A 56,355-nucleotide genomic window follows, 5' to 3' on the forward strand; every position below is an offset into this window, starting at 1 on the left:
GTGGCCAGGAGGACCACGACCTACAGGGAGGAGCTGGAGAGGGCCACTGAGATAATAGGGGCGGTGAGGCAGAAGATAAACACGCTGCTTGATAAGGGCCTCATAACGATGCCTATGTGAGCTTTGTTAACGGCGCTGAGAGCGCCTCTCTAAGTAATGACACAAACTTGTCCAGCAGGGCTTTAGTCACGTGGGGCATTACAACAACCCTTATGCCAGGCACCAGGCCGCACTTATAGACATAGACTCCTTCCTTGGCAAGCGCTCTCATTAAGCCATCATCGCTGGCATGCTCTATGCACACAACAGGTACTTCGGGGTCCACGGGAGTCTCAAGACCTAAACCTTTAACTTCATTCAGTAAGTACCTGGTCCTCTCCATGAGTTCCTGGGCCTGCGCGGCATAGCCGTCACGCCCCATGTACTTCACGATGGCCCAGGTGGCCGCCACAGGCCCCCCGCTCCTGGTCCCAAAGAGGCCCACCTGGTGCCCCGCGGGATAATACTCAGCCTTGAAGTCGAGGGGCTTAAACCAATCTTCATCCCTGACTATCAGACCGCCTGCTGGCAGCGGGACAAGCCCAAGTTTGTGAGGGTCAAGCGTGGCGCTCATGACTGGCCCGTTTTGAAACCCAAGCTTTCTGTTGGGGTAAACGAAGGGGGCCACAAGGCCGCCCAGGGCAGCATCGACGTGAACTATGGAGTCGCACTCAGCGGCCACGTCAGAGACCTCCTCAACGGGGTCTATAGTGCCCACTGATGTAGTGCCTACAGTAACTACTACAACGCCTGGGCCGTTTGCCTTGCAGAGGGACCTGAGGGAGGCTGGGTCCATCCGATACTCCTTCATTTTAACTTCAACAGGCTTCATTCTGAGCAGGTGGGCGGCCTTAGTTATAGAGTGGTGCGCGGCGGCTGTGTAGTAGACAACGTTGAAGCCGTGCTCCCTCGCAAGGTAAAGGGCCGCCAGGTTGGACTCGCTGCCGCCGCTGGTTATGTAGCCTGTGCACCTGCTGCCGCCCAGGTAGCTTCCGAGCTCCTCTATGGCCTCCTCCTCCAGCTCCCTGAGGGGCCTGTAGAGCTCCTCGTCGTTCACATTGAGCCCCTGGAACATGTCGAAGGCTACCTTAGCTAGCGGGTGAGGAGGGGTGGTCATGGAGCCCAGTATCCCGTCCCTGTAGTGGATGGGCACCGACCTGGCCACTTCGGCAAGCCTAGACATTATGTCCTCCAGCTTCACGGCTTTCCCTTTAAGGGGGTGGACCCTTAGTTTTTATCGCTAAGCTACTACGTCACGGCAGGTTGCAGTGATGACCCACCTGCAGGGCATATATTACAATTTTATTACATTTGGTCTTCGACGCGGTGTAACTCAAAGTGCTACGCGCCTCCCATAACTTTAACCCCAAGGTACTGGAGCCCGCACGGTATAAACCTGAGCGCCCTGAGGTTTGAGTAACTTCTGCCCCACATGCTTACGTACTTAGAGCTCACCCTGTCAAGGAGCGAGAGCTCATAGTCTGCTAGCCTTAACTCAGCTGACCCTGCAAGCTCAGCGACCCTCTCAGGCTTAGTGGTGCCAGGTATGGGAACGGCGCCCCTGCTGACTATCCATGAGAGGGCCACCTGCGCCTTTGTAACTCCATGGGACGCAGCTACCTTGGCCAGAGCCCCCTGAAGCTCTAGGTCCTGGGAGGCCGCCCTGAACCTCGGGTCCATCCTTTGGACGCGCCTGGTCGCTGCGGCGCCCGCGAGGGCTCCCTTGGCCAGCGGCGAGTAGGCTATGATACCGATGCCCAGCCTCTCCGCTGCCCTGGACACGTCAAGCTCAGGAGTCCTGAAGGCAAGGCTGTACTCCACCTGGTCACTCACTATCTCAGCTGACCTGAGGCAGCTCGCCGCCTCCTCAAGCATGCGCCCAGGGAAGTTGGAGACCCCTATGAACTCCGTCAGCCCCTTCTTAACTGCGTCCTCAAGCCCCCTCAGCGGCTCGCAGAGGGGCACCCACACAGGGGGTGGCCAGTGAAGCTGAAGCAGGGACGGCCTTAGGCCAAGCCTTCTGGCGGAGGCCTCTGCAGCCTTAACCACAAGCCACCTTAACGGCCTGAAGCCTGCGACCTTCGTGGCTACCACTATATCATCAGGCCTGAGCCCAAGGACCTTTACTGCGTCGCCCAGGGACCCCTCGCTCCTCCCCATTCCATAGACCTCGGCCGTGTCGAAGAAGCTGATGCCATTGTTAACGGCAGCCCTAACTATATTAACGGAGACCCTCTCGCTGCCCTTCCACGAGGTTGAACCTATCTCCCAAAAGCCAAGGCCTATGGCACTGACCTTAGGGCCTCCTTTGCCAAGCCTCACATATATCATGACGTTTCAGCTCTCGCAGGTCTCAGGGCTTACCTAAGGGCTAAGAGTTTGAGCTTTTGCCACAAATCAAATTTTACCCTGAAGCAGCACATATTTGGGGGGACTTAATGATTGAGATCAGGAAGCTGAGCGATCCTTCGGAGCTGTCTCAAGTAGTCGAGGTTCAGCTCTCCGCCTGGGGAATGGACAGGTCGCAGTGCGAGGCCGTGCCGCTCCACATGCTTAAAGCCATGGTTGATAACGGCGGCCTAGTGCTGGGAGCCTTCGACGGGGACAGGCTTGTGGGCTTTTCGTTGGGCTGGTTTGTAGAGACTCCCGAGGGGCCATATTTCTACAGTCACATGACGGGCGTGGTAAGCGAGAGGAAGTACAGCGGCCTAGGCACCAGCCTCAAGCTTGCCCAGAGGAGAGAGGTTCTAGCTGCAGGGGTCAGGCTCGTAAAGTGGACCTTCGACCCGCTGCAGAGCCTTAACGCGCGCTTCAACCTTGGCAAGCTTGGAGCCGTTTTCACAAAGTATAAGGTCAGGTACTATGGTTATCTTCACGACTCGATAAACGCTGGCCTCGAGACGGACAGAGCCGTGGCCGAGTGGTACCTCGACAGCAAGAATGTTATTAACAAGATATCCGGTGTTGCGAGGACCCCCTCCCTTGAGGAGCTGGTCGAGTTGGGGGCCCACGTGGCTGTAGCCCCAGTTGGCCCAAGGGGAAGTGAGGAGCCCGAGGAGCCGGACCTTAGCAGAAGCCCAGCGGCAGTTGCCATAGGGCTTCCTTACTCGATATCTGCCCTGAACTCCGTGAACAGAGAGCTCGCCTCCAGGTGGAGGGAGGTCACGAGACAGGCCTACCTTAAGTACTTGGGCGAGGGCTACGTGGCCTCGGACTTCACATGGGACGAACATGGACATGGCTACGTGATAATGGTAAGGGAGAGCCTAAGCGAGGTCCTTGACGGGGTGAGACCGTGGAGCTAAGGAAAGTCGAACTCATAGAGGTCTGGGTTAAGTTAAAGTCGCCCTTTGAGACAAGCTTTGGGAGGACGGAGGAGAGGCCCGCCATTCTAGTCCGTGTTGAAGAGAAGGGCGGCGAGGTCGGCTGGGGAGAGGTGGTAGCGGACTCAGGCCCATGGTACAGCTATGAGACCAACGAGACCGCATGGCATGTAATAAGGGACTTCATTCTGCCACAGCTGAAGGGTGACATCACTCCAGGGAATTTCACCGCTTTAGTAAGCAGGATAAGGGGTCACAACATGGCCAAAGCCGGCGTCGAGATGGCCCTGTGGGACCTCGCCGCCAAGCTCGAGGGGCTGCCGCTCTGGAGGTACATAGGAGGGGTCAGGGACAAAATAGTGAGCGGCGTCAGCGTCGGCATACAGCCCTCGCTGCAGGAACTGGTAAAGGTCGTTGACGGCTATCTTCAGCAGGGCTACGCAAGGATAAAGATAAAGATAAAGCCAGGCTATGACGTGGCCCCAGTCAAGAAGCTGAGGGAGACCTTCGGAGCCAACTTACCCCTTCAGGTTGACGCTAACGCCTCCTTCAGCCTGAGCGACGTAGAGGTCTTCAGGAAGCTGGACGAGTACAACCTGCTCATGATAGAGCAGCCCCTGGGCTGGAGGGATCTCGTGGATCACGCTGAGCTGGCCAGGAGAATAAGGACGCCCATATGCCTTGACGAGAGCATTACAGACCTAGACGACGCCAGGAAGGCCTACCAGCTTGGCTCGGCCATGATAATAAATGTGAAGCCCGCCAGGGTAGGGGGCCTCGGCGAGACCCTGAGGATCCACGACTTCTGGTATAGGCAGCTGGGAAGGCCCATATGGATAGGAGGCATGCTCGAGACCGGCGTGGGTAGAGGTCACCTGGTGGCGGCGGCAACGCTCGAAGGAGTCAAATACCCTAATGACATAAGTGCGAGCTCCAGGTACTATGAAAACGACATAGTAGAGCCTCCCTGGGAGCTTAACAGGGACGGCACCATATCAGCACCTACGAGAAGTGGCATAGGAGTTGAAGTGCTTGAGGATCAGGTGCGCAGGACGGCCAAAAGGCTCTACCAAGCGTCATTTTAGTTATACTTACATATAATTTTAGCTTAAACTTGGCTTTTTCTAACGTGTGAAGCTACCGTGAGGCACGTGCTTGTGGGCGGCGTGGGCTTTGTGGGCATAAACTTAGCCGCTGAGCTCAAAGGAAGTCATGAAGTTGTGGTGGTGGCCAGGAGGTCCTCCATGAAGCGAAGGCCAGGCCTCTCAAATGACTTAAGTAAGATGGGCGTAGACGTGGCTGTGCTTGACTCCATAACACCTGAGGCCTTAAGTAAACTGGGAGGGGACGTGTACTATCATATAGCTGGCAAGATCAGTGGGAGCTACAGGGAGTTCGAGGAGGCTCACGTAGGCCTCCTAAGGCAAGTGATCCAGGCCGCGTCTCAGGTCAGCGCGAGGGTCGTTTACGTAAGCTCCACAGCGGTGGCGGCCGAGCTAAGGGGGGTGCCGAGGGGGTCCCTCGTTGAGGAGGAGGACGAGCACCTGAACCCTAAGGTGTTCATTCACAGGACCCCTTATGAGGTTACGAAAGCTGAGGGCGAGAGGCTCCTCGTCTCGGAGGGCAGGAGGCTGGGCGGCAGGTGGTCCATAGTTAGGCCGTCCCTGGTCTTCGGTCCCTGGGGCTACGAGGCCCAGTGGAAGATAACGCTGTGGGCTGCGAAGCGCGGACTTACGCTGAGATTTGGTTCAAGGAACATGGTGTACTCAGGGGACCTGGCCAGGATACTTGCCATGGCTGGCTCAGGCGCCTTTGATGGAAGGTGGGTCTACGCCAACTGGCCCTTCGACGTCGATATAAGCGACGTGGGTCAAACAATCTGCAGGATGCTTAGGAAGGGCTGCCACGCGGTGAGCGCCAGGTGGGCGATCAGGCTCGCCGCGGCTGTGCCATCATCGCCGTTTAAGATGATGTACCGCATGCTTTCAAACAACTACAAGTATTCCAGCAGGTACTTGAGCGACTTTAAGTTCACGCCGTTGGAAGAGGCCGTCTCTAAGTTCATGGAGTGGGCCTCGGGACTCACTCACGCTTAAAACTCCCGCTGCTTGTTGATAGGAGGGTTTAGTTGAAGGCAAGCCCCATAATCGTTGCCATAGATGGCCCCGTGCTTGGCAGCTGCCAAGGTCTGGTAAAGATTATGACTGACCTAGGGAACGAGGTAGTTGGTTTCAAGGTTGGCATCCCCTTCATTATGCAGTGCGGCCTTGAGCCGCTCGCCGCGGCTAGGTCAAGAATTGGAAACGGCCTGCTAATAGCAGACCTCAAGCTTGCTGACATAGGTGATATAATGGTCAGAGTAGTCTCGCTGGTGAAGGATTATGTTGACGCCGTCATCGCCCACTCCTTTGTAGGCTACAAAGGAGCCCTTGACGAGGTCTCCGAGAAACTTAAGGAGTGGAACATAAAGCTAATACTTGTGACCTCGATGAGCCACGAAGGGTCGCAGGAGCTCTATGACAGGAACCTGGACCCTATTATAGACGTAGTGAAAAAAGTGAACCCATGGGGAGTCGTGGCCCCAGCAACGAGGCCTGGCATAATCTCGCTTGTAAGGAAGGCCCTCGGTGCTGGCGTGAAAATACTTGCTCCTGGCGTCGGCGCCCAGGGAGCAAGGCCTGGAGATGCTATCTGCGCCGGAGCGGACTATGAAATCATAGGGAGGAGCATAACTGAGAGCCCAGACCCTAAGAAGGCCGTGGAGCTCATAGCCCTCGAACAGGAGGAGGCCCTAAGGAGGTGCCGCAGATGAGTGGCATCATAGAGAGGCTTCTGCTCAACACCGGTGCCGTGCTCTTTGGCGAGTTCAGGCTCACCTCTGGCAGGGTAAGTCACGTCTATATTGACCTTAGGAAGGTCATAGGGCATCCTGAGGCCTTTAGAATGATATCGTTAGAGCTGACCCACAAGGTCATAGAGGACGTGGGGGGATGCGGGAACTGCGCTGTGGTGGGGATTGCAACCGGAGGAGTGCCGTGGGCCACCGCCGTTGCCCTCAGCTTAGGACTTCCCTTGGCTTACATCCGTCAGCCTAAGGGACATGGAACCGAGAAGGACCTTGAAGGAGCTGAGGTCAAAGGCATGACAGCGTTGCTAATAGATGACGTGGCTACCACAGGTAGCAGTCTCTCCTTTGGCGTCAGCGTTCTCAGGTCTCACGGGGCTGGGGAGGTAATCGGGGCTGTAATTGTGGACCGTGAGCAGGGGGCCAGAAGATCCCTGGAAAGCATGGGAGTCAAGTTACTCTCGGTGACCACGCTAAGGAACGTACTCGAGGAGGCCAGAAAGCTTGGCATGATAAGTGATGAGCAGTTAAACTCTTTAGCCGGCGAACTTTGGGGGACTACGTAAAGGCCTTCAGAGCAATATTTACAGGTATCTAGGCTGAATTCAAAAATAAGGCATTAAGACCAAGACAGCTTTGTGCAGCCAATCAATGTCGCGTTGTCTAACAGTCACGAAAAGTGACTGTTAGTCACGATGAAGGCCGAACTCTAGGATGTACGGCAGTTTACTCGGCTAGATAAGACTATAAACACTTTAAAGTTCAGGCCACCTCACTTTTTGTGGGCATTTTGCCCTGGCGCAGTCGTGACGTAATAGACCCAAGGGACTTCACAAGGGAGGACCTGGAGATTCTTTTTGAGGAGGCCGACAAGATGCGCCGCCAGCTTTCCTCTGGCAGGGTAGCTAGGACCCTCGAAGGGAAAATAATAGCCACGGCGTTCTTTGAGCCGTCGACTAGAACGAGACTCAGCTTCGAAGCAGCGGCCAAGAGGCTCGGGGCTGACGTCATAGGCTTCTCCGCCGAGGAAGCCACCAGCGTAGCTAAAGGGGAAAGCTTTGTTGACACTATTAGGATGTTGGATGGCTACGCAGACCTAATAGTGATTAGGCACAAATATGAAGGCGCAGCTGCTCTCGCCGCCGAGGTCGCAAGGGTGCCAGTAATTAACGGAGGTGATGGAAGCCAGCACCACCCAACTCAGGCAATGTTAGACCTTTATACCGTGAGGGAGCTCTTCGGGAGCGTTGACGGTCTTAACTACCTCATAGTTGGAGACCTCAAGTATGCGAGGACTGTCGCAAGCCTCCTGAGGGCGCTTTCCCTGTTTAAGCCAGCCTCAGTCATGTTGTCAGCGCCGCCGCAGCTTCAGCTAAGGGATGAGGTAAGGAGGGATGTGGAGTCCAGGGGCCTGAGGCTTGAGTACGTGAAGCTTGAGGAGGGGCTTTCCAGGGCGGACGTAATATATGTTACGAGAATACAGAGGGAGAGGTTCCCAGATCCTCAGGAGTACGAGAAGGTCCGCGGCAGCTATAGAATTACAAGGAGGCTGCTGGAGGCCTACGCTAAGGGCAGCGCCAAGGTGTTGCACCCTCTGCCTAGGGTTGACGAGCTGGCGGCTGATGTGGATAGTACTAGCTATCAGGCTTACTTCCTACAGGCAAGCCTTGGAGTGCCCCTTAGGATGGCCCTCCTTAACCTGATCTTAGGGGGTGAGGCGAGTTGAGCGGGGAAGGCCAGAAGGGAGTGCTGCTGGTGAGCAAGATAAGGGAGGGCACGGTCATAGATCACATACCAGCCGGCAGGGCGCTCGTGGTGCTCAAGATACTTGGAATAACTGGAAACGAAGGCTTCAGGGTGGCAGTAGTTATGAACGTTGATAGCGTTAGAATGAAGAAAAAGGACATAGTGAAATTAGAAGGTTACTACCCAAGGATAGAGGACCTCATGAAGGTCTCCTTGGTAGCGCCGGAGGCCACGATAAACATAATTAAGGACTACAACGTAGTTGAAAAGAGGAAGGTTGAGATACCTAAAGTAGTAGAGGGCGTGCTAAGATGTCCTAACCCTACTTGTATATCAAGGAAGCCTGGGGAGCCCATAAGCAGCAGGTTCCTGCTGGTCAGCGGGTCACCCCTCAGACTCAAGTGCCATTACTGCGGCACAGAAATAGGAGAAAACGATGTTATAGGGCAGCTTGTAGGTGGTGGGCGAAGCTGAAGGATCACGAGCGCGCCGTATCAGTTTGCGGCAAACTGATTGACTCGCGAGGCTTCCTGGGCAGCGGCTGTGTTAACATAGGCAACGATGGAGTCATAAACTCTATATCTAAGATCCCAAGAGGGGACAAGGTATACTCCTATGAGGGCGAGGGCGAGTACATAGCGCCGGGCCTAGTGGACATTCACGTTCACTTAAGGGGCCTTGAGCTATCATACAAGGAAGACGAGGCAACGGGCACCAGGGCAGCGCTTTCCTCAGGCATAACTCTCGTAGCGGATATGCCTAACACTAAGCCAAGGCTTTCAACTCCTGAGGCCATAGAGCTTAAGCTCAGCGAGCTTGCCGAAAAATCGTTTGTAGACCATGCCGTTTACGCGGGCGTCCCTGACTCGCCCGAACTCATAACGAAGATACTAAACCTTGCGGTTGCTGGCTTCAAGATTTTCCCGGAAGACTTTATGAAGAGGTGGAGCAGCGTTAGGAAGATACTTGGACTAAGTAACGTGCTTGCTATAGTCCACCCCGAGCTTCCCGAGGCAGACAGGGTATGGGACGATGATAACTATGAGAGGGGGGAGCAGAGGGGCTGCTGGATGGAGGGGGCTAGCCTTTATTACCTCTCCGAAGCCGCGGCCAAAGTTCACATAACTCACGTGTCATGCCTGGGCACCTTAAGGTTGGCCAAGAGCATGGGCTTCAGCGTGGACACGACTCCACACTACTTGCTCTATGACTACACGTTAGGAGGCTGCTACTTCAGAGTTAATCCTCCGCTCAGGGACCCTATTACAAGGACTTTAATGATGAAGGCCCTTACTGAGGGGCTCTTCGACGCCCTTGCAAGTGACCACGCGCCGCACTCGCTGGGCGAGAAGTCCGCGTGGCCTCACTGCCCGGTGGGGATACCCTGGCTTGGCCTATGGCCTTGGTTGCTTTACAGGCTCGTCAGGGCCCACGCGCTGGGCAGGTCTGAGTTCCTGGGATTGTTAACTTCCGGTCCCGCTAAGATATTAGGCCTTGGAGCCCGTTACGGCCTTATCGAGGTAGGTTACAGGGGCAACTTAGTCGTAGTCAGCGAGAGCCCCTCAAGGTTCCTATCAACCTACAGCAAAGCGCCTTACGGCCACGCCTTTATGGAGGAGCTAGCGGCAGTCCCTAGGGCAGTCTTCATCGGAGGTCAGCTCGCCGCCGAAGAGATGGAGGTCACACTTAAGCCCACAGTGCTTAACCCTTTCAGCAGGAGGGGAGAGATTGAACCTTGAGGTAAGGGTGGCAGGCCTAGAGCTGCAGCACCCGGTTCTGAACGCCAGCGGCATCATGGGCGAGAGCCTTGACGGCCTCCTCGCTATAGGGAGATCAGGCGTCAGCGCGCTGGTTACGAAGTCTTACACGCCCTCCCCAAGGCAGCCTTACCCTATGCCAAGGGTGCTTCACTTAGACGTGGGCTCGTTAAATGCCGTAGGTTTGGCGAACCCAGGCATAGAGGGCTTACGGGATCACATGAGGGCGCTCGTGGGGCTTGGAATCCCCATAATAGTCAGCGTCGCCGGCTCTCTTCCCGAGGACTTCGCTAAGGTCGCTGCCGTCGCCGAGGAGGCCGGAGCTGCCGCGGTAGAGCTTAACCTAAGTTGTCCTCACGTTGAGAAGATGGGCCTAGATATAGGTATGGATCCCGTGATGAGCAGGAAGGTTGTAAGCGCCGTGGCTTCAACAGTTAAGATACCGGTAATAGCTAAGCTTGGCATCTCTGATAAGATGGTCGAGACGGCAGAGGCCTCACTTGAGGCCGGCGCTAAAGGGCTCACGCTAATAAATACCGTGAGGGCTATGAGGATAGACATTTACAGCCTAAGGCCTGCTCTTGGTCATGGAATTGGGGGCCTCTCCGGCCCAGCAATTCACCCAATAGCTGTAAGAGCCGTTTATGAGGTCTACAGGGAGCTTAGGCCTGACATATTTGGCGCTGGCGGCGTGGAGCGCTGGGAGGACGCTGTAGAGCTTATCCTGGCTGGGGCGAAGGCTGTTCAGGTGGGCTCAGGGCTCGTAAGGAGGGGCCTTCAAGTAATAGGTGAGATAAAGAGGGGCATAGCTGATTACATGAGCTACATGGGCTTCAGGTCACTGACGGATATGGTGGGGGCAGCAGCCCACCAGTGACCCAGGGAGTCAGCCAAGGCTCAGAACGGCATTTAATAGTGTTTGAGAGTTTACAGGATCTTGAGTGAGGGTTGATGGGCTCAGGCGAACGCCATACCAACTTCAGGGCTTTCCTTATAGCTTCGGCAGCCCTTGTGGTAGTCCTAGTTCTGGAGCTTCTGAGAGGAGTTGATGGCGTAGACCTCATAAATCAGGTAGTTCTCAGGGACGTAGGGCCTGACAGGCAAGTGATAGTGGAGGGGATCTCCTACACTGCGAGCTTAGAGGTGTTCGCCGTGCTCACCGCTATAGCCTACTTTTTGGACGTGGGGGTCCATAGGAGCGCATCAAAGAGAATAACATCATTCGCAGTTGCTATTATCTTCTCAATGATAGTGACGACCATACTTAAAGCGTACGTAATGGAGCCGCGCCCCCACGAGCCATTCATTTACTTTGGGCTTCTGGGTAGCCTTTTGAACGCGGACTACTATGGGTTCCCCTCAGGGCATACCGTGAGGGTTACGGTTCTCGCATATTACTTTACAGCAACGCCATCAATGAGGAGGAAGGGGCTCAGTTATATCGTAATGCTCTATGCCGCGGTGATAATGTTCACCAGGCTCCTTCTGCAGGTTCACTGGCTGTGGGACATAGTGGGCGGCATTGTGGTGGGCGCGTGGTCGAGCATCCTAGTTAACGGCATCGGTGAGAGGCTATGGGTGCCCCTTTACAACGCCACGCTTGGCCGTCTTAGCTTTTTGAGGCTAAGGCAGTGATGCCTTAAAGGGTTATATTATGAACTTCACTTCCCGCCTTAGATGAGATATAAGGCTTCACTGGCGCACACCCACAGAGGTCCGGGCAATGCAACAAAACAACAAGTTCATAGTTGACGCGATGCTGGGCACCCTAGCCAAGTGGCTGCGAATGATGGGATACGACACGCTTTACTCCAAGTCATATAACGATGCTCAGATACTAAGCATAGCTGCAAGGACCGGTAGGGTAATAATCACCAGCGACAAGGGTCTCCACAGAAGGGCTGAAAAGCTGAGGCTAAAGGCCGTTCTTCTTCCTGAAGTAGACGTAGCTAGAAACCTTGCTAGGCTTGCCAGTGAGGGACTCATAGAGCTCAGGGCTGACCCCTCAATAAGCAGGTGCCCGATATGCAATGGACCCCTGAGGGAAGTCACCGATAAGAATATTATAAGGGGCCGCGTTCCTCCAGGGGCCTTAGCTAGGTACGGCAAGTTTTATGTGTGCGTTAAGTGCGGTCATGTGTACTGGGAGGGCGGCCACTGGAATAATATAAGGAAGATAGTTAACGACGCCCGGATGCTAGTTCAGAGCAGCAAGGTCATAAGTGAAAGTGACGAGAAAAAGTCCTTAAGTGGCTAAATGTAGAAAGCCGTTGGTGCTTGGCGCTTAGCTTATCATTACATTTTAACTGGCAGGGAGCCAAAGGGATCTGGTGGACGCTATGACCGCAGAGCCCCTGGTCAGGGACATAATGCACACCCCGCCAGTTAAGGTTACCCCTATAACGCCGGTTAACGAGGCAGCCCAGATAATGATGGACAAAGGCGTAGGCTCCCTCATTATAGTTGATGACAACGACAACCTCATAGGTATAGTTACTAAGACCGACATAGTGAGGGAGGTGGTTGCTAAGGGGCTATCCCGTAACGTGCCCGTAGGCAATATAATGACGAAGAACCCCTACTTCGTGCTTGAGGACTATACGGTCAAGGAGGCCGCTGAGCTCATGGGGACCCATAACATAGGGCATCTTCCGGTTCTCTCCAGGAACAACATGAAGCCTGTCGGCATGATCTCTAAGAGGGACATAATAAGGTTGGCGCCGCACTACATAACCTTAGTGTACGTGCTGCAGTCCCAGGTAGAGAAACGCTGAAGGGGCTTTCGTTACTTACCAGGGCCACTGCCTGCCATCATGAATTATCCTTCTGAGCGACGTTGGGAGAATTATGTTCTTGGCCGCGGTTATATGGCGGGTTGCCTTGGGCGGCAGGAGCTCCCCAGACATGGCGGCCCTAACCACGAGGTCCTTGGTGGGCGGGGGAGGTATAACTATGAGGCCCGCGAGCGACCTTGTAGACGTCGAGACGCCTCTTAGGGTAAAGCCCAGGGACTCGAACTTCTTAATATCGTAATATGAGTCCAACCCCTCAAGCCATACCATAACAGAGCCGTCGTGACGGTCCTTGCGCTTCGATACGGCAGCCAGCCTGCGAAGCTCCTCGAGTGCCTCGCTACTATATGGGTAGCTCCTCACCCATCCGAGCAACTTTACTTCGTCAGAGTTATAATCTATAATAACGACGGGCGCGTAACGGGCTCCAAGTCTCTTCAGCGACTCTAACCTGTGGGCGCCGTCCACTAAAATCCACGAATCGGCGGCGACTACCAAGGGCTTGGCCATGACCATGCTCCTCGTTACGCTCTTCAGGACCTCATCAACGCGCCCAGGAATGAACATTTCATGGGGCCTTATAAGATCTACTCTAACCGAGGCTATGCTTACCTTAAGCGCCCTCCCAACAGCAAAGGCTCATCAGCTCCACACCTAGGGCAGCAGTGAAAAATAGGAAAATAAGCATTTGTCAGGCTAGCCTAGGGCCTCTCAAAGGAGCAGGTACGCTTATAAACCCCGCTAGGCCAGCCGTTCTTGGCCCTTTCCTGGAAACAGGGGAGGGCGCGTAACTAGCGAGAGTGTGTGAAGTGTCGGGAGAGGGTGGAGAGTCCCCTCGCAAGGTTTCTAGCCTTCGCGAGGGTGAGGATAACATAGACATAAAGGTTCGTGTTTTGAGTGTTGAGCCTCCAAAGACTATACACACGCAGAGAGGAGACAGAACAATAAGCGAGGCCATAGTAGGCGACGAGACGGGCAGAATAAAGCTCACAGCGTGGGGGCAACAGGCAGGCAAGCTTAACGAGGGCGACGCCGTAGAGCTGAAGGGCGCGTGGACCACAAGCTTCAAGGGGCAGGTGCAGCTCAACATAGGCAGCAGGGGGTCCATAGAAAAGATAGACGATGGTGAGGTGCCAAAGGCTGAGGAGATCCCGGAGAGCACGCCAAAGGCTCAGTCTACGGGGTATAGACCACCGAGAGGAGGTTCAAGGAGGTTCGGAGGTCGCCGCAGTTTTGGAGGCAGAAGGCCTTCAAGGAACGAGGAGAGTAATGAGGAGAGTAACGAAGAAGGCGGGGAGGAGTTCTAAGGACACTACTGAAGTGGTCTAAGGCCTTTCTTTTTAACACCGTTTTAGTGGCTTCGCGCAGTTTTTCGTGCACGCATCTTAACAGCGTTTGCCAAAGGCTACAAATGGCTGTTTTTAACGCGTGTGCTGTAGGGAAAAAGGAGGAGAGCAGGCCTTGACTCTTAGCACAGTCAAGGGCTCCACGTTCTTAGAGAAGGGGAGCCCTGCGACATTATTCTATACTGATAGGGAGACGGGAACGGTCTACGTTGTTGATCCTGGCCAAGGGGAGGACAGGCCAAGGGCGCTTAGGAGGGACCTGGAGAAGCTCGGGGCGGGGAGGAAGTCTGTCCTTGTCACTCACTATCACAGCGACCACTTATCTGCCTTAGGAGAGCTGCAGGTCGACGAAATAGCAATGAGCAGCCTTGACGCTCCCGTAGCTAGAAATCCAGAGCTCAGGGTAGTAATGACGTTCGGCTACCCGGTTAACCCAGGCGACAAGCTCCTTACGTTCCATGGTCCTCCTATCAAGGTTGACGTGGAGATACCCCCTGAGCGCGACAGCTACGGCCCCCTTAAGCTCGTAAGGCTGCCGGGCCACACGGACGGCCAGGTGGGCGCTATAACTCCAGACGGCGTCTTCTATGTGGCAGACGCGCTCTTCGGTGACAGGGTGCTTGAGAAGTATGGCGTCCCGTATCACAGGATGCCCTGCGCCGCGGAGAGAAGCCTGAGAACCATAGAGGAGCTTGAGGGCAAGGTCGACTTTATAGTGCCTTCGCATGGCCCTTTAATTAAGGCGTCGGATGCAGGCCCCTTCATAGAGGCTAATATCAGAAGAATAGAGGAGACTGAAGAGGTAATCCTAAACGTCATGTCAACGTCGGCTACCATAGAGGACATAGTTGCTGCGCTGCTAAAGAAGTTCAAGTACTCTGAGCTAACACCTGACGTGCTGATGCTGCTGGAGGCCACGGTCAAGGGCTATATAAGGTGCCTCAGGGATGAGAACGCCGTAGAAGTTGAAGTCGGTGAAAGGGGGCTGAGCTTTAGGGTCTCTGCGAAGCCCTCAACGGCCTGACCCTAAACGCGGCTACCCTGACGCTTCCCTCAGGCCCCTCTGGCTCCTTGAGCTTCTCTATCTCAACATCAAGGCCCTTCTCAAGCATTATGTACCTCAGGTCGTCAATCCAGTCATAGAGGCCGCAGGTCTCGCAGTAGCTTCCATCAAACTTGACGTAGTAGGTGTCGCCCTTCCTGGTAACGAGCCTGGCAACTGCCTCAGGGGACCTGTACCTGTTATACTCCTTGATGGACTCTTTGACGACTAGTTTTACATCACCCATGCTACTGGCACCTTGGCCTTAATCCATCGAGGGCGGCCTTAGCCGCGGCCGCCGGGTCTGAGGACTTAGTTATTGCGGAGCCTATAATTATTATGTCGGCGCCGGCCGCGGCCAGGGCGCTAACATCTGAAGGCTTTATGCCCCCTGCGACTGCCACCGGCCCGCCGAAGACCTCCTTGGCCCTCCTCACTATATCGGTGGCCTGCGCCGCAGTTATGCCTAGGGCCCTCTGGACGTCGATGCCTATGTGTATTACGGCCACGTGGGCGCCCGCGCCTTTGGCCTTCTTAAGCCATGAGTCAAGTTCCGTGAAGCCTATCAAGTCAACGTAGACGTCCTTCCCAGCGGACTCAGCCTCCCTGACGGCCTCCTTAATGGTCTCCTCGCTGCTGGCCGCCAGGACGCTCATGGCGTCAGCGCCGTGCTCAAAGGCCAGCTTGGCCTCAAGGCCGCCCACGTCGGCAGTCTTGGTGTCCGCCATCACGAGATGCTCCCCGGGGAGCGACCTGAGTATGTCAACGCTTCTCATGCCCTCGGACTTTATGAGGGGCGTCCCGGCCTCAAGTATTACAGCAGGTCCCAGCGACGTGAGCGAGCCCACCCTCACGGCATCCCTAAGGTCTGTGAAGTCAAGGGCTACCTGGAGCAGGTGGCCGCACTCCCTTAACCTCTCAACTAGGCTTCCCAAGCCCCGCACCTGCCTTTCACGGAGGGACGCAGGATTATAGCTTGATTGAGGCAGCAACGCAGGCCTTTTAGCTGAGGCTTATATAGCGTGTGAGGCCTAAGGGCGAAAAGCTTAGAGATTTAGGGTATTACGGCTAAGTGAAGCCTGGGGTCGGTCGGGGTCTTAGCAGTTGCTGCTGGCACACATGTCAGATGTACACCTTGGCGCCAAGAAATACGGCGAGCGTATAATATACGAGGACATATTCGTGGCCTTTGAAGAGTCTTTAGAGGCCGTGAGAAGGGATCACGCGGAGGTTCTCGTTATATCAGGCGACCTCTTTGATGCGCCGCATCCCGATAACACTACGCTTGTGAGGGCGCTCAAGTTGATAAAGAATTTCGTATCTCACGGCATAAAGGTTGTGGCAGCTCACGGGGAACACGACACGCCAGGAAGGAGAGAGCACAGCCTCCTGTCGTTGATGTCCGAGGCAATAGAGGGCTTCTACGCCCCCTCTCTATTGGGAGCGGGCAATTTAACTGGGTCCCAGTTAGTGGACCTCACCACGGTTAAGTTAAATGGAGTGGCATTTATGGTGTACCCGTTCTTTAAGGTGAGCATAGACGAAAAGAGGGAGCTCTACAGGAGGCTGGGCCCCCTCTATGACTCCCGCGCTAGGGAGCTGAGGAGGGATGGCATTAAGTCCGTCTTCATCGCTCACATGCCTGTTGATCCCGTGTTCCCCTTTGTTGACGAGACCGTCACCTCCGTAAGGTCCTTCCCCAGGGTCAGCTACGTAGCCCTAGGCCATATACACAAGAGGGAGATAAACTATGAGAAGTTCGCTGACGGAAACCTGTGGTATGCCTACCCTGGGTCCCTGTACCCGCTCGACATAAAGGAGGCCAGGGAGACGCATAAGAGGGGTCCGCTCCTGGTGGACCTCTCCTCTGATGAGGCGACAGTCAGCGAGGTTCCTGTAACTGTGAGGGAGCACTACGTAATACCGGTCACAATAAAGGAGCCAGGCTCGGTATATTACGACTTGAAGGGCGCTGTATCGAAGATTATGAAAAGCCCCAACTCCCAGCCCTTGGTTCACCTTGACATAACGGCGCTTCCAGGAATTCCAACGAGACTGATAGAGGCGGAGGCCAACAGGATAGCCAAGGAATTCAACTTAATAGTCATACCTCACGTTACGAGGGCCGTAGATGAAAGTGCGAGCTTGCCCAGGGGCGAGGCGAGGACTAGCATTGACATAGTTAAGATGCTACAGGAAATAGTGGGAAACGACGAGTTCACAGCTAAGGTAGTGCTGGAGCTGGCGGCGGCAGCGGCCGAAGGCGAGGAGGACGCTGTGGACTCGGCCCTCGAGAAGCTGACGTCGTGGCCTAAGTCTCTTGAGATCCTTAGGAGGCTGAGCGCCTCATGACTTACATAATAAGTAAGCTGACCCTGGGCAACTTCCTTAGCCATAAGGACACTACGATCGAGCTACCCAGGGGCAGCATCGCCATAGTCGGTCAGAACGGCGCCGGTAAGACGAGCATGTTCGAGGCCATTTACTATGCCCTCACAACAAGTGGGTGGAGAGGGAAGCTATCCAACCTTGTCAGGACAGGCTTTTCCAAGGCCTCCGTCGAGCTAGTGCTCAAGGATATAGATTCAGGGAGCGAGGTCAAAGCCATTGCAAGTATAGAGAAGCGCAGGCAAGAGTCGGCCACATCAGGCTATAGGCTAACTATAGACGGCAAACTCGTCGCGAGCACGGCTTCAGACTACAGGGAGGAGATGGCCAAGGTCCTCGGCCTTCATGGAGTTAACGACTACAAGGGCTTCATAGACTCTGCGGTGATCATAAAGCAGGGAGGCCTTGAGGAGATAGCGTCAATACTTGCCCGCGAGGAAAGCAAAAGGCTTAGGGAGCTTGTGGAGACAGCTATAGGGATACCTCAGCTCAGGTCTGCGGCCGAGAACATAAGGTCGCACACCATAAGGGCTTCCAGAAGCGACGGCACAACGATAGCCTCCGTTGAGGTAGGTCCAAGGAGAAGGTCCGAGGTCGCCATGATGCTTCAGAGCGTCAGGAAGGTCAGGCAGGAGAGGCTCTCTGAGCTTAGGGCCCTTGAGGAGGAGCTCGGTAAGCTTAAGGGGGAAGTAGAGAGGCTGGAGGCCGACATTAGGGAGCGCGAGGCTAAGGTAAACAGCCTCTGCAGCTCGCTCGGCGCTATACCAGAGCTTGAGCAGCAGCTGAAAGAGCTTGAGCAGCAGCTGGCCGGTAAGTCGAGGGAGGCTGGGGAGCTGGAGCTCAAGTTGAAGGAGCTAGAGCGCAGGGTTCAGGAGGCGGGGAAGGCTAAAGAGCTGGCCTCGCTGGAGCCCCAAGTCAAAGAGGTGGACTCGCTTAACGCCGAGATAGCAGGCATTTACAGGGACTTAACCGAGTTGAGGTCTGCGGTCGACGCGTTAAACGACGTTGAGAGGTACGAGAATGGCTATAGGCGGTACACGGAGCTCAGGACAAAGCTTGAGGACGTGCTGCGCAGGAGGGAGATGGAGCTCACGAAGTCCTTGAGCAGCGCGGAGGCCGCCGTGTCCCAGGTTAACTTACTCAGGTCGCAGATAGACGACGTCATTAAGCGGCTGGGCTCCCTGGTTGGGGCTTCTATATCAGCCTCGCCAGAGGGCCTGGAGTCGCTGCGGCAGAGCGTTGCGAAGCTCACAAACGACCTTGAGTCGCTTCGCAGGAAGCAGCAGGAGCTTGAGGCCAGGCTTGGATCAGTGAGGCAGAGGGCCCTGCAGCTTAATGACATAGTTAAAGTCCTGGGCACCAGCGGCGAGGCCAGGTGCCCTGTCTGCGGCTCACCACTCTCGCCTGAGAGGAGGGAGGAGCTGCTGAAGCACTTTGATAATGAGAGGAAGGAGCTCGCCGCTGAAGAAAGAGCTGTCTCAGAGGAGCTTGAAAGGGTCAGCAGCTCCATCTCGGAGCTTGAGGACAGGGTTCGCACCGTTCAGGTGCTGGAGGCCCAGCTTGAACGCTTGATGGATTCGCTTGCTAAGGTTAAGACCATGGACGTGGAGTCCATAAAGAGAGAGCTTGAAGAGGTGACCAGGGAGGAGAAGGAGATAAAGGACGAGCTCAAGAGCTTGGAAGGGGAGTACTCGGCTTACGTTTCTGCAAAGAACAGGCTCCTGTCGCTCGGAGTCAAGGATGCTGAAGCCGCGAAGGAGCTGAGGAGCAGGTATGAGAGCTTGGCCAGCGAACTTAAAGCCAAGACAGATGCCAGGGACGCCGCGATCAAGAGGCTGCTCGAGGCCACAGGGGCCCCCAGCTATGAGAGGGCGAAGAATGCCATAGCGGACGCTGCCAGGAGGGTTGCAGAGCTTCCATCACTGCTGGAGCAGCTTAACATAGTGAAGTCCCGCCTGGGCGACTTAACCTCAGAGCGGGCGCTACTGGAGTCAAGGATAGGTGAGGTCAGGGCAAAGCTGGAGTCCCTCAAATCGCAGGCTACAGTCTGCGAGGCTGAGAGGTCAAAGCTGAATGACCTGAGGAACGCCTACACCAAGTTAAGCGCGCAGCTGGCTTCCGTGAGCTCGCGCATTGAGCAGGCCAGGAAGGAGGCCGACAAGGCTTACGAGGAGGAGCAGTCGCTGTCCAAGGCATTAGATAAGCTTGACGCGGCCCTTGGAGCCGTTGAGGCGCTTGAAAGGCTTGAGAGGACCCTCTACAGGAGGGCTTTAGTTAGCCTTGAGAATGAGATGAATGAGATATTCAGGGTCTTCGGGCTGGACTACGCAAGGGTCGAGGTTAAGGAGACGGAGGACGCGTTCTACTTCGTCGTCGTTGACAGGCAGGGCCGTGAAAGGCCAATAGCAAGCCTTAGTGGGGGCGAACAGATAGTAATAGCGTTGGCTTACGTGCTCGCCCTCAACAGGATGATGCACTCCAACATAGGGTTCCTGCTGCTGGACGAGCCCACAGACATGCTTGACGACGAGAGGAGAAGGGCCCTGGTCGACGTGCTCGGCAAGCTGACTGAGGAGGGAGGGCTGCAGCAGCTCATAGTGATAACTCACCACATGGACCTAGTTGATAACGTAGACAAGGTGTGCTCTGTGGAGAAGGGCCCCGACGGCGTTTCATCTGTCAAGTGCGAGGGTGATTGATATGAGCAGCGTGGTGGCCGACGCCCTTGAGCTCAGGGATGTAATAAGGGGCTTGGTAAGCGGAGCCCCTGAGTCCTGCGACTTCGAGTGGCGTAGCCTGCCAGAGCCCTCCAAGGGGCCCGTCGCGTACTCTGTAGAGGACGGAGGCCAGGGCGACAGGAAGCTGAGGACCTACACCCTCTTTGCAGTGAAGGCGTGGGGGGCCAACTTCAGCGATAATGGTCAATTCAACAGCGTCCAGGAGGGGTTTGTTGGCCTAGTGGTGCCGCAGGGCCTGGAGCCTGGGCAGAGGCTAAGGCTTTACAGGCAAGTCCTGGAGCTGGAAGTCTCAGCCAAGAGCGTCGCGAGGGGAGGCATAGCTTTGTTTGATGGGACCCCGCCAATGCGGTGGGGAAGAGTGGGCACGGAAGTCACGTGGGGCGAGAGCCTAGAGCTGGCGGCAAGGCTGCTAGGTAGCCATTCCGAGGCCCTGAAGGGCCTTACCCAGGGCACGTGCACGGAGCCTGACGTGGAGTGCGTTCTTGACCTCATAAGTAACGCCTCGAGGAGGCCCCTCACGGCGAGGGCCCTCCTGAGGCTCGCGGCCCAGGGCGGCCTAGACCTTAACTCAGGCAACGGGAGGAAGATCATTTACTCGGTTTTAGCCATGGAAAACCTTGAGAGGCTGTACCTCTTTAAGAGCGTAGTTGAGAGGGCATGGTCCCAGAACTCCATACCGGTCTTTGTGGTTAAGACCAGCAGGTCGACGAGCTTCTGCAACAGGAACCTTCCTGACATTCATGTAATAGAGAGCGCCCTAAGGGCTAAGGGGAACCTGGAGCCAGGCTACACGGTCGCAAACGTTTACAACAGCATTTATGATTACTTTGGCCTAAAGGAGAGCGGGCGGAGCATGTACCCTGACGTCGGCGACCTTAGGGAGTTTTACGAGAACAGGCTCTCCGTGGTGACAGCCTTTGTGAGGCTGAGGCGCGGAGGCTACATCTTTAAGGTTGAAGTAGTCTATGACCGCAGGGCTCAGGGCTACGAGCAGGTGCTTAGGGAGGCCCTCTCGAAGCTTTCAGCGATTCCGCTCACGGCCGAAGGGTATCCGCTGCCACTTCTCATGGCGGACTCAAAGGCGAGGGTCACCTCAGCTGAAATGGACGCTGCGCTCAGGGCGGTCAGCCTCGACCTGGTCCCCGAGAGCAGAAGCGTTCTCAGGGTTTAGGAGGTGAAGTAGCGTGAGCTATTCGTGTTCAGGCGGCAGGAGGCTGGGCTGGATAGTCGGTGAGAGCACCCCGCGCTCGAGCCAGGTGCTCTTTGCAGAGGACAGGGTGCCCCACACGGGCACCTACGTTTTGGCGGAGTCGCCGGACGGGTGCCTCTTTGGCATTGTTGAGTCGGTGTCTTCAGGCAACAGGCTGCTTCCAGAGGACGTCACGAGCCCAGAGTCCGTTGACGGGTTAGTTCAGATACTGAAGCAAAGTCCAGCAGTGTCGCCGACGTACATAAAGGGGACGGTACGGTGGCTAAGCTATGAGGAGGACCTGCTGAGGGGCAGCATTTCGTTACCCAAGGTGCCCCCAAGGCCTGGCACCGAGGTCTATGAGACCCCCCGCGAGGTCCTGGAAAAGGTGTTCCAGGGCAACGGGGGTAACTGGCTGAGGATAGGGTCGCTCATAAATGACGGCATAAGCTACGGCATAGACGTTAACAAGCTCACGAGGCACCTGGCGATACTTGCAGTTACCGGCGGAGGCAAGAGCAACACGGTCTGCGTCTTAGCTAGGAGGTTAGTCAGCGAGCTCTCAGCGACAGTAGTAATATTTGACATGCATGGGGAGTACGGAGACCTTAAGCTTGGCTCAAGGGCCAACTACATAGCCAGGCCTGCGATAAACCCAGCCAGGCTTTCCTTCAATGAGCTAGTGGAGCTGACCAGGATACCGGATAACGCCACCAATCAGCTCAGGGTCCTCAGGGAGGCCTGGAGCACAGTAATAGATAACTACTACGCCGGTAAGACCAGCTCCGACGATCTAATTGAGGAGCTTACGAAGGAGGTCTCCAATGCCCGCGAGAGGGGCAACTCGGACCCGGCCGTTGGCGTGTTGAACAGGCTCAGTGACCTTCAGGACTACTACGGCGATATCTTAAGTAGGTCCGTCCCCCTTGAGCTTAAGGAAATCATAAAGCCTGGCATGCTCAACATCTTTGACTTGAGCGAGCTCGACGAACTGGGAGCTGACGCGATAGTTAGCCATTACCTCAGGAGGCTCCTGGCCGAGAGGAAGGCGTGGAAGCACAGCGGCGGGAAGAGGGGTTACCCAAGCCCAGTGATCATTGTCATAGAGGAGGCGCACGTTCTCATACCGGCGAGGGACTCAACACTAACGAAGTACTGGGCCGCCAGGATAGCTAGGGAGGGAAGGAAGTTCGGCGTAGGGCTTGTAATAGTGAGCCAGAGGCCTAGGAACGTGGACCCTGACGTGTTGAGCCAGACTAACAACAAGATAATACTTAGGATGGTTGAGCCTCAGGACATAAAGTACGTGCAGGAGGCCAGCGAGGAGCTCAGCGAGGACCTGGCCAACATGCTGCCCAGCCTTAACCCGGGCGAGGCCATAGTGATCGGCAGCATGGTTAGGTTACCAGCGGTAGTTAAGATAGATCAGTGCGTCTGCGAGGGGGAGCCCTGTAAGAAAGGCGGAGGAGACCTGGACCTTGTAAAGGAATGGAAGGGCTCCAGCGACAACGATAAGGACCTAAACGATGTTATTGGTGAGCTAACTTAATGCCGTCGCTGGAGGTTTTTGAGTTTAGGCCCTGCAGCTGTCTCCTATTAGCGCCATGGGAGAGCCTTGCAATAGCCGAGGGCAGGGCTTCCAGGGTCAGGGTAAACGTTGGCCTCGGCGAGGCTCTGGCTTCATATGACGGTGATTTTATAGCTATTGATTTTAATGGCGTTACATATGAAGTTGAGAGAAGTTTGTTGAGGGCGCATTCAAGAAGGAGGTCTATACTCGCAGTGCTGCCTGACGGTAACTTCTACGAGGTGGAGCTCAGGACGCCCACGTCATACTACAAGCTGGTGCCCTTAGAGGGCGGCGCCCCAACCCTGGAAATCAACGGCATACATATGCATAGGATCTCTGGCACCACGCCCCTAAGGGATGCCGAGCTTAAGGTAAGGGCCGCTGGCGTGAGAAGGGGGGACAAGGTCCTCGAGATAGGTACGGGCTTAGGCTACACCGCCGCTGAGGCCCTCAAGGCAGGAGCTAAGGTAATCAGCGTGGAGCTCAGGGAGGAAGTGCTGTGGATTGCTGAGAGAAACCCGTGGAGCTTTCGGCTTAGGGATTTCAAGGATATAACGATTATACGCGGCGACGCCTGTGAAGTAGTCGGCTATATCGAGGGACCCTTTGATGTTATAATTCATGATCCGCCCAGGCTGACTGGCGAAACAGGATGTCTTTACTCTAGTCGCCTCTACGCCAGGTTCTTTGAGCTGCTCAGGCCCGGTGGAAGGATATTTCACTACACGGGGGAGCCAGGAAGGGCCAGGGGGCGGAGCCTTTATGCTGGAGTCATGGGGAACCTCAAGTCCGTAGGTTTTGAGAAGCTGAGGTACCTGGGTGACGTTATGGGGGTTGTCGGCGAGAGGCCCCGGTGACGTTTAGACGGCCTTGAACTTCTCACTCCAGGCCTCGTAGGCCTTAAGCATTTTCTCGTCAACGCTGGGCCTCCTGTTCTTCATGGACTCCTCGAAGTCCGTCATGTTCACTGGCCTGAGGTCCTTTAGCTTATTTTCAAAGTACTCCCTTACAGTCCTCATGTAGGCGTCCTGCACCAGGTCCTTTATGTCACTTCCTGAGTAGCCTTCCAGCTTTCTTGCCAGCTCGTCAATATCTACATCAGTTCCAGCTGGAAGCTTGGAAAGCAACATCTGGAGGAGCCTCTTCCTGGCGTTGAAGTCGGGAAGTCCAACATATATCCTCTTCTGGAACCTCCTAATGAATGGCTCATCGAGGTCCCAGGGCTTGTTGGTGGCCGCAATGACGTATACGTGCAGCTTCTCACCCTTGTCCTGAAGACCATCCATTTCCTTGAGGAACTGGTTCCTCACCCTAACCTCTCCTCCTACCTCGTTAGCATGAACTCCAAAAAGGGCGTCAACCTCATCAATGAATATTATGACTGGTACGCCGCCTTTGGCCCTGGACCTAGCGTAGTCAAAGAGCTTCTTGACGTTCTTCTCCCCTTCTCCAAGCCACTTGCTCATAATGCTGGCAGCGTCAACGTAGAGGAACTCCCCTGCAACCTCGCTGGCCACCGCCGCAGCCAGCATAGTCTTGCCAGTGCCAGGCGGGCCATAGAGGAGTATGCCCCTGGGCCATCCAAGCGGGAATAGCTCGGGCTTCGTTATGGGGTAAATTATGGCCTCCCTTATGGCCCTCTTGGCATCGTCAAGTCCTGCTATGTCATTGAAGGAGACCTTGGGCCTCTCCCTGAGCACGAACTCCGGCGGCTCGTTATCATCGCTGTTAGCCTCGCCCTTAAGGTCGACCTTAACTATGTCATCCCCCTCGCTCAGGGGCTGCGCTCCCTTAGCCTCGATGTACTTGAGCCTTGAGCTCACGTCGTAGTACATCCTCCTGTAGACGCCTATGAGGGGGTGATCAGGGTAGTTCCTGAGTATCTCCTCAAGAGCTTCCAGGGCCTTTTTGTACTTGTCAGCAGCGGTGGCGTAGTCCTTATCCTTCTCGGCAGTCAGCGCTTCCTCTATCTTCTTCTTAGCCATGTTCTCTAGCATCTGTACTGGGCTCCACGACATAGCGGTCGCCTCCGCTTCCCTAAGCTATTATTAGATCATATTAAGGGTGTGAGGCTTCACGTCGTTTGAGCTACGCTTTCAACTCTGAGTACGCCCTTAGCCTGAAGCCTTGCCAGCAAGTCCTTCACTACTTCAGGGGACACCCCCAGGTACTCGGCTGCCTTTGATATCCTGATAACTCCTCCGGAGGTCCTTATGTACTCGACGAGCTTCCCCTCGAGCACCTCAGGGTTGACAGACTTGGGCACCTCCGGCGTCAGCCTCTCAGTCTCCTCCTGGGCCTCCTTCATGGCCTCGGCTATAACCCTCTTAGTCTCGTCGTCAAGCATGGCTATGCTTCTGCCCTCTGGCAGCATGCTGCTTATCATGTTGACCTTCCTTATCACGCTCTCAGTAGACTCAAACACAGACGCCAGGGACGCAGAGGCGTCCGGCGCCAGGCCTGAGAGGTAGTTGCTTATGGCGCTCATAGCATACTGGAGCGGCGCCACGGCCTTAACTATGGACTCCACGGTCCTGGCGTCGTTTATTCTCTCTATGGCCACACCTATCAGGTGCCCGTACGTGGCTATCAGTTTATAGACCCTCTTCTTTATGACCAGCTCCGACGCGCTGAGCTCCATGCCCTCATTGTCGTGGGCCTTTATCGCGCTTACCAGTTTAGCGTGGTAGGTGTTTATGTCATTGAGTATCTTCAGCTTAAACCTGTCTACCTCGGATTTAACTATGTTAAGCTGCGCAAGTATCTCGTCATAGTTAATTCCCTCCCCCTGGTTGAAGAGTTCCTCTGGGCTATCGCTATCCCTGCTAAGCCCCCAGCCGAACGCTTTTCTTATTACATCCGCAATTCCTGGCAACTCGCTCAGCCTCCCAGGAACTCTTAGAGGGGGGTAGGTGTTAGCTCAGGAGGGCAAGTATTACTGCTCGGGCTGAAGTTATTATGCGCCTCTTTTAAATCCCCCTTATACTGACACTCAGCTGGTGGAGACCCGTGTCAGCTTACGAGATTGAACAAGGGACGGCTGTTGGCGTTAAGGCCAAGGACGGGGTTGTGCTGGCCACCGACAAGAGGATGGCCTACGGCTCCTTTGTTATGAGCAGGAACGCGAAGAAGGTGTTCCTGATAAACAACAGGGCTGCAATAGCCATGAGCGGCCTCTACGCCGACGTAGGCGCCATACTTAGGTACCTTACAGCTGAGAGCAAGTACTATGAGCTCACGGAGGAGAGGGCTATGAGCCTCTACGCCATATCGAAGCTGTTGTCAGGCATACTTTACTCATATAAGATGCTCCCGTTCATAATAGAGGCCCTTGTAGGCGGCATAGACAGGGATGGACAGCCCAGGATCTACACCCTCGACTCCTTGGGCTCCGTCTCTGAGGACAAGTATATGGCTGTTGGAAGCGGCGCCACTACAGCGCTCGGCTTCCTGGAGGACCAGTACAACGACTCTTTGTCCCTCGACCAGGCAGAGCAGGTAGCTGTAGGCGCGCTAAGGGTATCGATGGAGAGGGACGCCTCAACAGGCGATGGCATAGACGTTATCTCCATATCTACGAGCGGCGCCGTGAAGGAGAAGAGCCTAAGGCTGAGGGTTGTTGAGGAGTCCTGAGTGGGAGAAGGCCTGCCTTGGAGTTAGGTCGAGCTTTAGTTACAGAATAGCTAGGGACGACCAGCTGAAGCTTAAGGGCCTGCTGAGGCTCGGTAAGGATATAGCGCCTCCCAGGACCCTGGCCGCTGTCGACGCAGCCTACTGGGGCCAAGGTAGCACCTTTGGGGTCGCGGCGGCCCTAATAGTTGACGTTGCCTCAAGATCAGTTGAATGCTATTATGCCTACGGACCCGTTTGCGTTCCATATGTCCCTGGGCTCTTGGCCTTCAGGGAGCTGGAGCTAATGACGCCAGCCCTCATAAAGGCCACCAGTGGAAGGGGCGTGGACCTCCTGCTGGTCGACGGTCATGGCATAGCCCATCCAAGAGGCTTTGGCATAGCCTCCCATCTGGGCGTGGCGCTGGGGCTTCCCTCCGTTGGCGTGGCAAAGGGGCTCCTCTACGGTCTGGAGGCCCCGTGCGACTATGGGAATTGTATCTACATAGGCGATGTAGTAGTAGGCGCTGTACTAAGGGCCCCCACAGGATCTCGCATCTATATAAGTCCAGGGAACCTGGTGAGCCTTAAGTATAGCGTGGATGTGGTTAGGTCCCTTCTCGTAGAAGGCCTCAGGCTCCCCTACCCACTCCAGGCGGCGGACGCCATAAGTAAGGACCTGAGGTCGATGTTGAGGGGTGAAGAGCCTCCAGAGGTTAAAGTGAAGGCATGCGACCTTAATGAGATCACTGCCTTCAAAAACTTCACCGAGGTGGCAAGAAGGGCTTCGCTTAACCTGCGCGGGACACCTCCCTTATGATGGCGGTTTTCTTCAGTCCGTTGTGCTTCACCGTTATCTTAACTCCTTCCGCGGTCTGCCTGACAAGCAGCTCTTCGTCAATTATGGTCTTGCCGCACACTGGGCACTTGTAATACCTGACTATGTTGATCTCAGTTCCATCAGTCCTGGAGGTCCTCTCAGTCCTTGAGTAAAAATTCATGGGGACCTTGCACCTCGGGCACAGCACTTCAATTTCTGAGCTCTGCATATCGCTTTCACCGCGACTTAGCTTAGCTCCGAGCGCCACTGGCTTGCCGAGATTTTATTCTTAAGTCCCTGAGCCTAAGGGTGCAAAACGCGTTTAGGCTCACGCTTTGCTATTTAAGCTTTGCTGGCCGTTAGCCCTAGGAGGCGAACTAACGTGAGCCAGCAGCCCGTGGATCCTGACGAGGTTAGCGACGCTCTAGGAGAGGAGCTCGTTAGGATAGCAAGGAAAAGCGTTGAATACTATTTCGAGAACAGGGCCCTCATGCCAACCCCTCAGGGACTGGACCCCCTGCTCCTGAGGCCTGGGGCAGCCTTCGTGACTATAGAGACATACGAGGGTGAGACGAGGAGTTTAAGGGGCTGCATAGGCTTTATAGAGCCCATTAAGCCCTTAGTGAGGTCTGTCATAGAGGTTGCAGTGGAGGCCGCCTTTAACGATCCCAGGTTCATGCCAATGGAGAGGGGCGAGCTCGATGCTGTGACTTTCGAGGTCTCCGTCCTATCAAAGCTCGAGGAGGCGCCGCGCACGCCCGAGGGGCGTAAGGCCTTCGTAACTATAGGCAGGGATGGGCTCGTAGTTGAGAGGGGGTTCTACCGCGGCCTCCTGCTGCCGGAGGTCCCCGTTGAGAACATGTGGGACGTCGAGACGTTCCTCTCCGAGACGTGCATAAAGGCCGGCCTCTGGCCTGACTGCTGGTACGATGAAAGGGTCAAGGTCTACAGGTTCAGGACCGCTGCATGGCTTGAGGAGAGGCCGAAGGGCAGGGTTGTGCGGAGGAACCTGGCCGAGGAGTACAGGAAAGCCCTTGAGGCCAGGGGGCTGCTGACGCAGAGCACTTAAACTTTGGCCTCACCTAGTACCGAAGGCGGGCGCCGTGAGCTTAAAGGAAAAGCTTCAGAACCACGTGGCCTCATGGAAGAGGATACTGTTGCTCTCGAGAAAGCCTGACGATGAGGAGTTCGGGCTATTGACAAGGCTAACGCTTCTTGGCGTGCTGCTGGTGGGCGCTATAGCGTACGTTATACATCTGTTATATGTCATACTTCTGAGCTGAGGTGTTACTATGTCATCCCAGGCAGGCTCAGGTACGCCGCAGGGGGGAGGCGCTGCCCAGGGCAGCAGGTTTTATGCGATCTACGTGACAGGGGGCTACGAAGAGCGGGTTGTGGCGGTCCTTGGCGAGAGGGCCAGAACCCTTCAGCTTGACGTGAGGAGCATCGTTTACTCGCCCGACTTAAAGGGAGTGGTCTTTGTCGAGGTAGGTGATGCTAAGGACCTCTACTACCTCATAAGAGGCGTGAGAAACATAAAGAGGAGGAGACCAACTATGGTGTCGGTCGACGATATACTTAAACTAGTGAAGCCGCCAGCCACGGCAGAGCCTATAGCAAAGGGCGATGTAATACAGGTCATAGGCGGACCGTTTAAGGGCATGAGGGGCAGGATAATAGAGGTCAGGAAGGGCGAGGTTGACGTTAACCTGTTGGAGGGCGACTCTAAGATAATAGTTACCATACCAATAGACCAGGTGAAGCCTGTGGGCAAGGAACGCGAAGGCCAGGAGGAGCAGGGCGGGTGAGCTAAATCGCTACAGCAAACGAGGACCTTAGCAGCAGGGTAGAAAAGTACTTGGCTGGAATCAGGGAAGCTGTTCGCGCAGCTGAGGAGAAGCTGCGCCTCCTAGGCCCTAGCGCCTTACCTGGGGCAAGCGCCATATTAGAGAACGTGTCAGCCTATGTAAATGATGCCGAGTACTACCTCGCTAAAGGTGACCCTGCGACAGCGTTAGTTTCCGTATCATATGCAGAAGGCCTATTGGATTCACTTAGGTTCCTGGGCATACTTAACTTCAGCTGGCCCTCACCTCCTGTTGACTCCAAAAAGGTTGTCGTGGCGGGAACCTTTGACATCCTGCACCCTGGCCACTTACAACTGCTTAGCTTCGCCTCAAGGCTGGGCAAGCTGTATGTTATAGTTGCAAGGGACTTCAACGCGCAGAGGGACAAGGGGAGGCCCACTGTACTTGACGAGCAGTCAAGGCTGCATATACTGAGCTCCATAAAGTTCGTCTATAAGGCTGTGCTGGGCGACGAGAAGGACTACCTGAAGCCTATAGAGGACATAAAGCCTGACTACATAGTGCTTGGCCCAGACCAGGCCATGGACGAGGAGTGGCTCGCGGCCGAGGTGGAGAGAAGAACAGGCAAGAGGCCAACCGTAATAAGGTTTGAGTCCAAGAGGGAGTTCTCAGGAGGTCTGAGGGGGTCAACGGATATAATAAAGAAGGCCTGTAAAGTTCTGATGCAGCAGGGAGAAAATGGCAAATAACCCTTCAAGTGTGCCTGACGGCTATTACGTCGACCTCTATTTGAGCCCCAGCTGGAAGGTCGTTAACGAAGACTGTAGTCCTGGCTGGGAAGGACCCCTTGAAGTACTCTGAGTAGATCTGGTTAAAGTCCTGGAACCTAGAGGGATCCTTGAGATACACGGTCACCTTTACGACGTCATCAAGGGAGGAACCGCCGGCCTCCAGAATGGCCTTAACGTTCTCCAGGGCCCTCCTTACTTGCTCCTTGAAGTCATCGCTCACTATGCGGCCTGTGGAAGGGTCTATCGGTATCTGGCCTGACACGAAGATAAGGTCTCCAGCTATTATTGCCTGACTGTAAGGTCCTATGGGCCTTGGAGCCCTCTCGGTAAACACCGCCTCCTTCATGCCAAAGCCCCAGCCTAAACGATGCCAACTAATATAAAAGGTTCAGGAATGCGGGCGGCTTAGTGGCAAAGGCTTACTTTAGGGAAAGGAGCCTGTAGAGCTCCTCAACCTCAGAGATGTCACTCTTGCCTAGGCCCCTCTGCTTAGCCGCCGCCAGCACCTCGCTTACCTCGGCCAGGACCGGGGTGAACGTGGAGCCCAGCTCCTTAAGGGCCTTAAGCGCCTCTTCAGCCGCATAGCTGCCTAACTCTATTGAGAAGAGCTCCTTATAGGAGCCCTTTAACATGAGTGGCAGCCTTGACCTGAGCTGCGCAGAGTCGGCGCCTCCCATGGAGAGCGCCTTAACAATGTCGTCTGGCGGTACGCCCAAGTTCTTCAGCGCCGAGGCCGCCTCCGCGAGGACCACCGTATTAGCCATAAGTATTAACGTGCTTATGAGCTTAAGGGCTACGGCCGACTCGTCGCTTCCCACATATATATGCTGCCCCAGATCGCTCAGCACCTGTCTTGAAGCCTCATAGAGGTCCCTCTCACCACCAACGTAAAGTACCAGAGTTCCCGCCTCGGCATTAGCTGGGCCTCCCTCCATCATGGCCGTGATATACTTAAGCCCAAGATCTTCAGCCAATGACTTGGCCTTCCTGGACTCCTCAAGGCCTATAGTGGTCAGATTTATGGCAACGCCTTCAAGGCCTTTAAGCTGGGGCAGAACTGCTAGGAGCTCGGAGCCTCCTGGAAGGGAAAGAAGCACGAAGTCGCTTTCTGAGGCGTCGGCAGGGCTGCTCAACGGCTTGAAGTTCTGTAGGTCCTTAAGGTACGAGTACGCCGATGTCATAACGTCGTATCCAAATACCTCGTACCCCCTAGATGAGAGCCTCCTGGCCATCCCCCTACCCATTCTTCCGAGGCCTATAACTGAGACCCTAGTCAAGGCTCCACCGTCTCTGGACCTGTGCCTCGAGAATAAACGCCTAGCCAGTGCAGCCTAGGTGACCAGAGGAGCGCAACGGGCAAAGGGTTATAGCGGGGGGTGGATTTGAACCACCGACCTCGGGGTTATGAGCCCCGCGGGCTACCAGGCTGCCCTACCCCGCTGCCCTACCCCGCCTCCCTTTGCCCTTTTAGCAACAGGCCATCTATGCAGCTTATAAGCTTATGCGATATCTAGTGCTTTGGCTACTTACATTATCCAGGGGCGTGCGGTGGTAAGAGCGAGGGCCGCTATATTAAGGGAATTTGGCAGGCCGTTTGACATAGGCTATGTTGACATCAATGCTGAAGATAACGACGTTATAGTGAGGGTCAAGTCAGTGGGCGTGTGCGGTAGAGATATAGTGGTGTGGCGCGGCGGCTTCGGGAACCTGAGGCCTCCTCTGGTGTTAGGTCATGAGGTGTTCGGCGTCACTGAGGATGGAGAACCAGTGGGCGTTTACCCCGCAGACCCTGGCTCAGAGGAGTTCCTACCCTTGGGCGAGAGAAGGCCGGGCGGGTACGCGGAGCTGATGGCGGCGCCGAGGTCAAATATAGTTAAGCTTCCTGACGAAGAGTTTGACAAATACGCGGCTGCCACATGTGGCGTGGCCACCCTGATTCACGCGTCCAGGGTGGTGGGCGTTAAACCAGGTGACAGGGTTCTCGTTACAGGTGCCAGCGGCGGCGTTGGCATACACGGGGTCCAGTACCTCTCTAATGTTCTTCATGCCAACGTAATAGCGTACGTGAGGTCCAAAGAGAAGGCTCACGTCTTGGAGAGCTTGGGTGTACCTGCCGTGACGGACCTCTCCTTCTACAGAAGCCTGGGAAGGGTGGACTATGTCTTTGAAATAGTCGGCGCGCCGCTGATAAACGAGAGCATGAGAAGCCTAAGGCGCGGAGGCGCACTGGTTCTAGTGGGGAACGTCACTGGGGAGCCCATCTCGATAGAGAGGCCGGCGCTGTTAGTAATGAGGGAGCTTAAGATAAGCGGCACGTCGGCTTACACAAAGCCTGAGTATGAGGAGGCGGTGAAACTCATAGGCGAAGGTCTGGTAAAGCCCTTTTACAAGGCTTACAGACTTGATGATGTGAACCTGGCGTACAGCGACATTTTGAATGGAAAAGCCCTGGGCAGGGCGGTGCTTAAGCCCTAGGCAGCGTATATGGACTCCTCTATGACGTATTTTCTCCTTGAAATCTCAAGCAGGTGCCTGGTGAACAAAAGGGCAAAGGCCACTACAACTATGCCAAATATCAGGGAAGCGTAGGCCGCAAGCGCCATGTTACCTTCATTGGTGGCCACGTCAAGTATCTTCAGTATTCCATGTGACACCTCGAGCGTTTTATCACCTATGATGTCAGGCCAGTACTCCCCAATCATAAGTCCTCCCCAGGCGCTGTCTATGGTCGACGTTAGCCCGGTGACTATGTATGGCAGGGTTCCAGGTATCAGTATCTTACGCAGTCTCTTGAAGAAGCCCATGTTTAGGTTATCCATGAGCTCTACAACTTCATGTGGGACCGCCTTAATGCCCATCCAGTACGCGTAGAATATGTAGTAGAACGTGCTTACAAAGCCAAGGAATAGGACGTAGAGCTCATTGGTAAAGCCTCCAAACGTCCTGTAGAGTATGGCGCTGGTTGCAAGGAAGAGCAAGGGGAAGTAAGCTGGGGCTGGCAGCGCTGAGAGGGACTGAATTAGTGGTATGAAGACTGCCTCCGCCCTCCTGTGGAAGGCCAGGTAGTAACCTATGAAGACGGCAATTGCAAATGATATCAGCGTGATTATGGCCACTCTCGCGTAGTCATAGGCTAGGCCGACAAGTATAGGCCATGTATTGGAGAGAAGGTAGTTCCAAGTGCTTGGCTTCACGGACAGCACGGTCTCTGCGACGCCATAAATTATCAGCAACAGCAGCACCACGCCGATGACCCTGAGGGCCCAGTCAAGCTGCCTTTCAGATAACTGTATCCTTTCAACTCTCCGTAAAGGTACTGCCCTAACAGGCCTGGAGGTGACGGTTGTTATTACGCGCAGCGGCCTGGCGGCCACGTAGAACCTGCTCAGAGTCCTCCACCTAGTTCTGACTCCCGGATGGGCGGACCTGGGCGGCGTGTCTAGCCCATACTTTGCTACCACCCAGTTAGTAAAGTTCCTTAAAGCAAAGATTACGCCAGCGATGAGCATGACGAGGCCTAGGAGGGAGTAGTAGACGTAATTAAGCATGCCCTCATTCATGAAGTTGACTATCAGGGACCCTATGCCAAACACGTGGTAGCTAGTTGCCCCTATAGAGAACACCTCGCTCACGGTTATGTAGAAGTACGCGTCAGCGAAGCTAGGAATTAGGTTGGCTGCTATGCGGGGCATGGAAAAAGGTATGTAAAGCCTCCTCATCTTAGCTATAAAGCCATACCTTAGATTCTCAGCTACCTCCAGCATTGGAAGCGGCAACGTTTTGAACGCCTGGTAGATGCCCATCCATATGTTCCACACTACTGCCGTGAACACGAGGAAGTCAACGGCCAGCTCGACGCCTATGTAGCCTCCGATCCTGTCGACGAAAAAGATCAGCACCACCGGGAAGAATGATATAACAGGAACGGACTCCAGGACCTCGCTGAGGCTGACATAGACGCTCTCAAAGGCCCTGCTTTTAATGGCAAGGTATCCGAGGAGCCAGCCAGTTACTATGGAGAGCCCTATTGTCAGGAAGACCCTTCCGGTGGTGGCGAATATTGCGAGGGCGATAGTAACGTAGATGTTAGCATAGCTCATAATCACGCCCCTCTGTATTCGGCTATATAGTCGTAAAGCATGTCTGTGTAGTTCATGAACTCCGGATCCCTTGGGTTCCTGGGTCTTGGCAGGTTTATCTTAACCTTGCCAGTTATAGTCGCAGGCCTCCCGTTCAAAATGTAGACTACGTCTGCAAGCTCTACGGCCTCTGCAAGGTTATGGGTTACCATAACTACGCCCTTGAGCGGCGTGTTCACGTTAAATAGCATATTATAGACCTCCCTCCTTAGCGACTCCGCAGTAAGCTCATCCAGGTGGGAGAAGGGCTCGTCCATGAGGAGCACTATGGGATCGGCCGCCAGCGCCCTTGCTATGGCGACCCTCTGTCTCATGCCCCCGCTCAGCTCCTTGGGGTAGAAGTGCTCAAAGCCCTTCAGACCGACGACTTCTATCATCTGGAGGGCTACCTGTCTTGCTACATCTTTGGGCAGGTGCCTGACCTCGGCGCCCATGAGGACGTTGTCAAGCACCGTCATCCATGGAAAAGTCACTATGGACTGGTGGACCATCATTATCTTAGGGGTGGGCCTCGTTACCTCCTCGCCCATTAGGAGGACCCTGCCGCTCGAGGGTTTGATGAACCCCCCCAATATCCTTAACAGCGTTGACTTGCCAGCACCTGAGGGTCCCACTATTACTACGAAGCTATTTTCATCAACTTCTAGGTTTACATGGTCAAGGACCTTGTAGTTATTATATGAGAATGATATGTCCTCAGCCTCTAGTACAGGACCAGTAGCAGCACTGGGGGCGACGGCCTCTAGGGAACTCGTTCTTCCAACGTATCCACCCCACCTAGTCATTGATCGATCTGATACCCGGCTTCAGGGTTATTAATTCTTCAACAATGTTGGGCATCCCTAAATGGTAGGATGGAAACGTCATGGAGGCATTCCTTTCCAGTACCCTTAAGGATCGTACGTTAAATGCCCCTAGAGCCTAGGTAAGAGCTTACCGCCGCAGAGAATGCCTCATAGAGGCCTTCATCTATTGCCACGAGTATTATCTTAAAGGGCGGCGGGCCGTTTACATCAATAAACTTCTTTATTTCATCAACCATGGCGTTTGCGGCAACGGTAAACGGGACTCCTCCCACTCCTGTGCCCATCCCGGGGAAGGCTATGCTGTTTACATTAAGCTGCCTCGCAACCTTAAGTGCTGCCCTGGTGGCAAGCCTCACGTTAGTCTCATTAGTGAGCGAAGCGGGCTCCTTCATAGTGGGCGCGTGTATTACATACTTGGCCTTGAGTTTGCCTGCGGTGGTAGCCACGGCATCCCCTATGTCGACAGGAGCCTTGGATATCGCTTCATCTTCTATCACCTTGCCACCCTTTCGCCTTATAGCGCCTGCAACGCCGCCACCCATTATTAGGTAGGAGTTGGCCGGGTTAACTATTGCTTCAGCTTCTTCATCAGTTATATCGCCAAGCTTAACTATAATAGTAACCTGGCCATACCTAACGGCGAGCAAGGTCTCCCCAAAGTCTATAGGGAGGGCCCATCTAAAAAGCTATCAATGTTTAGAGAAACCCGAGCTAACGCCAGATTCAGCTTTCCTGCTGAGCGCTCTCGCCCTGCTCCAGGCCCTCGAGCTGGTCCTTTGCTCCTTGCTTTACCTCCTCCAGGTGCTCAAGCACGTCGTATAGGTTTCCTAGTTGGGTGGGCATGAACTTTACCTGGCCCTTCAACGCCTTGTACTCGCTCTGGCTCAGGGTGTCATCCCTTACTATGACTGCCTTTGCTCCCAGCTCTATTAGGCCTTCAATCACTGCCTGGCTTCCCATCTCTGGGGCAGGATTCTCGTATTGCTCCACCACCTTCTGCTCCTCATCTATTATGCCCAGAACTTCAGCCCTACTTAGGGGTTGCAGGGCAAAGTCCTGTCCTCCATAGAATATAGCTATCCTCAAGTCCTTACATCTCAAGGTAACTGTGGGAAGCAGGGCTTTAAATTTTTAGATGGCCACTAAGGCGTCGGACATCAACTTGTAAGGGCAGCTAATGAGGGTACTCAACATTAAGAACGTCACAGAGGCTCTCTACTTTTTTAGCGCCAAACCTGGCGACCAGTTCATCATCATAATTCATAGGTACATCGCCTTTCACTAGGTATATATCCCCTATGCCGCTCCTCCAATAGGCTTCGATGTCATTAATGGTGTCGCCCACGGCGAATACTTCAGAGGGGGCCAGGCCGGCCTCTGAGAGCGCCTTAAGTACAGGCTCTGGGTCAGGCTTGCCCTTTTCAACTTCATCGCCCGTTATCAGAACGTCGGGCTTAACGCCGATGGCGCCTAGTATTAGCCTTGCCGATGCGCTGAGCGAGGAAGTGACAACGATAACCTTTCCACCGAACTTCCTGACAGCAGAAGTCAGCTCAATAGCGCAGGGCATGGGCTTTACGCTCACTTTAACGACCTGCTCAAAGAACTTCGTCTTCAGAGCTATTAGTTCCTCGGCGGTCACCCTCAAGTTGGCAGACTTAAGAGAGCTCAGTATTATGGATGCTATGTCTGCGGCCCTCCTTCCCAAGAGCTGCCTCTCGTCTATAGTCACATTGTTAATGCCCAGCTCCTGAAGGGCCCTTATCCATGACGCCAGGTGCGCGCTAGCAGTACTTGCCAGCGTGCCATCAAGGTCAAAGACGCCCGACTTTGCGCCCAAGCCTGCAACTCCCCAGAGGGCTTAGATGCCCAGCATCTAAAATGCTCGGTCCCACGGCCGCTGGGTAAGGGCCTCTAAGAAAGCTTTGCTGGGGGCTCAACCTTTAAAATGCCAGCCCCCAGCGTATACGAGGCTGATGTAGCGAGGTGCTAAGGAGTGGGGCATCGTAAAAAGTCAGCGCCAAGACGTGGCAGCCTAGGATTTATGCCGAGGAAGCGCTCATCTGAGTTCGTGCCAAGCGTCAGCAGCTGGCCTGAGGTTAGCGTGCAGAAGCCGACGCTGCTGGGCTTCATTGGGTACAAGGTTGGCATGACTCACGCATTCATAGTGGATAACAGGCAGGGCTCGCCAACCTTTGGCAAGGAAGTCTTCAGGCCCATAACTGTGCTTGAGGCTCCGCCGGTCTTCGTGCTCGCGGTGAGGGGCTATGGCTACGATGAGAACAGGGGACTTTACACTGTAGGTGAGGCCTGGACAAGGCCTCCGCTTGATCTTGAGCTCGAGAGGAGGATAAGCACTCTCGGGGCCTTTGACACGCAGTCTATGCTTAAGAAGCTTGAGGCCTCGCTAAGTGATATCAAAGAGGTTAGAGTCCTGGTGGCAACGCAGCCCAAGCTAACCGGCGGGCTAAGCAAGAAGTCGCCTGACCTGCTGGAGGTTAAAGTTGCCTCTCCAGGCAGCGACGTTAAAGCAGCCTTTGACTACGCTACCTCAATACTTGGCAAGACGCTTCCTGTAAGCGATGTCTTCCAGCCAGGCCTCATGGTAGACATCATAGCTGTGACCAAGGGCAAGGGATTCCAGGGAGACGTTAAGAGGTTCGGCGTCAAGGTACTGCCAAGGTGGCACAAGCACAGGAAGAAGGCCAGGGGAATAGGGGCCAGGAGCCACGGTAAGGGCACCTGGTGGGAGATACCAAACCCAGGACAGCTGGGCTTCCACAGGAGGACAGAGTACAACAAGAGGATACTTGACATAACAGATGATTGGGCCGCATACACTCCAGCTGGCGGCTTCCTGCACTATGGTATACCCAGGAGCACGCTGGTGGTCCTGGAGGGCACCATACCAGGTGTAGTCAAGAGGCCCATAGTTATGAGGTACCCCGTGAGGCCGCCTAGGTGGTACCTAAAGCTCGGCGTAGTCAAGCCTACGATAACGTTTGTGAGCCTACAGAGCAAGCAGGGGGTGTAATGTCATGAGCAGGGTAAGCCTTGGGTTCCTGCTCTACATGAACTCGCCCATAGCCGTGCCTAAGTATGATGCTGAGGGCAAGGAGGCCGGGGAGGTTCAGCTGCCGGACGTCTTCAGGGTGCCAGTCAGGAGGGACCTCATACACAGGGTCTTCATGAGTGAGTTCACCGCTGCCCTACAGCCAAAGGGAAGGGACCCCATGGCTGGCAAGAGGACGACCGCAGTAAGCCTTGGAATTCACCACGGTCTTGCCAGGGTTCCAAGGATTAGGGGCTCCACCAGGGCAAGGCTTGCCCCGTTCGTGAGAGGGGGCAGGAGGGCCTTCCCGCCCACCGCGGAGAAGAAGATAAAGGAGGAAGTCAACAGGACAGAGAGGATACTTGGCACCATGAGCGCCCTGGCCGCTACCGCCGTCCCCGAGCTGGTGAGGGACAGGGGACACGTGTTCTCCGCAAGCGCGACGCCAATAATATTAGACTCTTCAGTATTGGAGGCCGTAAAGAGGACGTCTGACGCAAGGGAGTTGCTGAGCAAGATAGGGGTCTACTCGGACATAGAGAGGGCCTATGAGGGAACCAGAATAAGGGCTGGAAAGGGCAAGATGCGCGGCAGGAGGTACGTAACGCCGGTCAGCATACTATTCATAGTGGACGATATAAGCTCCCCCTTCGCCAGGTCAGTGAGGGGGTTCCCAGGGGTTGACGTGGTGGAGCCCCAGCTCGTGAGCGTACTTGAGCTGGCCCCAGGAGGCGAGCCTGGCAGGCTCACGGTTATAACGTCAAACGCGCTTAGCGCGCTTGCTGAGAGGTTTAAGGTAGGAGGTGAATTATCGTGAGCTCAAACTCAAGGGAGATAATACTTAGGGCTGTAATGAGCGAGAAGGCTATGAGCCTCATGGAGAAGGCCAACACTCTGGTGCTGATAGTGGCCCGCGATGCAAATAAGCCAGAAATAAAGAGGGCTGTGGAGTCTCTCTTAGGCGTTAGGGTGCAGTCTGTGAACACGCTGATAACTCCGACTGGCGAGAAAAAGGCCTACGTGAGGCTTTCAAGTGAATATAAAGCTTCCGACGTGGCCGCCAAGCTAGGCCTCATATGATCCCTTCCTTTATGATACATAAGGGATAAGGGATGAGAGTTACACGCTTTAAGAGTTCTGTGCTTGAGCCCTGTTGCCCTTCTCGACTACATCTATGAACTTCTTAGCTATGTCTAGGAATGATTTTGTGGCTTCCGAGTCAGGGTACTCAAGGAAGAACGGCTCCCCGTTGTCATTAGCTTCCCGTATGTGCGGGTCCAGAGGTATCTGGCCTAAGAACGGTATGTTGTACTCCTTAGCTATCTCCTCAGCTGCCCCCTTGCCAAATATGTACTGTACGCTGCCGTCTGGGCACTTGAAGTAGCTCATGTTTTCTATAATGCCGAGCAGTGGCACGTTCAACTTCTCAGCGAAGGCCGCAGCCTTCTTAACGACTATCTTAGAGACCTCGCTGGGTATAGTGACGAGCAGGAAGCCTGTGAGGCCAGGTATGGTTTGGGCTATGGTGAGCTGCTCGTCGCCAGTGCCGGGCGGCAGGTCTATGAGAAGGTACTGAGTTCCCTCCCAGTCTGTGTAAGCCAGAAGCTGTCTTATAGCGTTTGTCTTTAAGGCCCCCCTCCAGATCACTGGGGCATCGTCGCTCGGAAGCATGAGACCCACTGAGACAAGCCTAACGCCATAAACGTTAACCGCAGGAACTATGCTACCGTCCTCCCTGGCCAGGAGGCCTCTGACGCTCCTCAGGCCCAACATCATTGGCATGCTGGGGCCGTGGAAGTCTGCATCTAAGACGCCAACAACTTTACCCATGGTTGCCAATGCCATGGCTAGGTTGGCTGTTACGAACGACTTTCCAACGCCTCCCTTGCTGCTCAGTATGGCGACCTTGTAGGGGATCTCCTTCATTCGTTTAACCACAAGCTTCTGCTCCTCCTGGACCTGCTTCATGCGATCCGCGATCTCCCTGTAGCTCTGGCCGCCTCCAGGTGCCGCTGAGGGCGACGACTTCTGTGGAAGTGACATCCTGAGGTCCTTCTTCTCGCCCTCGTCAGAGCTCTCAGCCAAAGCGATCTCCCTTCTTCTCCTCTGAGGTCGCGGGAATTAAACGTTAGTTAGATAAGGGAAAATAACTTAAAATAAATATAAAACTAAAATAAAGTTAAAACAGTTATCTTCACAGCTTTCCTATGCTGTCCGGTATCCTTATGTGGAGTACCTGGTGGCCCTCTCCTTTGTTGGCGCTCACTATGTCGAACTCCGTTGGTGTTGGCGGGTGCTCGTAGAGGTACTTCAGGTTAATGAAGGCATTGTAGATGTGTGGCACGTCCTTTCCAAGCCTGTCGTTAAATACTGATATGTACTGAACTATTCCGTCAGGGTCTATTATGACTGTTCCTCTCCTTGTCATGCCGGTGGCTGTGTTAAGGAAGCCGTAGGCGGTGGATATCTGCTTGTTAATATCCTCTACCAGCGGGAACTTGACGCCCTTGACTCTTGGGCTTGTCTCGACCCAGACCTTGTGCGAGTAGACGCTGTCCGTGCTGATCGCCAGGACCTCGGCGTTGTTGGCCTTGAACTTATCATAGTACGCCTGGAATGCCTCAAGGTCCGTGGCGCAGACAAAGGTGAAGTCGCCTGGATGGAACGTTAAAACGACCCACTTGCCCTTGAAGTCATGTAGGCTCAGCTTGCCAACCCTGTTCTCTGCGGGGAAGTAGGCGTTTGCCGTGAAGTCAGGCGCAGGTGAACCAACCTCTATCATATTCTCACGCAGGTGTCAGAGGCGTTTACTAGTTTAAAAAAGTTTCTGTTAAGAAAGTCTATCGAAAAACTTTAGAGTAAGGTGCTAAGACGTTATACTAGATCGGGAACGTCGTAGAAACTGCTGTGGAGGTCTCAGACGTCGATAGCCCAGTTTAACCATTATACAGTACCTAAAAGGAAGGGTTTAAGCCAGAAATGGCCTTTTCACTCGCTTATGTTGAAAAATGAAAGCACGGCGTCCCTGAGGACCTTATAGGCCTTCTCTAAATCTTCGATCTTCACGTATTCATTATAGGCGTGCGCTAAGAACGGCTCACCAGGGCCGTAGATCGCTACTGGCACGCCAGCGTACCTTAAATAGCGGCCGTCTGTGGCGCCCGTCTCTATGCGGTACTTAGGCTTAATGCCAAGGACCCTTTCAATGGAGTTAGAGACTACCTTAACTATGCTGCTGTTAGGATCCGTGTAGTTGGGCTCGCTGCTATTAAGAATTCCGAGCTCAAAGCTGTCAGGCGGCAGGTTTTCCAGGAGTATGCTTCTAATGTCCTCGAGTAGGAGCTCACAGGCCGTGCGCTCGCCGCCACCCTTGACCCCAAGCGGCAGCCTTGTATCTATTTCAACGTCACACCTGTCGGGTACTACATTGATCTTTGTGCCGCAGTGCATGACGCCTGGGTTGAAGGTTATCTTCTTAAGCACGTACTCCGCCTCACTCCTTGATATCTTAACTTGGGACTTGCTGGCCTCCTCAACCAGGACATCTATAGAGCTCTCAAGCATTTTCTCGAGACCCTTAGGCGGCTCTATCTTAGAGTTGTAGGAGTCTATGGCCTGCGAAAGCAGCTCTATGACGTCAAGCGACTTTATTATCGCGTTATCGCCAAGGATTGGCATGCTGCCGTGGGCTGACCTGCCCTTAACTGTAAGCGATATTTGGCAGAGCCCCTTCTCTCCGATGGAGATGGTCTCGACGCCTGAAGGCTCAGCTATTATCGCCGCGTCTCCAGTGACGACTTTTCTGGAGACGAGGGCCCCCAGTCCATTGGCGCCTCCAACCTCTTCGTCAGCGCTGGCCACTAACGTAAGGGAGCCCGCCCCCCTGTCCTCTATAAGTTTTGCCACATCAGAGAATAGTGCTACTATTACAGCCAGTCCGCCCTTCATGTCAGTGGCGCCCCTCCCGTAAACCTTGTCGTCCCTGATCTCTCCAGAGAAGGGGTCGGCCTTGGTCCACTTCCCCTTGTCGCCAGCAGGCACCACGTCCATGTGGCCGTTGAGTATTAGTGTCGGCGACCCTGAGCCAGCCTTAACTATCAGGTTTGGCTTGCCTTCAGCTATCTCAACAGTGTCAGGGCTGAAGCCCTGAAGCTGAAGGTAGTCTACAAGGAAGTTCACAAACTCCCTCGTGCGGCCAGGAGGGTTAGACGTGTCTATTCTTATCATGTCAGAGGTTAGCTTCGCCAGCCTCATGCTGAGGCTTTCCACGTTCATATATAGCCCCGAGCTTCAGCTGCATATGAGGTTAATTAGCTTTGGTTAGGCTCGCCCTCGCGCAGCCCACCGCTTTTCTGGAGCCTCGAGTACCTCAGCGACCTGACAACGCCCTCCACCTCCCTCAGCAGCGCTATTACTTTATCTATGTGTTGCTCATGTTCTACGAGGAAGTCTATCCCCTTCTCCGTTATCCTGTACTCCTTCTTCCTCTCGCCTACGGGGCTGCTCTCCACGAGGCCTTTTTTCTCCAGCATGCTTAGCATCACGTACACGTAGCCAGGAGGAAGCTTGCCTCCCACCTTCTGCGATATGTCTTTGTCTATTTCGTAGCCGCACTTAGGCCCCTCGGCGAGCTCAGCTAATATCATAAATGTGGCGAGTCCCCTCAGCAGACCTCCTTTCATGTCCAGCACCGGGCTCTTTTCATGTGGTTATTGCAGAAGAAAGTAAAATACAGTACGCCATACAGGCTGCCCCCAATATTTAGGCGCCCAAAAGGCGTCCGTTAGCCCTTGGTGACGCCCAGAGGCCTGAGTCTGGCCACGAGTCTTCCTATGCCGACATCGTGGGCCACCTGCGCAACCCTGTCAACATCCTTGTAGGCTTCAGGCATCTCCTCTATTACAGTGGCCACGTTGCTCGCCTTGAGGTATATGCCCTTGCTCTCCATCTCTTGAACGACCTCCTTGTAGGTCTTCTCCCTTTTGGCTCCGGACCTGCTCATCCACCTTCCGGCCCCGTGAGGCGCCGTGAACCAGGTCTTCACTCCAGTCTCAACGCCAGCCAACACGTAGCTCGCGGTGCCCATGCTGCCCGGTATCAGCACGGGCTGCCCGTAACCCCTGTAGATGCTTGGTATCTCAGGGCTCCCTGGCGGGAACGCCCTCGTGGCGCCCTTCCTGTGCACCACCACCTTCCTCCTCTTTCCGTTTATGTCATACTCCTCTATCTTAGCTATGTTGTGGGCCACGTCGTAGACCAGGTGCATCCCGAGCTTCTCCGGGTCGACCTTAAACACCTGCTGGAAGCTCTCCCTGACCCAGTGAGTTATTATCTGCCTGTTGGTCCAGGCGTAATTTGCCCCAGCTGCCATGGCCTTGACGTAGTCCTGGGCCTCGGGCGTGTTGTAGGGGATGCTGGCCAGCTCCCTGTCAGGCGGTATCGTGCCGTACTTCCTCATGGCCCTCTCCATGATCTGCAGGTAGTCGCTCGCTATCTGGTGGCCGAGCCCCCTGCTGCCCGTGTGTATCATTACAGTTACCTGCCCCTCGAAGAGGCCGAAGGCCTTGGCCAGCCTCTCATCATAGACCTTGTCAACCACCTGAACCTCGAGGAAGTGGTTCCCGCTCCCCAGGGTGCCAAGCTCGCTGGCGCCCCTCCTCCTGGCTGTGTCGCTTACCTTGCTTGGGTCGGCAAGCTTCCAGCTGCCGCGCTCCTCGATTCTATCTATGTCCTCATCCCAGCCATAGCCCTTCTCGACGGCCCACCTAACCCCCTCGTCGAGGACCCTGTTGAGCTCCTGGAAGCTGAGCTTCAGCTTGCCCGTGCTGCCCAGCCCGCTTGGCACGTTCTCATAGATGGTGTTTATGAGGTCCTTTATCTTAGGCTTGACGTCGTTAACTGTGAGGTCAGTCCTTATGAGGCGGACCCCGCAGTTTATGTCATAGCCTACCCCCCCGGGGCTTATGACGCCGTTCTCCTCAACGTCCATAGCGGCGACGCCACCTATGGGGAAGCCATAGCCCTGGTGGCCGTCAGGCATGACTATGCTGTACTGCTGTATCCCCTGGAGGCAGGCCACGTTAGCTGCCTGAACCAGCGTGAGGTCCTGCTGCATCTTCTGGACGAGCAGGTCGTCAGCGTATATTACCGCTGGGACCCTCATGCAGCCCTTGAAGCCCTTGTCAATGATCCACGCGTTCTTGTCAACTCTCTTCAAGGGAACCTCTGGCAACTAGTCTTCACCCAGGATCAGAGGTGACAAGGGCCCTTTTAGCCTAGCTGTTTGGCATTAATGACATTGCACGTCCACGTTGCATAGCTTTCGCGCCCTACACCTAATGGGAGTTAGCTCATCGCAGGAGGAAAAGGGTAAATAGAGTCAACGGTCACAGGTAGGCGTGGAGGGGCCCGGCCTGAGGCGGAACGCCGATGAGCTGAGGGCATGGGCCCTGTGGCCCGGGTAGCTCAGCTGGCTAGAGCGCCGGGCTGTGGACCCGGAGGTCCCGGGTTCAAATCCCGGCCCGGGCCCCTTCGCCCTTAGCACAGCGCTTTGATTTATCAATAATGACAGTAGTGTAACACCGCCATGTATGTTAATCTCACTTTACGGGCGGCGTCAGGTCGGGGGTTCGTAATCCTCATCTCCTCAGAACATGCCAGGGTCCTCACGCGCCGCCCATAATATTATCTAGGACCAAGGAATAAAAGACTAACTTAATCGCCGCCTGGCCGCTAGAGCTCGAAGCCAGGCCACAGCTTTGCGGCTACGTCCTCGTCAAGCTCTACGCCGAGGCCCGGCTCGTCAGTCAAAACTATGACGCTTTTACTGACATCTATTATCCTCTTCTTGCTCTTGACCAGGTCGTTCCAGAACGGCAGGTCATGTCCATGGAACTCAAGGGCCCCAAAGGTGTTACTAACGGACGCCGCGTGGGCCGCGGCCATAGTTGCTATGGGGGAGCCTATGTTGTGGGGTGAGACCTCTATATCATAAAGCGACGCCAGCTCCTCTATTCTCCTCAGCTCCGTTATACCTCCAGCTTTAGCTGGGTCAGGGGCCCACACGCTTACTCCCGTGCCGAGAAGGTCCTTGAACTGGTAGTACGTGTAGAGGTTCTCCCCGACCTCTATGGGGACGTTGCAGTGGGAAGCGATTACCCTTAGCTCGTCAAGGCTGGTCAACGTAGTGACGGCCGGCGTCGGGTCCTCGACCCACCTGGGCTTAACGCTTTCAAGCGCCCTGCACAGGGCAATGCCTGTGTTGAGGTCGTAGCGCCAGTGAAGGTCAAACATGATATCTACGTCGTAACCCACGGCGTCCCTGACGGCCTCGGCCAGCGTTGCAAGGTACTGTACCTCGGCTTGGCTGAGCCTTCCACTCCTTAGTCTAACAGGGTCTGAGTAGGGCGTCGGCACGTCCAGGTCAAACTTTATGGCCTTCCAGCCCTCCGCCTTCAGCTCTCTCGCCCTTGACGCATAAGCTTCAGGCGAGTAGTCTGAAGTCCACGTCTCAGCGGTGAGCCTGCCGTGAACTGGGCTTGGCTCCTTTATCCTGCCCTTCTCTACATTGGCCTGCGAAATCCATGGAGGCTCGACGGGCATGAGCGCTGAGTTCATGGCCTCAAGGCCCTTGCCTCCATGGGCATCTACGTACACTGGTATCTCTGTCCTATCGCCGCCGAGCAGGGCATAGACTGGCAGGTTGAGGTACTTGCCAATTAGGTCATAGATGGCCATATCTATGGCTGATATTATGTGGTACGCTGACGTGCCGGCGTAAAGCGTGGCCCACCTGAGTTTCTGGAGGATCCTGTTTACTTTAAACACGTCCTCGCCAACTATTACGTTGCCGAGCGTATTAGCTATCGCCGAGGCCCCAGGCGTGGGGCCCGCTTCCCCAGTGCCGTAAAGGTCCCCTGAGTAGACCCTTACGAAGGTCCACTCAAAGTTTGCCTGCACAGTAAACGAGGTTACCTTTGTTATCCTGAGCTCTTTCAAGTTAGGATGCCCCACAGTATTAGTCTAGAAAAGGGCCTGTATATACGCATAGCAGATACTAGATGGCCAAGGGCTACAGGGATTTAAGAGCCACGGCTTTTCTTACTTTGGTGGGATTTAAGTGGAAAAGATATGGGTAAGGCTCTTTGAGGGAGGCCTTCCCGAGCTGGAGCCTGTAGAGGAGCCCATACACTCGCTTCTTGATGATGCGTGGAGAGGCCACGAGGGCGAGTGCGCTGCCCTGCAGCTTGAGACGGGCTCCTGCTACACGTGGGGAGCCCTCAGGAGGGCCTCAGCTAAGGTTGCAGGTTTTCTGAGGTCGCTTGGCGTTAACGAAGGGGAGCAGGTGCTCTTCGCGGCGAGTAATAGGATAGAGGCTTTAGCGGGCCTTCTCGGGATATGGAGGTCCGGCGCCATTTCTGTGCTGGTTGACCCCTTGACGATATCTGAAGACCTTTACGAGCAGCTGAGGGGCAGGGGAATTAAAGTTGGCGTGGTCTCGCAGCAATTCTATGAAAGGGAGCAGAAGACCATGGCCAGGGCAGGCCTCGAAGAGGCGCTCGTAGTTGATGGGCAGCCTAAGGAGGGTGAGGTCAAAGTACACACCATGAGTGACGTTATAAGGAGTGACGAGATCTACGGCGATAGCGTGAAGCCCAACTCAAGATCTTTAGTGATGTATTACGCGGGCATCGCAGGACGTACGATGCAGGTCTATCACACTCACCGCGCCCTCTCAACGGCGGTCAAGGCCCTGGCAGACTCGATGAAGCTGAACTTCAGGCCAGTGTCCATAGTAGTGGCGCCTATGACCCACGTGCTGGGCCTCCAGGTCAGCACGTTAACACCCCTTTACCTCAGGGGCTCCGTTGTCCTTATGCAGAGGTGGAGCGACGATGCAGCGTTAGAGGCCATAAGAGTTTACGGCATAAACTTCATATCAGGGGCCCCCACAATGCATGACTCCTTGGTCGAGGCCGCTAAGAGCCGCGGCGCTCCCCCTGGCGTGAGGCTCGGGCTCTCGGGCGGGGCGCCCCTGAGGCCTGAGACCCAGGAGGGCTTCCGCAGCGTCTTCGGCGCCCCGCTCGTGCAGTTCTATGGAATGACGGAGTCCTGGGTCCTCACGTATCAGCCTACCACTGTAGGGGAAGTCAAAGGTACCGTGGGCGCCCCCATAGCGGGCGTTGACATAAAGATCGTGAACCCCGACAACCCTGCCGAGGAGAAGGGTCCAGGCGAGACAGGGGAGCTGCTGGCTAAGTCGCCCTGGCTAATGGAGGCCTATGAGGACCCCGAGGAGACGAGCAAAGCTTTCTACAACGGGTGGCTAAGGACAGGGGACCTTATGAGCATTGATGACAGGGGGCTGCTCTACTTCAGGGGCGTGAGGAAGAGGATGATAAAGTACAAGGCTTATCCTATATTTCCAAGGGATCTTGAGGTGGTTCTCATGAGGCACCCAGACGTCCAGCAGGCTTATGTCTATGGAGAGAAGGACCCGGCGGTCGGCGAGAGGCCCGTGGCCAAGGTTGTTCTCAGGCCTGGTGCAAGCGTCACGGAGAAGGACCTCCTGGACTTTGTTAACAGCCAGGTGGCGTTCTACAAGAAGTTGCATAAGATATACTTTGTAGATAAGCTATAAGGGGCCTCACTTACGGGACCTTCCCCTCCTGCCTTTATCGTCCGAGGGCCTAGGGGTACCTGAGCCTAGCCCAAACATGTCAAGCGTCAGCTGGCCTTTACTGCCTCTCTCGGCCTGCCTTGGCTGGCCTTGGGGTCCCTTCTCCTCTGTAGCCTTTGTCTCAGAGCCCTTCCTGAGCGCTTCACGGATCGCCTCGGCCGACTTCAGCACGTCCTTGCTCCTGGGGCCAGCTAGGTACTGCACTTCGGACTCGGTTAAGCCGTAGCCCACCACGAGGCCTCCGGCCATGTTCAGGTCCCCCTGCCTAAATATTATGAAGAGGTAAGGTAGGACGTCCTCCTTGAACGTAGACGTTGATATGTGGAGCCTTGAGGCTAACTTCTCCGCTATGGAGTCCCTGACGCCCCTGATGTCCTTAAGCTTAGCCATGAGCGTTATCCTCGATGGGTACTGATACCTGTTCCTCAGGGGCGCCTGTTCCACCTGTCTCGCCATCGCGACGCCCGGCCCCATCAGATCAAAGACATATGAGAGGAAGTCCCAGTCGCCGGCCTTAGCCCTGGAGAGGAAGAGGCTTGCCCTCGAGAGGGCGTCCCAGGCCCTGAATGCGTCCTCCGGGTCCCCGTACTTATTTTGAATGTTGTCGTTAAGCCAGGCCATAATGGTCTCATAGTCCTCCTCTGAGTTGGTCACGGCCTTCTTGGCCATCCACCCGGCCTTTGCATAAAAGACGTCATTAAGGGTCCTCCAGAGGTCGATGCTCTTGTCCCTCCCCCTGACGAGGGCCCTGGCAAGCTCCATGGTGACCTTCCCGTATCCCTCCGCGACTGCCTCTAGATCGTTGACGCAGGCCCTCACGTCCCCCGCGTTCTTGTCGGCTATGTATCTCAGCGCCTCGCGGTCGCACTCTATGTGCTCCCTGTCACATATGTTCTGGAGAAGCGATACTACGTTGCCAGTGGAGAGGTTCTTGAACTCTATCATGAGCGTCACTTCCCTCAGGGGCCTGAGCTGATCCTTCCACGGGTCATTAGCGGTAAGCACTATGGGGTTCTGCGCATTTGGTATTATCCTTAGAAGCTCGTCAAGGCCCCCGGCGTCCCCCTTGGCGCTTATGCCATCAACCTCGTCCATGAGTATTATCATTAGCCTTCCGGTCAGGGGCCTCCTGAAGGCGGCAACGCCAACAGTTCTCCTTATGTCCTCGGCCCTCCTATAATCGCTGGCGTTCAGCTCCAGCACCTCAAGCTTATAGTCATGCGCCGCCGCCTCAACAAGGCTCGTCTTCCCGACGCCCGGGGGGCCATAGAGCATGGCCGCCCTCTTCTCTGGGGGCCTCCCCTTGAGCCACGCCTCCAGCCAGGTGAGGAACTGGCTCTTAGCCTCCTCCTGGTCTACTACCTCGTTGACACTCTTGGGCCTGTACTTTATTATCCATGGAATACGCTGCTGAAGGCTCATGTCGTTGTTGCCCCCACGCGCTTGCTCATCATTGCCAGCCAAGCCAAAAACGCGCTGAGCTGTATGTCATCATCGCTTCCCTCGACTATCCTGTAGTGGATTTCCCCAAGGTAGTCAGCTATCATAACCCTGAGCTCCTCAGGTATCTTGAGGTCGTTGCTGAAAAGCTCACGGTGTATCTGCCTAACGACGTCCTCGCCGCTGAGGCCGTACTCTATCATCACCTTCCTGAGGAGCTCCCTGGCGCCCACGAAGTCGCCCTTGATCGCCTCCTCGACCATCTCCCTTATGTCCTTAGGCCTCGCCATACCAACTACTTTATATACGGAGTCGACGTCAACCTTGCCTAAGGAGGCCGCCGTCTGAAGTATGTTTATTGCCTTCCTCATGTCACCCTCCGATATGTCGTAGATGGCCTCCAGCGCGTCCTCGTCATACTTGACGTTCTCCTTCTCTGCTATGTACCTGAGCCTTCCCACCACGTCATCCTTGCTGAGCGGGGTGAACCTGAAGAAGGCGCACCTGCTCTGTATGGGGTCTATTATCTTTGACGGGAAGTTGGCAGCGAGTATGAACCTTGTGTTGGCGCTGTAGAGCTCCATGAGCCTCCTGAGGGCCTGCTGCGCGTCAGCCGTCATGTTGTCAGCCTCGTCAAGGAGCACTATCTTGAACGGTATGTCCGGCGGGGTCTTGCTCCTGGCGAACTCCTTTACCTTCTCCCTTATTGTGTCTATTCCCCTCTCGTCGCTGGCGTTCAGCTCAAGCATGTACTGAGTGTAGTTGTCGCCGTAGAGGTCATGCGCCAGCGCGTGGGCCGCGGTGGTCTTTCCGGTGCCTGGCGGGCCGGCGAAGAGCAGGTGGGGCATGTTCTTCTCAGCGACGAACTTGGAGAGCCTCTCAACTATCTCCTTCTGGTTAACTATCTCCTTCAGGCTCCTAGGCCTGTACTTCTCAGTCCACAGAAGCTCCTCTATGGCTGTGCTCAAGCTATTGAGCCCCGCGTTAACTATTGTTGTGGCCTGGGCTAATAAGGTGGCTTGCACTCAAGCCCTGAGCGGGCCCCTCTGGCCTTATTGGTTCTCGCCGGCAGAGTTAGGTTAGGGCGACACTGTGAAGCTTGAAGAGAGGCTGCAACTGCTTAGCTTTGACGGCATGCTGAGGCCGATAAAGGTCATGATATTGAATGACTGTACCATACCCCTACCCGACGGTCCCCTTCAGGCGAAGAAGGGGGACGAGGTCGAGGTGCCCAGGTGGATAGCTGAGGTGCTCTCAAAGGAAGGCTACGCAAAACCTAAGGAGGAGGTAGACGTTAACTACATAAACAACTACCACTACAAGGAGAGGAGGTCCGCCAGCGGCTCTCACCTTGCCCAGCTGCCCTCCGACTTCTACGTTGCAGTTGGCGAGTTCATAAGGTCCCTTGACGAGGCTATAAAGAGGTCACCTTCGCACATGCTGATAAATGACAAGGACGTCAGCGAAAAGAACGTAATAGAGCTCTCCCAGCTGAGGCTCTCCAAGATAGTGAGGCTCGCCCAAACCGATATGGGGGACGAGGAGGTCCCTAACATGACTCCTGAGGAGGTGCTCATCTACACGCAGCTCAAGAACGCCTTCAACTCGTGGAAGAACTACATTCAGTCCCTCATGGGGGTGAGCGGCGGTTGAGCGCCGCTGAGCAGGAGCAGCTGAGCATAGGGGAGAAGTTCAAGGACTTTATCAGGAACTTCAGGAGCGTCGAGGGCCTAAAGTACATGGACAGGCTGCACAGGGTGATAAACCTTGACCTGAGCAGCCTGCTCGTTGACTTCCAGGACCTTTACAGGTACAACACTGACCTCGCCAACATGCTCATAGATGAGCCGCAGAAGGTTCTGAAGGAGTTTGACGAGGCCCTCCTGGAGCTTGTGACCGGCGAGGACGCGGAGTTTGCCAAGCGCAAAGGAAAGTTCCACGTGAGGGTGCAGGGGCTTTACGAGACCACCAAGATCAGGGACATCAAGACCCAGTATATGAACAAGCTGATCCAGGTGGAGGGCATAATAACCAGGATGAGGCCCGTCAGGAGCAAGATGATCAAGGCCGTCTACCGGCACGAAAAGGAGGGATGTAACGCTGAGTTCCAGTGGCCCTACGAGGAGGACGAGTACCTCGAGGACAAGATAGATAGGCCCCTTCAGTGCCCGGTCTGCGGGGAGGCCGGCGGCAGGTTCGTGCTCCTGCGTGACAAGTCGGTCTATGTAGACTGGCAGGAGATAACGCTCCAGGAGAGGCCCGAGGACGTCCCAGGGGGCCAGATGCCGAGGAGCGTGACAGTGGAGCTCACGGAAGACCTAGTTGACATGGCTAGGCCCGGGGACCTGGTCACCGTGGTAGGCATAGTGAGGCCCAGCCCCGCAGGAGGAAACGACAAGGCGCCTTACTTTGAGCTGAAGATAGAGGCCAACAGCCTCAGGGTCTCCGAGAAGGCGCTTGAGGAGGTAGCCATAACCAGGGACGACGAGGAGAGGATACTCGAGCTCTCCAAGGACCCCTGGATAAGGGAGAAGATCATAGCGAGCGTAGCGCCCACGATATATGGCCACTGGGACCTCAAGGAGGCCATAGCGCTCCAGCTCTTCGGAGGGGTGCCCAAGGTAGCTCCCGACGGCACCAGGATAAGGGGCGACATACATGTACTGTTTGTTGGAGACCCAGGCGTCGCCAAGAGCCAGCTCCTGCAGTCTGCAGCCAGGATAGCCCCTAGGTCCGTCTACACCAGCGGCAAGGGCTCGACAGCCGCTGGGCTGACAGCCGCGGTTCTGAAGGATCCAAAGACCAGTGAGTACTTCCTGGAGGCGGGCGCCATGGTGTTAGCTGACGGAGGCCTTGCGGTGATAGACGAGTTTGATAAGATGAGGCCTGAGGACAGGGCCTCAATACATGAGGCCATGGAGCAGCAGTCGGTGAGCATATCAAAGGCAGGCATAGTGGCCAGGCTAAACGCCAGGGCCGCCGTCCTTGCAGCTGGCAACCCCAAGTATGGACTTTATGACCCCCAGAGGAGCTTCATAGATAACGTCAACCTGCCGCCCACCGTGCTCTCGAGGTTCGACCTGATATTTGTAGTAAAGGACGTTATGGCTATGGAGCATGACAGAAGGCTAGCGAGGTACATACTGGACGTTCACAGCGACTATTCTAAGTATGTGCCTGAGATAGACCCGCAGCTGCTTAAGAAGTACATAATATACGCCAAGAGGTACTCAAGGCCTAAGCTGACCGAGGAGGCCAAGTCTATAATAGAGTCGTTCTTCGTCACAATGAGGTCCTCCGCCTCAAAGTACGGCAACGAGGGCCAGACGCCCGTGCCGGTCACCGCAAGGCAGCTCGAGGCCCTAGTGAGGCTCTCCGAGGCCCACGCCAGGATGGCGCTCAAGGACAGGGTAGACGCAGAGGACGCGGAGGAGGCCGTGAGGCTCATGCTGTCGTTCCTGGGCAGCGTGGGCCTTGACGTGGAGTCCGGCTTCATAGACTACTCAATGATAGCGACCGGCGCCAGCTTCCACACCAGGAAGCTCATGACTGTCATAGTTGACGCCATAAAGAGGCTCAGGGAGGACGGCAGGCCCTGCGTTAAGCTCGACGATATAATAAAGGAGGTCACATCGCAGACGAAGGCCGCGCCGGACAAGGTCGAGGAGACCATAAGGGCTATGAACAGGCAGGGCCAGATAGCAGAAATTAGGTCCAACTGCTACAAGGAGGTTTAACGTGAGGAACTTTGCCAGCAAAGGTCGCCGAGAGGCTGATGCAAATACTGGGCTACAAGGAGCTCTACCCACCGCAAAGGGCCGCCATTGAGGCAGGCGTTGAGGACGGCCAGAGCCTCCTGGTCTCATCGCCCACGGCCTCAGGGAAGACCTTCATAGCTATGGTGGCCCTGGCCTCCGCGGCCCTAAAGGGCGCGAAGTCCTTCTACACCGCGCCCCTGAGGAGCATAGCCACTGAGAAGTACAGGGAGTTCAGGGAGGCCCTCACGGGGCTGAACCTTAAGGTTGGCATAAGCATAGGGGACTTAAACGTGAACGATGAGATCATTGTAAACAGGAACGACGTTATAATAACCACCTACGAGAAGCTGGACTCCATAATAAGGAACAGCCCCTCCATTATTGATAAGATGGGCTCACTAGTTGTTGATGAGATACACTACGTGGATGATGAAAAGAGGGGGCCGATAATCGAGACCCTCCTCTCCAAGGTCCTCTATAGGTCGAAGAGCGTCCAGGTCGTGGCGCTCAGCGCCACTGTATCAAATGTCGACGAGATAGCCAAATGGATAGGGGCTAGGCTGGTGAAGTGCAACTGGAGGCCAGTGCCCCTGAACGAGGGAGTCTACAAGGACGGCGTCATACACTTTTCAGATGGCACTAAGAGGAAGGTTGAGGAGGTGAGCGCAAACCCCAGCATAAACCTTGTGGTTGACGAGAGCAGGCAGGGCGGCCAGACGCTCGTCTTCGTACAATCAAGGAGGAGGGCCGTCCAGCTGGCCAAGATGGCCGCTAGGCTTCCAAGGAACCTCCTTAAGTTTAACCAGGGAAAGGCCAGGGAGTATGCAGCTAAGATATTGGCTACCGAGGGTCCTAGGCTCCTCAGGGAGGAGATAGCGGAGCTCATAATGTCAGGGGTCTCATACCATCATGCTGGGCTTTCAAACGAGCAGAGGACTATAATAGAGGACGCGTTCAGGGACGGGGCCTTAGCGGCCATATTTGCCACGCCGACGCTGGCGGCCGGGGTCAACCTCCCCGCCAGGAGGGTGGTCATCGCTGAGGTGGAGAGGTACGACGAAAGTTACGGCGTCCCACGTGACATAAAGGTCTTTGAGTACAAGCAGTTCGCCGGCAGGGCGGGCAGGCCAGGCCTTGACCCCTACGGCGAGGCAATCATAGTGGCCTCAAGGCCGAGGAGCGTCAGGGAGCTCATGGAGGAGTACATAAAGGCCAAGCCGGAGAGGCTCGAGAGCAGGCTTTACGGTGTCAGGGGGGTCAGGCACTCGGCCCTTGGGGCTGTGGCCTCAGGCATAGCCAACGACTTCCAGTCGCTGCTGGAGCTGCACAGGAAAACTCTCTACTACGTGCAGAGGGGGGAGGAGAAGCTGAGCCAAATCCTCAGGATATCGCTTGACGACCTCGTAGCCTGGAACCTCGTAGACGAGACCGACGGGAAGCTTAAGGCCACTCACCTAGGCTACGTGGTCTCAAGGACTTACCTCGACCCGGCGAGCGTGCCCAAGCTAGCTAAGCTGGCCAAGAGGTTCAACGGCAAGTTCACCACCGAGGGCCTCATCTATATAATCTCCTCCATGCCTGACATGAACCTGCTGCCCGTCAGGAGCTCCGAGAGCGAGAAGATAATGGACATGGCTGTGGACAGGGTGCCTACCTTAATAGACGTAGTTGACTGGGACGACCCGGACAGCGTGGCAGCCCTCAAGACTACCCTGGCCCTCCTCGACTGGATAGAGGAGGTTCCAGACGACAAGATTGCCGAGACCTATGACGTTGGCCCAGGTGACGTCGCCTCGATAATTGACACGGCTAAGTGGATAGCCAGCTCCCTGGCCGAGATAGCCCCAGCGGCGGGGCTTCCTGAGGAGGTCTCAGATAAGCTGAGGCTCCTGTCAAAGCGCATAGAGGAGGGCGTCAAGCCTGAGCTGCTGCAGCTCGTGGAGATACCCGGCGTCGGGAGGGTCAGGGCGAGGAGGCTCTACAACGCCGGCTTCAAGACCCTCGAGTCCCTGGCAACCGCAAGCCCCCAGGAACTGTTGAGGATCCCAGGCATAGGCCCCGCGACCGTGGCCTCCATACTTGAGTTCTTCGGGAGGAAGGAGGAGGCCGCCTCCATCAAGGGAAGAGGTCACGAGGGAGTAGGCCTTGACAGGTTCTCGGCCTAGTTTAAGCAGACTACGGGCCCGCCGGGACTTGAACCCGGGACCTCCAGCTCCGCAGGCTGGCGCCCTGATCCTGGCTGGGCTACGGGCCCTTCAGTTCCCTGTATCTAGGGCGGGTTAAAATAAGGGTTGTTGGAAAGGGCCCCTTATAATGGAGGTCGACCGCCCTTATATCACATAACCTCACGCACGCTTTTAACTCCTTGGGGCCCAGCCACTGCAGGTGAAAGTACATGGCAAATCAGGCGGAGAGGACGAACACTTTCAAGGTAATGAATGAGTACCTGAACGCCAGCGTCTATGTCAAGCTCAAGGAGGGCGAGGGCGTCAAGGGAGTGCTGAAGAGCTTCGACCAGCACCTGAACCTGGTGCTTGAGAACGCAGAGGAGCTTACAGAGAAGGGCTCGAGAAACCTCGGCACGGTGCTGGTCAGAGGCGACAGCATAGTAGCCATAAGTCCGGTTAAGTGAAAAGGTGATGGGCAGTGGTCAAGGGAACGGCCTCGTTTGGCAAGATGGGAAGGGGGTACACGCACATAGTGTGCAGGAGGTGCGGGAGGAGGGCGTTTAACGTAGCTAAGGGCTACTGTGCCGCCTGCGGCTTCGGCAGGAGCAAGAGGATTAGGAGGTACTCGTGGCAGAACAAGAAGGTGAACAGGGTAAGGATAGTGTGAGCGACAGGGCCAGCGTTTATTTTGGCGGCCTGGCTGCAAGTCCTCGGTGCGTGGCTTGGAGGCTAGGTGGGACCTGAACAGGAGGAAGCTCCGCGACCTCCTAGACAAGGAGTCCGTGGATGCCCTGCTGCTCCTGGGGGCCCCAAACATAACGTACGCCACAGGCATAAGGGAGCCCACCGGAGCCATGTTGATAACGAGGGACTGCGGCGACATGATACTCACCTCGGTCCTTGACTATAACAGGGTCTCGTCAATGTCTCCTAAGGACGTGGCTGTCAAGGCCTTCTACAGGAGGTCGGGCGAGGCCTCAGTAGGCATGGCAATGGTGCCCCAGAGCGACCTAATAAGCGGAGGGCTTACAGACGCGGTAAAACAGGTCCTAGGAAACTGCAATGTCAAGTCGATAGGGGCTGACCTTCAGTGGGCTGACTACGCCTCTCTTAACATAGCCCAGCAGCTTCAGGCAAAGGACATGAGCGGCCCAATAGCTAAGGTGAGGGCCATAAAGGACGACTGGGAGGTGCAGGCGATGCTTGACTCGATAGCCGCGGCAGAGCAGGCCTTCAGGGAGGCCATAGAGCTGCTGGGCTCCAACCCGTCAGAGAGCGAGGTCGAGGCAGCCTTCTACTCGTCATTAATGAGGCAGGGCGCCTGGGGCGAGTCATTTCCGACAATTGTAGCATTCTATGACCATACAGCGCTGCCTCACCACACGCCGACGCCCGTCAGGCTGCAGAAGCCCGGCCCCGTGCTGATAGACTTCGGAGCAGACATGTATGGCTACGCCAGCGACACGACCAGAAGCATGTGGCACGGGGAAGGGGGAGCCGAGTATAAGAG

The 56,355-nt window shown here is 55.3% G+C and carries 59 protein-coding genes and 3 tRNA genes (1 of these 62 only partly in view); 37 read left to right on the forward strand and 25 right to left on the reverse strand.

The genetic code is table 11. The features are described 5' to 3' along the window. Positions 1-112 precede the first annotated feature (112 nt). Both mfnA and ACP5H1_RS03395 read right to left on the reverse strand, forming a co-directional pair. Positions 113-1,240: a tyrosine decarboxylase MfnA gene (mfnA, locus tag ACP5H1_RS03390; RefSeq protein WP_427971705.1), complete on the reverse strand. Its 1,128-nt coding sequence runs from the start codon at positions 1,238-1,240 to the stop codon at positions 113-115. Positions 1,241-1,380: 140 nt separating this feature from the next. Beyond that, a complete protein-coding gene (locus tag ACP5H1_RS03395) occupies positions 1,381-2,370 on the reverse strand; it encodes an aldo/keto reductase (RefSeq protein WP_427971708.1) in 990 nt (329 codons plus the stop codon). A 107-nt stretch (positions 2,371-2,477) separates the two neighbouring features. Here ACP5H1_RS03395 and ACP5H1_RS03400 point away from each other — a divergent pair, with 107 nt between their 5' ends. From ACP5H1_RS03400 to ACP5H1_RS03455, 12 genes are all read left to right on the forward strand, one after another. Next, a complete protein-coding gene (locus ACP5H1_RS03400; RefSeq protein WP_427971711.1) occupies positions 2,478-3,344 on the forward strand; it encodes a hypothetical protein in 867 nt (288 codons plus the stop codon). Further along, positions 3,335-4,447 (forward strand): o-succinylbenzoate synthase, encoded by a 1,113-nt coding sequence (gene menC, locus ACP5H1_RS03405; protein ID WP_427971712.1) that lies wholly within the window; start codon positions 3,335-3,337, stop codon positions 4,445-4,447. The genes ACP5H1_RS03400 and menC overlap by 10 nt, the downstream gene beginning before the upstream one ends. Positions 4,448-4,504: 57 nt before the next feature. Continuing rightward, positions 4,505-5,458, forward strand: a complete 954-nt coding sequence (locus tag ACP5H1_RS03410) for an NAD-dependent epimerase/dehydratase family protein (RefSeq protein WP_427971714.1) — start codon at positions 4,505-4,507, stop codon at positions 5,456-5,458. Between the two features lie 32 nt (positions 5,459-5,490). Beyond that, complete coding sequence (gene pyrF, locus ACP5H1_RS03415) at positions 5,491-6,174, forward strand: orotidine-5'-phosphate decarboxylase (protein ID WP_427971717.1); 684 nt, start codon at positions 5,491-5,493, stop codon at positions 6,172-6,174. Continuing rightward, on the forward strand, positions 6,171-6,773 hold the full coding sequence (locus ACP5H1_RS03420) for an orotate phosphoribosyltransferase (protein ID WP_427971720.1): 603 nt from the start codon (positions 6,171-6,173) through the stop codon (positions 6,771-6,773). The genes pyrF and ACP5H1_RS03420 overlap by 4 nt, the downstream gene beginning before the upstream one ends. Positions 6,774-6,988: 215 nt before the next feature. After that, positions 6,989-7,933 (forward strand): aspartate carbamoyltransferase, encoded by a 945-nt coding sequence (pyrB, locus tag ACP5H1_RS03425; protein WP_427971722.1) that lies wholly within the window; start codon positions 6,989-6,991, stop codon positions 7,931-7,933. Beyond that, positions 7,930-8,427, forward strand: a complete 498-nt coding sequence (gene pyrI / locus ACP5H1_RS03430) for an aspartate carbamoyltransferase regulatory subunit (protein WP_427971725.1) — start codon at positions 7,930-7,932, stop codon at positions 8,425-8,427. Before pyrB ends, pyrI begins: the two co-directional genes overlap by 4 nt. Then, entirely contained in the window at positions 8,355-9,692 is a 1,338-nt protein-coding gene (pyrC, locus tag ACP5H1_RS03435; RefSeq protein WP_427971728.1) for a dihydroorotase, read from the forward strand. The genes pyrI and pyrC overlap by 73 nt, the downstream gene beginning before the upstream one ends. Beyond that, entirely contained in the window at positions 9,682-10,587 is a 906-nt protein-coding gene (pyrD, locus tag ACP5H1_RS03440; protein ID WP_427971730.1) for a dihydroorotate dehydrogenase PyrD, read from the forward strand. The genes pyrC and pyrD overlap by 11 nt, the downstream gene beginning before the upstream one ends. A gap of 74 nt (positions 10,588-10,661) precedes the next feature. Continuing rightward, complete coding sequence (locus tag ACP5H1_RS03445; RefSeq protein ID WP_427971903.1) at positions 10,662-11,345, forward strand: phosphatase PAP2 family protein; 684 nt, start codon at positions 10,662-10,664, stop codon at positions 11,343-11,345. A gap of 88 nt (positions 11,346-11,433) precedes the next feature. Next, a complete protein-coding gene (locus ACP5H1_RS03450) occupies positions 11,434-11,967 on the forward strand; it encodes a Mut7-C RNAse domain-containing protein (protein WP_427971731.1) in 534 nt (177 codons plus the stop codon). 82 nt (positions 11,968-12,049) lie between these two features. Further along, a complete protein-coding gene (locus ACP5H1_RS03455; RefSeq protein ID WP_427971905.1) occupies positions 12,050-12,484 on the forward strand; it encodes a CBS domain-containing protein in 435 nt (144 codons plus the stop codon). 15 nt (positions 12,485-12,499) lie between these two features. Here ACP5H1_RS03455 and ACP5H1_RS03460 read toward each other — a convergent pair whose 3' ends face one another. Then, a complete protein-coding gene (locus tag ACP5H1_RS03460; protein ID WP_427971734.1) occupies positions 12,500-13,069 on the reverse strand; it encodes a ParB N-terminal domain-containing protein in 570 nt (189 codons plus the stop codon). A gap of 242 nt (positions 13,070-13,311) precedes the next feature. On the opposite strand from ACP5H1_RS03460, the gene ACP5H1_RS03465 reads away from it, so the two are divergent. Both ACP5H1_RS03465 and ACP5H1_RS03470 read left to right on the forward strand, forming a co-directional pair. Beyond that, positions 13,312-13,809 carry an OB-fold nucleic acid binding domain-containing protein gene (locus ACP5H1_RS03465; protein ID WP_427971737.1) on the forward strand — a complete coding sequence of 166 codons (498 nt, stop codon included), beginning with the start codon at positions 13,312-13,314 and terminating at the stop codon, positions 13,807-13,809. 154 nt (positions 13,810-13,963) lie between these two features. After that, positions 13,964-14,872, forward strand: coding sequence for an MBL fold metallo-hydrolase (locus ACP5H1_RS03470; RefSeq protein WP_427971740.1), 909 nt, complete (start codon positions 13,964-13,966; stop codon positions 14,870-14,872). Here ACP5H1_RS03470 and ACP5H1_RS03475 read toward each other — a convergent pair. Continuing rightward, positions 14,841-15,137: a hypothetical protein gene (locus ACP5H1_RS03475; protein WP_427971743.1), complete on the reverse strand. Its 297-nt coding sequence runs from the start codon at positions 15,135-15,137 to the stop codon at positions 14,841-14,843. The two genes, ACP5H1_RS03470 and ACP5H1_RS03475, sit on opposite strands and share 32 nt — an antisense overlap. Before the next feature lies 1 nt (position 15,138). Continuing rightward, a complete protein-coding gene (locus tag ACP5H1_RS03480) occupies positions 15,139-15,825 on the reverse strand; it encodes an orotidine 5'-phosphate decarboxylase / HUMPS family protein (protein WP_427971746.1) in 687 nt (228 codons plus the stop codon). 184 nt (positions 15,826-16,009) lie between these two features. On the opposite strand from ACP5H1_RS03480, the gene ACP5H1_RS03485 reads away from it, so the two are divergent. From ACP5H1_RS03485 to ACP5H1_RS03505, 5 genes are read left to right on the forward strand one after another with little or no spacing between them, the layout of a single operon-like run. Continuing rightward, complete coding sequence (locus ACP5H1_RS03485; protein WP_427971749.1) at positions 16,010-17,242, forward strand: metallophosphoesterase family protein; 1,233 nt, start codon at positions 16,010-16,012, stop codon at positions 17,240-17,242. Further along, the gene (locus tag ACP5H1_RS03490; RefSeq protein ID WP_427971752.1) at positions 17,239-19,977 is read left to right on the forward strand and encodes an AAA family ATPase; all 2,739 of its coding nucleotides are present in this window, start codon (positions 17,239-17,241) and stop codon (positions 19,975-19,977) included. Before ACP5H1_RS03485 ends, ACP5H1_RS03490 begins: the two co-directional genes overlap by 4 nt. Position 19,978: 1 nt before the next feature. Further along, positions 19,979-21,187: a DNA double-strand break repair nuclease NurA gene (locus ACP5H1_RS03495; protein ID WP_427971755.1), complete on the forward strand. Its 1,209-nt coding sequence runs from the start codon at positions 19,979-19,981 to the stop codon at positions 21,185-21,187. A 13-nt stretch (positions 21,188-21,200) separates the two neighbouring features. Continuing rightward, positions 21,201-22,754 (forward strand): helicase HerA domain-containing protein, encoded by a 1,554-nt coding sequence (locus tag ACP5H1_RS03500; protein WP_427971758.1) that lies wholly within the window; start codon positions 21,201-21,203, stop codon positions 22,752-22,754. Further along, on the forward strand, positions 22,754-23,632 hold the full coding sequence (locus ACP5H1_RS03505) for a class I SAM-dependent methyltransferase (protein ID WP_427971761.1): 879 nt from the start codon (positions 22,754-22,756) through the stop codon (positions 23,630-23,632). The genes ACP5H1_RS03500 and ACP5H1_RS03505 overlap by 1 nt, the downstream gene beginning before the upstream one ends. Positions 23,633-23,635: 3 nt before the next feature. On the opposite strand, the gene ACP5H1_RS03510 is transcribed toward ACP5H1_RS03505, so the two are convergent. Both ACP5H1_RS03510 and ACP5H1_RS03515 read right to left on the reverse strand, forming a co-directional pair. Continuing rightward, on the reverse strand, positions 23,636-24,793 hold the full coding sequence (locus ACP5H1_RS03510) for an AAA family ATPase (protein WP_427971763.1): 1,158 nt from the start codon (positions 24,791-24,793) through the stop codon (positions 23,636-23,638). Between the two features lie 56 nt (positions 24,794-24,849). Continuing rightward, entirely contained in the window at positions 24,850-25,650 is an 801-nt protein-coding gene (locus ACP5H1_RS03515; protein WP_427971766.1) for a hypothetical protein, read from the reverse strand. A gap of 134 nt (positions 25,651-25,784) precedes the next feature. Here ACP5H1_RS03515 and ACP5H1_RS03520 point away from each other — a divergent pair, with 134 nt between their 5' ends. Next, positions 25,785-26,408: a proteasome subunit beta gene (locus ACP5H1_RS03520; protein WP_427971768.1), complete on the forward strand. Its 624-nt coding sequence runs from the start codon at positions 25,785-25,787 to the stop codon at positions 26,406-26,408. Next, positions 26,395-27,204: an endonuclease V gene (locus ACP5H1_RS03525; RefSeq protein WP_427971771.1), complete on the forward strand. Its 810-nt coding sequence runs from the start codon at positions 26,395-26,397 to the stop codon at positions 27,202-27,204. Before ACP5H1_RS03520 ends, ACP5H1_RS03525 begins: the two co-directional genes overlap by 14 nt. On the opposite strand, the gene ACP5H1_RS03530 is transcribed toward ACP5H1_RS03525, so the two are convergent. After that, complete coding sequence (locus ACP5H1_RS03530) at positions 27,176-27,433, reverse strand: hypothetical protein (protein ID WP_427971773.1); 258 nt, start codon at positions 27,431-27,433, stop codon at positions 27,176-27,178. The genes ACP5H1_RS03525 and ACP5H1_RS03530 overlap by 29 nt on opposite strands. A gap of 153 nt (positions 27,434-27,586) precedes the next feature. On the opposite strand from ACP5H1_RS03530, the gene amrA reads away from it, so the two are divergent. The 4 genes from amrA to ACP5H1_RS03550 are packed head-to-tail and all read left to right on the forward strand — an operon-like array spanning position 27,587 to position 29,761. Then, complete coding sequence (gene amrA, locus ACP5H1_RS03535) at positions 27,587-28,273, forward strand: AmmeMemoRadiSam system protein A (RefSeq protein ID WP_427971775.1); 687 nt, start codon at positions 27,587-27,589, stop codon at positions 28,271-28,273. Between the two features lie 34 nt (positions 28,274-28,307). After that, on the forward strand, positions 28,308-28,487 hold the full coding sequence (locus ACP5H1_RS03540; protein WP_427971778.1) for a protein translocase SEC61 complex subunit gamma: 180 nt from the start codon (positions 28,308-28,310) through the stop codon (positions 28,485-28,487). Positions 28,488-28,496: 9 nt separating this feature from the next. Beyond that, a complete protein-coding gene (locus ACP5H1_RS03545) occupies positions 28,497-29,012 on the forward strand; it encodes a transcription elongation factor Spt5 (protein WP_427971780.1) in 516 nt (171 codons plus the stop codon). Between the two features lie 50 nt (positions 29,013-29,062). Beyond that, the gene (locus ACP5H1_RS03550; RefSeq protein ID WP_427971783.1) at positions 29,063-29,761 is read left to right on the forward strand and encodes a DUF357 domain-containing protein; all 699 of its coding nucleotides are present in this window, start codon (positions 29,063-29,065) and stop codon (positions 29,759-29,761) included. A gap of 4 nt (positions 29,762-29,765) precedes the next feature. Here the strand turns inward: ACP5H1_RS03550 and ACP5H1_RS03555 are convergent, their stop codons facing one another. The 3 genes from ACP5H1_RS03555 to ACP5H1_RS03565 all read right to left on the reverse strand — a co-directional run bounded on the left by ACP5H1_RS03555 (position 29,766) and on the right by ACP5H1_RS03565 (position 31,244). Next, positions 29,766-30,149 carry a RidA family protein gene (locus ACP5H1_RS03555; protein ID WP_427971786.1) on the reverse strand — a complete coding sequence of 128 codons (384 nt, stop codon included), beginning with the start codon at positions 30,147-30,149 and terminating at the stop codon, positions 29,766-29,768. 73 nt (positions 30,150-30,222) lie between these two features. Then, complete coding sequence (locus tag ACP5H1_RS03560; protein WP_427971788.1) at positions 30,223-31,080, reverse strand: NAD(P)-dependent oxidoreductase; 858 nt, start codon at positions 31,078-31,080, stop codon at positions 30,223-30,225. Between the two features lie 90 nt (positions 31,081-31,170). After that, positions 31,171-31,244 (reverse strand) — tRNA-Met (locus tag ACP5H1_RS03565). A gap of 107 nt (positions 31,245-31,351) precedes the next feature. Here ACP5H1_RS03565 and ACP5H1_RS03570 point away from each other — a divergent pair. Beyond that, positions 31,352-32,278: a zinc-binding dehydrogenase gene (locus ACP5H1_RS03570; RefSeq protein WP_427971790.1), complete on the forward strand. Its 927-nt coding sequence runs from the start codon at positions 31,352-31,354 to the stop codon at positions 32,276-32,278. On the opposite strand, the gene ACP5H1_RS03575 is transcribed toward ACP5H1_RS03570, so the two are convergent. The 5 genes from ACP5H1_RS03575 to ACP5H1_RS03595 all read right to left on the reverse strand — a co-directional run bounded on the left by ACP5H1_RS03575 (position 32,275) and on the right by ACP5H1_RS03595 (position 36,588). Further along, positions 32,275-33,903: an ABC transporter permease subunit gene (locus ACP5H1_RS03575; RefSeq protein WP_427971792.1), complete on the reverse strand. Its 1,629-nt coding sequence runs from the start codon at positions 33,901-33,903 to the stop codon at positions 32,275-32,277. The genes ACP5H1_RS03570 and ACP5H1_RS03575 overlap by 4 nt on opposite strands. 2 nt (positions 33,904-33,905) lie before the next feature. Next, positions 33,906-34,727 carry an ABC transporter ATP-binding protein gene (locus ACP5H1_RS03580; RefSeq protein WP_427971795.1) on the reverse strand — a complete coding sequence of 274 codons (822 nt, stop codon included), beginning with the start codon at positions 34,725-34,727 and terminating at the stop codon, positions 33,906-33,908. Between the two features lie 119 nt (positions 34,728-34,846). Then, positions 34,847-35,395 carry a macro domain-containing protein gene (locus tag ACP5H1_RS03585; protein ID WP_427971798.1) on the reverse strand — a complete coding sequence of 183 codons (549 nt, stop codon included), beginning with the start codon at positions 35,393-35,395 and terminating at the stop codon, positions 34,847-34,849. A gap of 76 nt (positions 35,396-35,471) precedes the next feature. Further along, on the reverse strand, positions 35,472-35,849 hold the full coding sequence (locus ACP5H1_RS03590) for a hypothetical protein (RefSeq protein ID WP_427971800.1): 378 nt from the start codon (positions 35,847-35,849) through the stop codon (positions 35,472-35,474). Positions 35,850-35,922: 73 nt separating this feature from the next. After that, complete coding sequence (locus tag ACP5H1_RS03595; protein ID WP_427971802.1) at positions 35,923-36,588, reverse strand: HAD family hydrolase; 666 nt, start codon at positions 36,586-36,588, stop codon at positions 35,923-35,925. 156 nt (positions 36,589-36,744) lie between these two features. Here ACP5H1_RS03595 and ACP5H1_RS03600 point away from each other — a divergent pair, with 156 nt between their 5' ends. Genes ACP5H1_RS03600 through ACP5H1_RS03610 form a run of 3 tightly spaced genes read left to right on the forward strand, consistent with a single transcriptional unit; the run spans position 36,745 to position 38,880 of the window. Beyond that, positions 36,745-37,782, forward strand: coding sequence for a 50S ribosomal protein L3 (locus ACP5H1_RS03600; protein ID WP_427971805.1), 1,038 nt, complete (start codon positions 36,745-36,747; stop codon positions 37,780-37,782). A 4-nt stretch (positions 37,783-37,786) separates the two neighbouring features. Further along, the gene (gene rpl4p, locus ACP5H1_RS03605; protein ID WP_427971808.1) at positions 37,787-38,617 is read left to right on the forward strand and encodes a 50S ribosomal protein L4; all 831 of its coding nucleotides are present in this window, start codon (positions 37,787-37,789) and stop codon (positions 38,615-38,617) included. Continuing rightward, positions 38,614-38,880 (forward strand): 50S ribosomal protein L23, encoded by a 267-nt coding sequence (locus ACP5H1_RS03610; RefSeq protein WP_427971810.1) that lies wholly within the window; start codon positions 38,614-38,616, stop codon positions 38,878-38,880. Before rpl4p ends, ACP5H1_RS03610 begins: the two co-directional genes overlap by 4 nt. A gap of 48 nt (positions 38,881-38,928) precedes the next feature. Here ACP5H1_RS03610 and ACP5H1_RS03615 read toward each other — a convergent pair whose 3' ends face one another. The 5 genes from ACP5H1_RS03615 to ACP5H1_RS03635 form a co-directional block, all read right to left on the reverse strand. Then, positions 38,929-39,843, reverse strand: coding sequence for an Mrp/NBP35 family ATP-binding protein (locus tag ACP5H1_RS03615; protein ID WP_427971907.1), 915 nt, complete (start codon positions 39,841-39,843; stop codon positions 38,929-38,931). Positions 39,844-39,994: 151 nt separating this feature from the next. Next, positions 39,995-40,582 (reverse strand): peroxiredoxin, encoded by a 588-nt coding sequence (locus ACP5H1_RS03620; RefSeq protein ID WP_427971812.1) that lies wholly within the window; start codon positions 40,580-40,582, stop codon positions 39,995-39,997. Positions 40,583-40,788: 206 nt separating this feature from the next. After that, on the reverse strand, positions 40,789-42,075 hold the full coding sequence (locus ACP5H1_RS03625) for a M20 family metallopeptidase (RefSeq protein ID WP_427971814.1): 1,287 nt from the start codon (positions 42,073-42,075) through the stop codon (positions 40,789-40,791). Between the two features lie 35 nt (positions 42,076-42,110). Further along, positions 42,111-42,482 (reverse strand): PadR family transcriptional regulator, encoded by a 372-nt coding sequence (locus tag ACP5H1_RS03630; protein ID WP_427971909.1) that lies wholly within the window; start codon positions 42,480-42,482, stop codon positions 42,111-42,113. Between the two features lie 101 nt (positions 42,483-42,583). Then, positions 42,584-43,963, reverse strand: coding sequence for an RtcB family protein (locus ACP5H1_RS03635; RefSeq protein WP_427971911.1), 1,380 nt, complete (start codon positions 43,961-43,963; stop codon positions 42,584-42,586). Positions 43,964-44,254: 291 nt separating this feature from the next. Between ACP5H1_RS03635 and ACP5H1_RS03640 the strand changes: the two genes are divergently transcribed. Beyond that, positions 44,255-44,328: transfer RNA gene (locus ACP5H1_RS03640), tRNA-His, on the forward strand. Positions 44,329-44,532: 204 nt separating this feature from the next. Here the strand turns inward: ACP5H1_RS03640 and ACP5H1_RS03645 are convergent. Continuing rightward, positions 44,533-45,798, reverse strand: a complete 1,266-nt coding sequence (locus tag ACP5H1_RS03645) for a mandelate racemase/muconate lactonizing enzyme family protein (RefSeq protein ID WP_427971817.1) — start codon at positions 45,796-45,798, stop codon at positions 44,533-44,535. Between the two features lie 121 nt (positions 45,799-45,919). Between ACP5H1_RS03645 and ACP5H1_RS03650 the strand changes: the two genes are divergently transcribed. Further along, positions 45,920-47,440, forward strand: a complete 1,521-nt coding sequence (locus ACP5H1_RS03650) for a class I adenylate-forming enzyme family protein (protein ID WP_427971820.1) — start codon at positions 45,920-45,922, stop codon at positions 47,438-47,440. 6 nt (positions 47,441-47,446) lie between these two features. Here the strand turns inward: ACP5H1_RS03650 and ACP5H1_RS03655 are convergent, their stop codons facing one another. Next, a complete protein-coding gene (locus tag ACP5H1_RS03655) occupies positions 47,447-48,901 on the reverse strand; it encodes a replication factor C large subunit (RefSeq protein ID WP_427971822.1) in 1,455 nt (484 codons plus the stop codon). Further along, a complete protein-coding gene (locus tag ACP5H1_RS03660; RefSeq protein WP_427971825.1) occupies positions 48,898-49,887 on the reverse strand; it encodes a replication factor C small subunit in 990 nt (329 codons plus the stop codon). The genes ACP5H1_RS03655 and ACP5H1_RS03660 overlap by 4 nt, the downstream gene beginning before the upstream one ends. Before the next feature lie 124 nt (positions 49,888-50,011). On the opposite strand from ACP5H1_RS03660, the gene ACP5H1_RS03665 reads away from it, so the two are divergent. Genes ACP5H1_RS03665 through ACP5H1_RS03675 form a run of 3 tightly spaced genes read left to right on the forward strand, consistent with a single transcriptional unit; the run spans position 50,012 to position 54,842 of the window. Continuing rightward, the gene (locus tag ACP5H1_RS03665) at positions 50,012-50,572 is read left to right on the forward strand and encodes a GINS complex subunit Sld5 (RefSeq protein WP_427971828.1); all 561 of its coding nucleotides are present in this window, start codon (positions 50,012-50,014) and stop codon (positions 50,570-50,572) included. Next, entirely contained in the window at positions 50,569-52,656 is a 2,088-nt protein-coding gene (mcm, locus tag ACP5H1_RS03670) for a minichromosome maintenance protein MCM (protein WP_427971831.1), read from the forward strand. The genes ACP5H1_RS03665 and mcm overlap by 4 nt, the downstream gene beginning before the upstream one ends. Before the next feature lie 11 nt (positions 52,657-52,667). Then, complete coding sequence (locus ACP5H1_RS03675) at positions 52,668-54,842, forward strand: DEAD/DEAH box helicase (protein WP_427971834.1); 2,175 nt, start codon at positions 52,668-52,670, stop codon at positions 54,840-54,842. A gap of 13 nt (positions 54,843-54,855) precedes the next feature. On the opposite strand, the gene ACP5H1_RS03680 is transcribed toward ACP5H1_RS03675, so the two are convergent. Further along, positions 54,856-54,931, reverse strand: a tRNA-Arg gene (locus ACP5H1_RS03680). 141 nt (positions 54,932-55,072) lie between these two features. On the opposite strand from ACP5H1_RS03680, the gene ACP5H1_RS03685 reads away from it, so the two are divergent. The 3 genes in view from ACP5H1_RS03685 to ACP5H1_RS03695 are tightly spaced (at most 46 nt apart) and all read left to right on the forward strand, a layout consistent with a single transcriptional unit that may run on beyond the window. Continuing rightward, a complete protein-coding gene (locus ACP5H1_RS03685; protein ID WP_427971837.1) occupies positions 55,073-55,309 on the forward strand; it encodes an LSm family protein in 237 nt (78 codons plus the stop codon). Between the two features lie 14 nt (positions 55,310-55,323). Then, positions 55,324-55,512, forward strand: a complete 189-nt coding sequence (locus ACP5H1_RS03690) for a 50S ribosomal protein L37e (RefSeq protein ID WP_427971839.1) — start codon at positions 55,324-55,326, stop codon at positions 55,510-55,512. Positions 55,513-55,558: 46 nt separating this feature from the next. Beyond that, on the forward strand, positions 55,559-56,355 hold the 5' portion of the coding sequence (locus tag ACP5H1_RS03695; RefSeq protein ID WP_427971842.1) for a M24 family metallopeptidase. It continues 340 nt past the right edge of the window; the window shows 797 of its 1,137 coding nt (coding positions 1-797); its start codon is at positions 55,559-55,561; the stop codon falls past the right edge of the window.

This window comes from Acidilobus sp. (genome assembly GCF_049973875.1).
Taxonomy (GTDB): Archaea; Thermoproteota; Thermoprotei_A; order Sulfolobales; family Acidilobaceae; genus Acidilobus.

What these genes read in the sequence shown, in the direction of transcription:
- ACP5H1_RS03400 (WP_427971711.1), top strand. Translation starts at nt 2,478, where the DNA reads ATGATTGAGATCAGGAAGCTGAGCGATCCTTCGGAGCTGTCTCAAGTA.
- ACP5H1_RS03655 (WP_427971822.1), bottom strand. Translation starts at nt 48,901, where the DNA reads ATGAGCCTTCAGCAGCGTATTCCATGGATAATAAAGTACAGGCCCAAG.
- ACP5H1_RS03460 (WP_427971734.1), bottom strand. Translation starts at nt 13,069, where the DNA reads ATGTTCATTCCTGGGCGCGTTGATGAGGTCCTGAAGAGCGTAACGAGG.
- ACP5H1_RS03475 (WP_427971743.1), bottom strand. Translation starts at nt 15,137, where the DNA reads ATGGGTGATGTAAAACTAGTCGTCAAAGAGTCCATCAAGGAGTATAAC.
- ACP5H1_RS03505 (WP_427971761.1), top strand. Translation starts at nt 22,754, where the DNA reads ATGCCGTCGCTGGAGGTTTTTGAGTTTAGGCCCTGCAGCTGTCTCCTA.
- rpl4p (WP_427971808.1), top strand. Translation starts at nt 37,787, where the DNA reads ATGAGCAGGGTAAGCCTTGGGTTCCTGCTCTACATGAACTCGCCCATA.
- ACP5H1_RS03445 (WP_427971903.1), top strand. Translation starts at nt 10,662, where the DNA reads ATGGGCTCAGGCGAACGCCATACCAACTTCAGGGCTTTCCTTATAGCT.
- ACP5H1_RS03495 (WP_427971755.1), top strand. Translation starts at nt 19,979, where the DNA reads ATGAGCAGCGTGGTGGCCGACGCCCTTGAGCTCAGGGATGTAATAAGG.
- ACP5H1_RS03395 (WP_427971708.1), bottom strand. Translation starts at nt 2,370, where the DNA reads ATGATATATGTGAGGCTTGGCAAAGGAGGCCCTAAGGTCAGTGCCATA.
- ACP5H1_RS03635 (WP_427971911.1), bottom strand. Translation starts at nt 43,963, where the DNA reads ATGAGGGTCCCAGCGGTAATATACGCTGACGACCTGCTCGTCCAGAAG.
- ACP5H1_RS03450 (WP_427971731.1), top strand. Translation starts at nt 11,434, where the DNA reads ATGCAACAAAACAACAAGTTCATAGTTGACGCGATGCTGGGCACCCTA.
- ACP5H1_RS03620 (WP_427971812.1), bottom strand. Translation starts at nt 40,582, where the DNA reads ATGATAGAGGTTGGTTCACCTGCGCCTGACTTCACGGCAAACGCCTAC.
- ACP5H1_RS03490 (WP_427971752.1), top strand. Translation starts at nt 17,239, where the DNA reads ATGACTTACATAATAAGTAAGCTGACCCTGGGCAACTTCCTTAGCCAT.
- ACP5H1_RS03555 (WP_427971786.1), bottom strand. Translation starts at nt 30,149, where the DNA reads ATGAAGGAGGCGGTGTTTACCGAGAGGGCTCCAAGGCCCATAGGACCT.
- ACP5H1_RS03630 (WP_427971909.1), bottom strand. Translation starts at nt 42,482, where the DNA reads ATGAAAGGAGGTCTGCTGAGGGGACTCGCCACATTTATGATATTAGCT.
- ACP5H1_RS03485 (WP_427971749.1), top strand. Translation starts at nt 16,010, where the DNA reads ATGTCAGATGTACACCTTGGCGCCAAGAAATACGGCGAGCGTATAATA.
- ACP5H1_RS03580 (WP_427971795.1), bottom strand. Translation starts at nt 34,727, where the DNA reads ATGACTAGGTGGGGTGGATACGTTGGAAGAACGAGTTCCCTAGAGGCC.
- ACP5H1_RS03455 (WP_427971905.1), top strand. Translation starts at nt 12,050, where the DNA reads ATGACCGCAGAGCCCCTGGTCAGGGACATAATGCACACCCCGCCAGTT.
- ACP5H1_RS03625 (WP_427971814.1), bottom strand. Translation starts at nt 42,075, where the DNA reads ATGAACGTGGAAAGCCTCAGCATGAGGCTGGCGAAGCTAACCTCTGAC.
- ACP5H1_RS03575 (WP_427971792.1), bottom strand. Translation starts at nt 33,903, where the DNA reads ATGAGCTATGCTAACATCTACGTTACTATCGCCCTCGCAATATTCGCC.
- ACP5H1_RS03420 (WP_427971720.1), top strand. Translation starts at nt 6,171, where the DNA reads ATGAGTGGCATCATAGAGAGGCTTCTGCTCAACACCGGTGCCGTGCTC.
- ACP5H1_RS03530 (WP_427971773.1), bottom strand. Translation starts at nt 27,433, where the DNA reads ATGCAGAGCTCAGAAATTGAAGTGCTGTGCCCGAGGTGCAAGGTCCCC.
- ACP5H1_RS03615 (WP_427971907.1), bottom strand. Translation starts at nt 39,843, where the DNA reads ATGTCACTTCCACAGAAGTCGTCGCCCTCAGCGGCACCTGGAGGCGGC.
- ACP5H1_RS03545 (WP_427971780.1), top strand. Translation starts at nt 28,497, where the DNA reads ATGTCATCCCAGGCAGGCTCAGGTACGCCGCAGGGGGGAGGCGCTGCC.
- ACP5H1_RS03685 (WP_427971837.1), top strand. Translation starts at nt 55,073, where the DNA reads ATGGCAAATCAGGCGGAGAGGACGAACACTTTCAAGGTAATGAATGAG.
- ACP5H1_RS03510 (WP_427971763.1), bottom strand. Translation starts at nt 24,793, where the DNA reads ATGTCGTGGAGCCCAGTACAGATGCTAGAGAACATGGCTAAGAAGAAG.